This is a genomic window from Amycolatopsis sp. NPDC059027, assembly GCF_042739735.1.
Classification (GTDB): Bacteria; Actinomycetota; Actinomycetes; order Mycobacteriales; family Pseudonocardiaceae; genus Amycolatopsis.
On record NZ_JBHYIK010000047.1, the window covers coordinates 24,373 to 70,578 of the forward strand.

Here is a 46,206-nt window from a genome sequence, read left to right on the forward strand (position 1 = left end):
AAAAACCCCCCCCCCCGCCCGCCGCCCCCCCCCCCCATTGGTTGTTTTGGGTGTTTTTCACCACACATTGGGGGTTTGGGGTGTTTGCCCCCCCCCCAACGTCACATTGGGGCGCACGGGGCTCAGGCGAAGCGGTGGCCGCCCGTCCAGCCGGGGTCGCCGGTCTTGGCGAAGCGGACCCACGCGCCGTGCATCTCCGCCGCGAGCGACGGCGGGACGTCCGGGCCGAGCAGGCCGTCCGGTGTGCGGAGGGCGGGCAGGTCCGTGTTGTCGAAGACGAACGGGAGTTCCGCGGTGTGGCAGGCGCCCAGCGGACCGCCGCGCCAGTCGAACTCGTAGGTGAACGCCTTGGCGTACAAGGAGAGCAGCCGTTCCCTGCCGTCGCGGAACATCGCGTCCACCGCCGCACCCCGCTCAGGACCGCCGTAGAGCCCCGATTCCTGCGAGTTCGTGCCCACGAGGACGTCCACCGGCAGTGGCCGGGGCGCCTCGTCGAGCACCATGCCCAGCGGGGTGACCCGCCCGGCCGGTGCGGGGACCTCGGCGAGTTTGGCGACGAGCCGTTCGTCGGGGATCTCCGCGAAGGCGTCCACAGTGGACGGAATGCCGAGCCGGCCTGCCAGCGCGCGCGTCGTCTCCTGGGCTTCCTCGCCGGTCATCGTGACGAGCCCGCCGCTCTGGCTGATCGCGCGGCGGAAGAGACCGTCCGCTTCGGGCGTCACCAGCAGCCCGCCGACGAGCATCGCGCCCGCCGACTGCCCGAACACCGTGACCTGGTCCGGATCGCCGCCGAACTCGGCGATGTGCCGTCGCACCCACTCGAGCGCGGCGATGACGTCCAGCAGTCCCCGGTTGCGTGGCGCGCCCGGCAGGTCCAGCCAGCCCGGCGCGCCGAGCCGGTAGTTGAGCGTCACCAGCACCACGCCGTCGCGCGCGAACGCGGTGCCGTCGTACAGCGGCGCCTGGCCGGTGCCGGAGACGAACGCGCCGCCGTGCACGAAGACCAGCACCGGCGCGCTGCCCGTCCTCGACGGTGTCCAGACGTTGAGGGTGAGGTAGTCCTCGCCGCGCTGCCAGCCCGGCCCGATCACCGGACTCAGGTCCACCGGGAACCGCCGCGCTGGAGCGGGCGCCGTCGGCCCGAGTCCGTCGTAGCCGCGTACATCGTCCACAAGGGACGGTGCGGCGAAGCGCGCGGCACCGGTCGGTGCGGCGGCGTAGGTGAGGTTGCGGAACACGTTCACCGCCATGTCGCCCACTCCTTCACCGCGAAGTTGCCGCCCTCGCGCTGGATGTGGGCCGCGCTCGCGCCGGGGAAGTGCGCGGGGAACAGCAACGCGTTCTCGTCCGCGGCCTGCCCCAATACCCGCCGACGGGCGACTCGTGCCTGGGCTTCGTCTTCGTCGAAGCAGGGGCCGTGATCCGGCTCGGCGATCTGCAGCGGGCTGTGCAGCAGATCGCCGACGAAGACCGCGCGGTCGGTGCCCGAGCGCAGCCGCACCACCGACGAACCCGGCGTGTGCCCCGGCGCCGGTTCGATGCGCAGGTTGGCGTCGACGTCGTAGCCGTCGCCCTCCCACAGCACCGTCTGCCCGGCCCGGTGGACCGGCGCGACGCTGTCCTCGAACACGTTCTGCGACTGCCGTCCCGAGCGGGTTTTGTTGGCGTTGTCCGGATTCCAGTAGTCGAAGTCCGCGCGCGCGATCACGTATTCGGCGTTCGGGAAGGTCGGCTGCCATTCGCGATCGACGAGCCGGGTGTTCCAGCCGACGTGGTCGCCGTGCACATGGGTGCAGATCACCACGTCGACGTCCTCGGGCCGGACACCGGCGGCGGCGAGTTCGCCGAGGTAGTCCGTGTCGAGGTGGGCGAAGAACGGCATGTACGGGCGTTCCCTGCCGTTGCCGATGCCGGTGTCGATCAGGATCGTCCTGCCTTCGCTGCGCAGCAACCAGGTCTGGATCTGGGTGCGCACCTGGTCGGCGGCCGGGTCGAGGAACTCGGGAGCGAGCCAGTGCTCGTGCTCGCGCCAGTGCTCGATCGCCACGTCCGGGAAGACGAATCCGCGATCGAGGCCCCGCACGGGGAGCTCGACCACGCGGGTGATTTCGACGTCTCCAAGCGTCAAGGTGTCCATGCGTCCAGCCTGCGGACCGGCGGCGCCCGGCGGTATCGGTCACGTGACTGCACTCGGCGATACAGTCGAAAGGTGACCATGGTCGGGCGGGACACCGAGAGCGCGGCCGTGCTCGGCCTCACCAGCGGCGTGCTGATCGTGACGGGGGAACCGGGTTCGGGCAAGAGCACGCTGCTCGAACTGGCGGTGGACACGCATCACGGCCGCGTGCTCCGGATGACCGGCAGCGAGAACGAGACGAACCTGCCCTTCGCCGGGCTGCACCAGCTCCTGCGGCCCGTCCTCGACGACGTCGCCGGCTTGCCCGAACGGCAGCGTTCGGCGCTGCTGGGCGCCATCGGCCTCGAAGAGACCGGAACTCCGGATCGGCTGCTCATCGGCGTCGCGCTGCTCGCTCTGCTGTCCGACCTCGCCGAGAAGTCTCCGGTCCTGGTCGTCGCCGACGATCTGCAGTGGATCGACGCGGGTTCGCGGGAGATGCTCGCTTTCGCCGCCCGTCGTGTCGACGACGAACCGCTCGCGCTCCTCGCCGCGACGCGGGACGCCGCGGGGTTCGCCGGCTTCCCGTCGCTCGTGCTGGGACCGCTCGACGTCCGCTCCGCGAGTGCGCTGCTGGACAGCCAGCCGCACCCGCCGACCGGAAAGCGCAGGCTGCGCGTTCTCGACCAGGCCGCCGGAAATCCCCTCGCGCTGGTGGAACTGGCGCGGACGGACTGCGCCGACGAAGACCTGCTGCCGCTGACCGACCGGCTCACCCGGGTCTTCGCCGCCGACCTCGCAGCGCTCCCCGAACACACCCGGCAGGCGCTGGTGCTGGTCGCCGCGGACGAGCTGGCCGCCGTCGAGAACGCCGAAGCACTCGCCCCCGCCGAGGCCGCTGGGTTGCTGCGGATCGTGGGCGGCCGTGTCCGCTTCCGGCACCCGCTGATCCGCGCCGCGATCTACCACTCCGTCCCGCTGGCCGACCGGCGGCGTGCCCACCGCGCACTCGCCGCGTCGCTCGACGGCGAACCCGATCGCCGCGCGTGGCACCTGGCGGCCGCCGCCGACGGGCCCGACGAGACGATCGCCGCCGCGCTGGAGGAATCCGCGGGCCGGGCCCGCGAACGCGGCGGGCACGCGGCGGCGGCGAGCGCGCTGGAGCGCGCGGCCGAGCTGAGCCTCCAGCGGCAAGACCGCGCACGCAGGCTGGTGGCCGCGGCGGGCGCCGCCGTCTACACGGGACAGCCGCGCTGGGTGGAACAGCTCGCCGCGAAGGCCGAGGCGAGCAGCGACGACGTCGTGCTCAAGGCCGAAGCGTCGTTGCGGGTCGGGCAGGTGCTCACCCTCAGCGCCGAGCACGACACCGCGTTGTCGCTGCTGTTGCGTGCCGCGGAGGTACCTGCCTTGCACCGGACCGCGGTGACGCTGGCGGCGGTGGCCGCGTTCTACGCCGGGCACGAGCGGCAGCGGCTCGCCGTCCGCGCGCTGGCCGGGGACGATCCGTGGGTCCTCGCGCTGACCGATCCGGTTCCTCGCCGGGCCGAGCTGGCCGCCGCGCTGCCCGCACTGGTGGAGCGGGCAGGGACCGATCCCGGACGGCTCACCTCGCTCGGCGGGATGGCCTGGCTGCTCGACGAGACCGAGCAGGCCGTGCGGATCTTCGACGAGGCACTGCACCGCTGGCGGATGCGTGGCGCGCTGCCCGCCGGGCTGGGCTGTTCGGCGGGCTGGGCGTACCTCGACCACGGGCGCTGGGCGCAGGCCAGGACGGCCGCGGAGAAGGCGACGCCCGCGGGATCGGGCATGCCGCACCTCGAAGCCGCCGGACGTTCGCTCGAAGCCGCCGCGCTCGCGCTCACCGGAGACACCGAGCAGGCCCGTGTGACCGCCACGATCGGACTGTCACTTGTGGACCCGGACCGCAGCAGGGCCGTCGGTGTGCGTCTCCGATGGGCGCTCGGGATGGCCGAGGTCGCCGACGGTGACCACGGGGCGGCATACGAGCAATTTCGCCAGATGTTCACCGACGAGGGCGACCCCGTCCACTACGCGTGTTCGTACGCCGCATTGGCCGAACTCGCCGCGGCCGCCGCGCGTACCGGGCACGAGGCCGAAGCGGCGGAGATCGTGGAACGCGCGGAAAAGCGACTCGCCGAGGATCGCTCGCCTCGCATGCGCGCGCTGATCCACCGGGCACACGCTCTGCTCGAACCCGAAGAAGCGGAGTCGCATTTCGAGATAGCGCTGGCCGATCCCGCTGCCGCGCAATGGCCTTTCGAACGTGCGCAAATCCTGCTGGACCACGCGGAATGGCTGCGGCGGCGCCGTCGCATCACCGACGCGCGCCCGAAGCTGCTCGCCGCGACGGAGATCTTCCGCCGCCTCGGCGCGCGTCCGTGGATCGACCGTGCACAAGGGGAACTCCGCGCCGCCGGCGTCGAAGCCGAACCGGCCACACCGGACGCGCTGACCTCGCTCACCCCGCAACAGCAGCACATCATCCGCCTCGCCGCCCAGGGCCTGAGCAACCGCGAGATCGGCGAGCGGCTGTTCCTTTCCCCGCGCACCGTCGGCTCGCATCTCTACCGGAGTTTTCCCAAACTCGGCGTGACCGCGAGGTCTCAGCTCCGTGACTTGATCGAGTCCGTTCGGTAGCGCGGTTTGTCCTTTTTGGTTGGACACCGTTGTCGGACACTGTCGGGTACTTAGGGTCACTCTGTTGGTCACTTTGGGCAAATAGGGACACCCTGAGTGTGCCTGTGTGTGGCCTGTGTATGCTCCGGTGTCGCTGAATCGGGTGATCGAATGATCACCTGGTAGGTGCGTCCGTCGTGGTCGGGAAATCGTGATGTCACGCGGCTGTGGGATTCGTGTTCGACTCGGATAGGAGACTCATGCACGGCAAGTCAGGACTCATGCGGGGCGGCGCCGCTGTGCTCGGCGCTGCCGTCGCACTGCTCACCGCGGCTCCCCTCGCGAGCGCGGACCCGGTCTCGACCATGAGCACCGGCGAGGCCAAGGGCAGGGTCGAGGGCGGGGACGCGGCGTTCCAGGTCAACTTCGACCGCGGTCCGGTCAACACCCCGGTCGCCGAGCTGTTCAACCTCACGCTGTCCGATGGCAGCAAGCTCAAGGTCTACTGCGTCCAGGTCGACGTCGACCTGGACAAGCAGCAGGACATGATCGAGCGGCCGTGGGACAAGTTCCCGGACGCTGCCTCGCCGTTCCACAAGAACCGCGACAAGCTCAACTGGGTGCTGCACCACGGCTACCCGGCGAACGACCTCGCCGCGATCGAGGCCGAGCTGGCCAAGAAGGACGTCAAGTTCCACGACAAGCTGTCCAAAGCGGAGGCCATCACCGCGACGCAGGCGGCCGTGTGGCATTTCAGCGACGACCGTAACCTGAACCCGGAACACCCCATCCGCTCCGGCTCCGCCGACGACGCGGCCGATGTCCTCGCGCTGTACAAGTACCTGACCGGTGACGCCAACACCGGCATCGGTGAGCAGCCCAAGCCGACGCTGAACATCAGCGCCAAGGCGACCGAAGGCAAGGCGGGCACCCGGATCGGGCCGTTCACCGTCACCACCACCGGCGACATCACCGAGCTGACCAGCAAGCTGCCCGAGGGCGTCAAGATCACCGACGCCGACGGCAAGGAGCTGAAGACCGCCGACGTCAAGGACGGCAGCGAGCTGTACGTCGACGTCCCGAAGGACGCCAAGGACGGCAACGGCACCTTCGCGCTGAAGGCGTCCGGGCACTTGGACACCGGTCGTCTTTTCGTCGGTGAGAACTACGAAAAGAAGAAGGCGCAGTCGCTGATCGTCGCGCAGTCCGAGAAGACCACGGTGAGCGCCAATGCCGCCGCGAAGTGGACCGCGGGCACCGTCACGCCGCCGACCAGCGAGACCAGCACCCCGCCGAGCGCCACCACCGCGCCGCCGACCCCGAGCGGCCCGCCGACCACCGCGCCGTCGGTCGTCCCGCAGGCCGAGCAGGGTTCGCTGCCCTACACCGGCGTCTCCGCGATCCTGCCGATCAGCATCGGCGCGCTGCTGCTCATCGGCGGCACCGTGATGCTGCTGATCGTGCGCCGTCGCCGCAAGAGCGCCGCGTAACGACCAACGTTTGACCCGGCGGGGCCAGTCCACTATCCACTGTGGACTGGCCCCGTTCGCGTCGCCGGTCCTCACGTGCCGGTGCAGGCGGCCGTGGCGAACTCACCGGAAGCGGTCTTGGTCGAGACCACCGCACCGTCCACAGTGATCTTGCAGGTCACCGATCCGCCGGTTTCCGCTGTCGTCACGGTGAGCGTCCCTCCTTTGTAGACACCCTTGTTCTCGACGTTCTTGTGCCACGGCAGGGCCGGGGCTGTTTCCGTGCTCGGGTTGAGCACTTCGCCGTAGACGATTTCGACGTTCTTGGCGTCGCCGGTCACCTCGTAGGACACTTTCGCCGTTTTGGTGAGTTCCTTGTTGACGTCGTCGACCGCCTTGTTGAAGACGAAGATCCAGGTAATGCAGACGCCGAGGCCCAGTACGGAAACCACGATCCCGGCGATCGAAAGTCCCTTGTTGGACGCGATGCCCTTGCGCACCCTGGCGAGCCCGATCGCGGCGAAGATCAGGCCGAGCACGACCAGCGGCCAGGCGACGATTCCGACGAAGGGGATCGGGGAGAACACCAGGCCGATCAGGCCGAGCACGAATCCGGTGGTGCCGATGCCGTTGCGGGGCGGCGCGGGCGTGGCCAGCGGGGGCATGGCCGGGGGATAGGGGGTCTGCTGGGTCACGGGATTTCCTTTCCGGGTAACGACGCGACGGATGTAATCAGCGGGTGTGGCCTCGCCGCGTCGTCCGGCGGGCACAGAGGCGTTACGACGAAAGTCGTCACTTCGCCGTCGTGCCTCAGCGGATCCGCTGATGCGAGAGGGCCGGGGCCGGTGCGTAGGCTCGGCGCATGGCAAGGCGTGTGCTCGGCGTGGTGCTCACCGTGGTCGCGGTCGCCGCGTGCGTGGTGACCGGCATCTTCGTCTTCAGCACCCAGGGATATCTGCCGGACACCAAGACGTTCGTGCCGACGTGGTGGTCGGTGCTCGGCTTCCTCGCGTCGATCGGGGCGGCGGTCATGCTGTGCTGGCGCCATCGGTGGCCGCTGCTCGTCACCGGCATCGCCCTCGTCCCCTCGCTGGTGTTCGGGTTCGAGTCGCTGGCCGCGCTGATCTCGCTCGCCGCGCTGGCCGCCGCGCGGCGCGACCGGCTGCTGCCGTTGGGTGCCGCACTGGTGTACGCCGCCACCGCGCTCGCCCTCTGGCACGACGCCCACCGCCATCGCGACGTGAGCATCGCCGGTTTGATCGTCGGCCGGGAGACCAGCGCCGGGCAGGTGATCGGGATCCTCGTGCTGGCGTCAGTGCTGACCGCCATCCCGCTGGCCGTCGGGATCACTCGCGGCGTCCGCGACGACCTCGCGCGCCGGGACGCCCTGGAACGGGAACTGCGCGCGGAGATGACGAGGCGGGCCGAGCGGACCCGGATCGCGCGCGAGATGCACGACGTGCTCGGGCACCGGCTTTCCCTGCTGTCGCTGCAGGCCGGGGCCCTCGAGGTCAACCAGGGCGACCACGCCCGCGCGACCGAGGCCGCGCGGACCGTGCGCACCACCGCCCGCCAGTCGCTCGACGACCTCCGCCAGGTCATCGGCGTGCTCCGCGACGGCAAGGGATTCGCCGAGCCTGCCGGGGATCCGCGGCCGGGCGAACACGCACAGCCGGGGCTGGCCGACATCCCGGAACTGATCGCCACCACCCGGCGGTCCGGCCTGCCCGTCAACATCACGATCCTGCTCGACGAGGCCACCACGGCGCCCGTCCTGCTCGGCACGGCGGCGTACCGGATCCTCCAGGAAGCGCTTACCAACGTGCTGCGGCACGCGCCCGGCGCGGTGGCGGACGTGGCCGTCCGCGGCGGGCCGGGCGCCGGGCTCACCATCGAGGTGGTGAACCCGCTGCCCGCCACCGCCCCGCCGTCACCGGGGTCGGGCACCGGGCTGACCGGTGTCACCGAACGCGTCACGTTGCTCGGTGGGAAGGTCGGCGCCGGGCCCGCCGAGGGTGGAAAGTTCGCACTCCGGGCGTGGTTGCCGTGGGAACGGCATTAGGATGGGCGGGTGCCCCGGCGCCCATTGAGAGTGCTGCTCGTCGACGACGACCCCTTGGTGCGCACCGGCTTGTCCATGATCCTCGACAGCACGGACGATCTCACCGTCGTCGGCCAGGCCGGTGACGGCGACGAGGTCGTGCCGCAGGTGACGAGGCACGCGCCGGACGTCGTGCTGATGGACATCCGGATGCCCCGGATGGACGGACTGGCCGCGACCGCCGCCGCCACCGCGCTGGCCAATCCGCCCAAGGTGCTCATGCTGACCACCTACGACCTCGACGAGTACGTCTTCGACGCGCTCGCCGCGGGCGCGAGCGGATTCCTGCTCAAAGACGGTTCCCCGCAGGAGATCATCGAAGCGGTGCGGGTCGTCGCCGATGGCGAGGCGATGCTTTCCCCGCGTACGACAAGGAAACTCATCGGCCATTTCGTCGCCGCCCGCACGAATCCGCGGCGTGCCAGGGCGCGGGCCGGGCTGAGCACGCTGAGCGAGCGCGAACGCGAGATCGTCACGGCCGTCGCGCGGGGCAAACCGAACGCGGAGATCGCCGTCGAACTGCATCTGAGCGAGGCCACGGTGAAAACGCACATCACGCGCATCTTCGCCAAGCTCGACGCCGCGAACCGGGTCCAGCTCACGATTTTCGCCTACGAAGCGGGGTTGGTGACGCCATGAGGAATGCTTTCCGCGCAACGGCTTTCGTGCCGATGGTGGCCGTGGCCGCGCTGCTCGCGGCGTGCGGTGCGGGCGGCTCCGGCCGTGGTCCGGTGGAGCAGGGGCAGACCGGGGAAATCCCGGCCGCCGCGAAGGACGACGCGCTCGCCGCGCTGGTCCCCGCGAACATCCGCGCCGACGGCATGCTCGTGTTCGGCCAGGACCAGAGTTCGCCGCCGGGCGAGTTCGTGGAGAACGGGAAGCCGGCAGGCGTCGACGTCGATTTCGGCACCGCGGTAGGGCAGGTGCTCGGGCTGGGGACGGAGTTCCGGAACACCGCCTTCGACGGCATCATCCCCGGCGTCGAGGCCGGGAAGTACGAGATCGGCATGTCCTCCTTCAACGTCAAGGCGGAGCGGCTCAAGACCGTCGACATGGTCACCTACTACCGGGCAGGCAAGGCGCTGGCCGTTGCCAAGGGCAATCCCAACCGGATCACGCTGGACACGTTGTGCGGCAAGAACGTCGCGACGCAGAAGGGCACCGCCGAGGTCGAGGACCTGGAGCATCGCAACGAGGCGTGCGTGATGGCGGGCAAGCCCGCCATCACCATCACCCAGCTCCAGGCACAGACCGACGTGAATCTGGCGCTGGCCTCGAAACGCGTCCAGGCCGAACTCGCCGACTCGCCCACCATCGACTACGTGGTCAAGCTGAACGGGCAGCTGGAGCGAGTCGGCGAACCGTACGACACCGCGCCGTACGGCATGGTGCTGACGAAGAACAGCGGCGACTTCGGCCGGGCGGTCCAAGGCGCCGTGCAGAAACTGATCGACAGCGGGACCTATCGCCGGATCATCGACAAGTGGGGCCTGTCGGTGTCCGGCGCGCTGACCCGGTCGGAGATCAACCCGCCGGTGCGGTGAGCTAGCGCTGGGCCGCGGGGCGCAGGACGATCTCGTTGACGTCGACGCCGGGTGGCTGGCCGATGGCGTACGAAACGGACTCGGCGATGGCGCCGGCGGGGATCGACTCCGCCCGGTAGGTCCGCATCAGGTCCTTCGCGCCAGGTTCGGTGATGGAATCGGCGAGTTCGGACTCGACGACGCCGGGCGAGATCGTGGTGACGCGGATACTCGGGTCGACCTCTTGGCGCAGGCCTTCGGTGATCGCCCACGCGGCGTACTTGGTGCCGCAGTACACCGCCGCGGTGGGGGACACCTGGTGCGCGCCGATGGAGGCGATGGTGACGAAGTGCCCGCCGTGTGCGCGCTGGAAGTGCGGCAGGGCCGCGGCGATCCCGTGCAGCAGGCCGCGGATGTTCACATCGATCATCCGGTCCCATTCGCCGACCAGCAATGAGTCCAATCTGGACAGTGGCATCACGCCGGCGTTGTTGACGAGTACGTCGACCCGCCCGTGTTCCCGCGCGGCGTCGTCGACGAACGTGGCGACGTTCGCGCGGTCGGTGACGTCGAGGCGGCGGACGTCGGCGCTGCCACCAGCGTCGCGGATCTCCGCCGCGACCGTGGCGAGCCGGTCTTCGCGCCGGGCACCGAGCACGACGTGGTGTCCCTCGCGGGCGAGCCGCAGCGCGGTCGCCTCGCCGATACCACTGCTCGCGCCGGTGATCAGGACGATGCTCATGCGGTGACCTCGGTGGGGTAATCGGCGGACAGCGTCAGGTCGCGCCAGGCGTCGAAGCCCTCCCGGAGGGTGCCGAGCCGGGCCGTGGCGATGTCGTAGGCGGCCTTGCCCAGCAGCAGGCGCAACGGCGGTTCGTCGGCGCCGACCGCGGTGATGACCGCTTCGGCGGCGCGGTCGGGGTCGCCAGGCTGGTGGCCGTAACTGGCCAAAGTGGACACTCGGCGCGCGCCGGCGGTGCCGTCGTAGTCGTCGATGCGGATTTCGGACTGACGCATGGACGGACCGGACCAGTTGGTACGGAAGGTGGCGGGCTCGACGATCGTGACCTTGACGCCCAGCGGCGCGACCTCGGCCGCGAGCGATTCGGAAAGGCCTTCCACCGCGAACTTGGTGGCGTGGTAGTACCCCGTGGCGCCGAACGCCGCGAGGCCGCCGAGGGACGAAACGTTCACGATGTGCCCGGCGCGGCGTTCCCGCATACCCGGCAGGGCTGCCTTGGTCATCTCGATCAGGCCGAAAACGTTGGTGTCGAACAGGTTCCGGACTTCGTGGTCTTCACCCTCTTCGAGGGCGGCGAGGTAGCCGTAACCGGCGTTGTTGACCAGGACGTCGACGTGGCCGAAAGCCGACTCGGCCTGCTTGACGGAGTCCCGGATCCGGCCGGAATCGGTGACGTCGAGGGCCAGTGCCAGCGCGCGATCCTCGCGGCCCGCGACGATATCCGCGACCTGCTCGGGCCGGCGGGCGGTGACGACCGCGCGCCAGCCGCGATCGAGGACCGCGGTGGCCAGTGCCCGGCCGAGGCCGGTGGAACAACCGGTGATGAACCAGACCGGTGTGTCGTGGACGGACATGATGCTCCTCTTTTTTGAATGGGCTCATTTTTGAACGGGCTCAGTGCGTGCTTGAACGAACCGCGTGACAAGACGACGTCAGGCGGCAGGAAACGGGGTGGATTCCCGGTCAGTGGTGGTTGCGCTCCTCGGCGGACAACCTGGGTTCGGCGGACTCGCTCGCGGTGAGACTGCCGAGCAGTGCCAACGCCTCTTCGGACGGGCTGCCCGGCTCGGCCTGGTAGACGACCAGTTGCTGGCCGGGCGCGCTGTTGACGGTCAGCGCCTCGTAGGTCAGCGTCAGCTCGCCGACCAGCGGGTGCCGGAATCGCTTGGTCTCGTGGGTTTTCTGCCGGATGTCGTGGCGGGCCCACAGGTCGCGGAACGCCTCGCTCTTCACCGACAGTTCGCCCACCGTCTCGATCAGCAGGGGATCGTCCTGGTCGAGCCCGGCCGCGGACCGGAGCCCGCCGACGGTGTTGACCGCCACCCGCTCCCAGTCCGGGTAGAACTCCCGCGCGTCCGGGTCGAGGAACACCAGCCGCACGAGATCCCCGCTGTAGGTGTGCCCGGCGAACAGGGCACGGCCGAGGATGTTGTGTGCCAGCACGGTCAGGCAGCGGCCGAGGACCACTGCCGGGGCGCGCTCCCAGCCGTCCAGCATGCGCAGCAGGTTCGGGCTCACGCGCTCGCGCCGCGCGGCCGGACGGCGACGGGTGCGGACCGGGCGCGCCAGCCGGTGCAGATGGGCCAGCGCCTCCTCGTCCAGGTCAAGGGCCCTGGCCAGTGCGTCGACGACCTGGATCGAGGGGTTCCGCTCCCGGCCCTGCTCCAGCCGCACGTAGTAGTCGGCGCTGACGCCGGCGAGCCGCGCGACCTCCTCCCGGCGCAGGCCCGCGACCCGGCGGTGGCCCGTGACCGGCAGGCCGGCGTCCTCGGGCCGCACGAGTTCCCGGCGGGCCCGCAGGAACGTGCCGAGGGCGTTGTCGCTGTCCATGGCCACCAGGCTAGGTCGGAAAGGACCGGCAGGGGAGCGGGAAGGGTGGCCGTGGTACTCCTAGGATCGCGGCTCAGGCACCGCGTTCGCCCCTGCCGAAGGGGCGGAAACCGTTGGTGCGCAGGGAAGTTCCTGACTGGGGCGCGCTCGGCGACGCGGCACCGGAGTTGGCCGGGACGAGGGTGGCCAGTGCGTTCGCGTGGGGGGAGAGGCTCGCGAGCGCGCTCTCGGCGTCGAGCCCGGGCAGGTGGATCCAGGCGCTGTCGGCGAAGTCCGCGGTGGTGACGCTGATGCGCGCGCAACGGGCGGGCGGCACGAGCGCGACACTGAACGGCTCGACGACGTTGCGCCAGACCTCGTGCGACAGGACGAGACCGGCGCCGAACTTGTCGCCGGTCGGGTCGTTGCGGCACCAGTAGGCGACCGCGTCACAGAACGTGGTGGCGGACAGCAGCCTGGTCAGCGTGATGTAGGTCCGGTGGTAGCGGTGGTTCTCGGCCATCGGGCCGGTGTGGACCGCGACCCGCGCGCGCATCGGCGTGCGGGCGTAGCGGTTGCGGGACCGGAGCAGGTGATCGAGGTGGAACACCAGCTCGACGAGCCGTCCGAGTGCCTGCTCGGGGTAGGCGAGCATCACGCCGTCCCCGGTTTCCCGGAAGTGGCGGGCGTCGTCCCACGACAGTCCGACCGTGCTCAAGGCGTGCGACACCAGCGTTTCCATTTCGGACTTCATCGGATCGAGCAGATCGTCGCTCGCCTGCGACGAGCCCACGATGTCGACCGCGAGCACCGCGTGTGATCGTGCGTTGAACCGGCTGGAGGTCAATGCGAACATCGTGACCTCTCCCCCTCCCTCGAGGTATGTTTCGCGACAAGGGGAAGTGTCACGACTACCCAGCGAGAGTTCTGTTCGCTACCGAACAGAAGTGACCACACAGGTGCCACGATTCAGTGATCTGTGTCACACTTCCGTGTCCGCCCGCTCGCGGAGTTTGAAGCGGTCGGTGACGGTGAACGACTTCCGGGCGCTGGCGACTATGCCTTCGTCGCGCAGGGTGTTGAGCGCCTTGGCGACCATGGTGCGGCCCATCGGGATGAACTGCGCCAGCTCGTCCTGACTCAGCGGTATCGCGATCCGCCACCCCTCGTCGGTCTCGACGCCGCACGCGTCGACGAGGTAGTCCAGGCGCCGGGCCACCCGCGTGATCGCCTGCGGTTTCCACGACTGCGTGCGTTGCTGCTGTGCCACCACGAACCGCTGGGACACGCTGATCAGCAGTTCCTTCATTGCCGCCGGGTGCTCGGTGAGGAAGCGCTCGAACTCGCTCGCCCCGATCCGCCTGGCCTGTACCCGGTCGATCGCGACCACGTCGGCCATCCGCGTCCCGCCCGCCACGACCGCGATCTCGCCGTGCAGATCGCCGGGGACCCCGATGTCCAGGATGATCGCGGTGCCCTCCTGGTCGACGCTGGCGACCTTGACGTAGCCGTGGCGCAGCAGCATCACGTACTCCCCGGGCTCCCCGGTCCGCATCAGCGGCTGCTTGGGGGCGTACTCCTGTTGCGTTCCCATCTGGAGCAGTCGTTCCCGTGCTCGCTCGTCCACCCGATCCAGGAACGGCTGCTGCCGCCCCGCCGCTGTCCCGTTCATCCAGGCGCCCTCCCGCGCTGCCGACATGGTGCCGAAGGGGACCGTAGTGCTCGGCGGTCACCGGGGCGAGGCGGCCGGTTGGTCCGCCGTGAAAATCCCGAGCCGGACGAGTTCCGAGCGGATCCAGTCGGCCAGCAGGTGCAGCGGGCCACCCGGCTCCTCCTCGCGGAAACGGGCCACGATCTCGTGATGGCGTCCGCCCTGCTGGGCCGTGTACTGCAGCGCCGCGCGCACCTCGGAGGTCTTCAACGGGACGACGCGGGTGCCCGGCCTCGGCCGGACCGTGCTCTTGGCGCCCATGACCGAGAGCACGGCCTCGTCGAGATCGAAAAGGTGTTCCACGAGCACCATCGCGTACTCGACATCGTCCACAACCCGTCGCGCGACCATTGCCATGACACCAGTCGACCATGCGCGAGCCGTCCGATCCGTTCACTACCGAACAGTTCGGGGCAACTCACCGCGCCGGGAGGTCGAGTTTTCCGGCGAGCCTGCCGATCCACGCGGTGATCTCCTCCGCGGACCGGTCCGGCAGGCCGAAGATGGCCTCGGTGACGCCGATGGACGCGAAGTGCGCCAGCTGCTCCCGGTCGGGCCGCCCGGCGAGCACCGCGACCTCCGGCTCGCCCGCGCGGCCTTCGTCGCGCCAGATTTCGCGCAGCAGGCCCACCGGCCCCTCGATGTCCACATCGGACGGAGTGGTCAGCCAGCCGTCGGCGTGCTTCGCGATCCAGCGGAAGTTCTTCTCGGTGCCGCCCGCGCCGAGCACCACCGGGATGTGCGGCTGGGCCGGCTTCGGCCACGCCCAGCTCGGCCCGAACGAGACGAATTCGCCGTCGTACTCGGCTATTTCGTCCGTCCACAGTGCACGCATCGCCTCGAGGTACTCGCGCAGCGCGGTCCGGCGCCGGTTGCCGGGCACCCCGTGGTCGGTCAGCTCGTCGACGTTCCAGCCGAACCCGGCGCCGAGCGTGACCCGGCCGCCGGAGAGGTGATCCAGGCTCGCGACGGTCTTGGCCAGCGTGATCGGGTCGCTCTCCACCGGGAGCGCGACCGCGGTCGAGAGCCGGATCCGGGTGGTCACCGACGCCGCGGTGGCCAGTGCCACCCACGGGTCGAGCGTGCGCAGGTACCGGTCGTCCGGCAGTGACGAGTCGCCGGTGCGAGGGTGCGGCGACTCGCGTTTGACGGGGATGTGCGTGTGTTCCGGCACCGAGAAGGAGTCGAAGCCCGCTTCCTCCGCCGCGCGTGCCGCGGCCGCCGGGGTGATGCCCCGGTCGCTGGTGAACAACACGATCCCGTATCTCACGAGACCGACGATAATAGAACGTGTTTCAGTTTGCAATGGGCTACGTGCTGGCGTCCACTGTGGACGATTCGGCGGCGCGGGTGATCCCGTGGTCGAGCGCCCCAATGTGGCATTGGGTGCGTTGGACGCATCGAACGCCACACTGGGGCGCATGGGGTCCGCGGGGCTCGCCGCACCGAGGGACGCCCTCGTCGCACTCAACGCACCAAGGGCGTCCCTTGGAACTTCCCGCACAGGCCGACAGCATCGCCCGACGTCGCGAAAGCTCCGTTGGGGACGCTCAACGTCGCGAACGGAGCGTTCGCGACAGCCGGGGTCGCGGCGCGAAAACCCCAGCCGTCACGACGAGCCCGTGAGCAACACGAATGCAGCCGGTGTGCCGGGGCGGATCAGCGGCGGCGGGTGAGTTTGCCGAGTACGGAGGAACGGCGCCGCGTAGCGGTGATTCCGCCCGCGACGGCGTCGTCGAGCAGGGAGCCGACCGTCTCGTGCGCACACGCCCGGTTGGCGCCGATGCCGCCGCTGGGGCCGCGTTTGATCCAGCCGACGACGTAGGTGCCCTGCCGACCTTCGACGCGTCCGCCGGTGTGCGGGATGGTGCCGGTCTCCTCGTCGAAGGGCAGCCCCGGCACCGGCGTGCCCCGGTAGCCGACGGCGCGGATCACCTGGCCCGCCGGGAGCTGGACGTCACCGTCGAGACCAGTGACGCGGAGCCCGCGGACCTGGGCGTCGCCGAGGAATTCGAGTGGCGCGGAGTGGAAGCGCAGCACGATGCGCCGGTTCTCGTGCCGTGGCGGCACGGACCAGTCGACGGTCTCGCGCGCGACGTCGCGGAGCAGGGCCGCCTTGGAACCCTCGGCCGCATTGTCGATGACGCGGGCGATCTCCGGATCGTGCGTGTCCACGACGAGGTCGGCGGTTTTCCGCTGGGCCAGCGCGAGCAGTTCCGGGCCGGTGTAGGCCGCCGCGTCGGGGCCGCGCCGGGCGAGCAGGACCACCTCGCGCACCTTGCCCGACCGCAGCCGGGCCAGTGCCTCCGGGGCGATGGTGGTGCCTTCGAGGTCGGCCGGGTCGGCGGTCAGGATCCGCGCGACGTCGAGCGCCACGTTGCCGTTGCCGATCACGACCACGCGTTCCGCCGAGAGGTCGATCGCGTCGGCGGGCGTGTCGGGATGACCGTTGTACCAGGCGACCACCTCGGTCGCGGCCATGCTGCCGGGCAGGTCCTCGCCGGGGAGGCCGAGGCCGCGCGCCGAAGACGCGCCGACCGCGTAGATCACCGCGTCGTGCCGCGCGGCCAGCTCGTCGACCGTGACGTCCCGCCCGATCTCGACGCCCAGCCGCATCCGGAGCCGGGGGTGGTTGTGGAAGCGCGCGAACGTCTCGCCGATCTTCTTCGTCGACGGGTGGTCGGGCGCGACGCCGTACCGCACGAGCCCGCCCGCGACCGGCAGCCTGTCGATCAGCGTGACCCGGGAACCGGTGTGCAGCAACAGGTCCTCGACCGCGTACATGCCCGCCGGGCCGGTGCCGACCACCGCGACGTCCAGCGGCGCGAAGTCGCTGGGGATGTCGCGGTCGAACACCGGCGGGCCCCACGCGTGGAAGTTGGGCGCCGGGTCGGTGGCCGCGGCCGGGGCCCGGTCCGCGTAGAAGGCGGCGTTGATCTCGGCGTAGGGCTTGAGCGACTCGGTCAGGCTGTCGACCGGGAAGATCGCGTCGACCGGGCACGCGTCCGCGCAGGCCCCGCAGTCGATGCACGCTTCCGGGTCCACGTAGAGCATGTCGGTGGTCCCGAAGTCCGGCTCGTCCGGGGTCGGGTGGATGCAGTTGACCGGGCACACCGACACGCAGGTCGCGTCGTTGCAGCAGGTCTGGGTGATCGCGAAGGCCATCGGCTCAGATGAGGTTGGCGCGCTTGTAGAACCAGGTCGACGCCCTGGTGAGCAGCCCGGCGGAGTTGAGGAACTCCATCAGGCCGGCACAGCTCGAGCGCATCAGCGACTTGTGGTGCTCGTTCGCCTTCGCCTCGCGGAGTGCGCGCTTGGTGTCGAGCCCGGCGTTGGCGTACACCTTCTTGTTCACCATGCTGGTGACGATGAAGTACGACGCGATCGCGACCACCAGGCCGTTGATCTGGCGGCGCAGCTTGCCCGCGCCCTCCAGGCGGGCCTTCGTCTCCTCGCGGGCGAACTTCATGTGCCGCGACTCTTCGACGACGTGGATGTTGTTGATGGTGCGGACGAAGGGGGCGACCCGCTCGTCCCGCATCCAGTCGCGCTGCATGACGTCGAGGACCTCTTCGGCGACCAGGATCGCGGCGTAGGCGGCCTCGCCGAAGGCGATGGTCTTGAACGCGCGGCCGAGCTCGACCACGACCCGGGTCGGGCGGTACGCGGGGGCGCGCAGCTTCGCGGCGCCGCGCGCGAACATGATCGAGTGACGGCACTCGTCGGCGATCTCGGTCAGCGCCCACTGGAAGGCCGGGTCGGTCGGGTCCTTGGCGTAGAAGTCGCGCAGCACCATCTGCTGCAGGATCATCTCGAACCAGATGCCGGTGCTGGCCACCGACGCCGCCTCCTGGCGGGTCAGCTCGCGCTGCTGCTCCGGCGTCATCTCGGCCCAGTAGGACGTGCGGTACAGCGTGCTCCACTCGGGGCTCGCGCCGTGGTCGGCGGTGTCGAGCGGGGTCTCCCAGTCGACTTCCTTGGCCGGGTCGTAGGACAGGGTTTCCGAGGACTGCAGCAGCCGGCGCGCGACGTCGTCGCGGCCGGGGTCCTGCGGCGCTGCGTGGTCCCGTGCGATGCTGCTGGTCATGGAACGCTCCCTGAGCGAAGTGGTGACGTTCTAGGTGTTACTTCAGGTAACGTTACTCGAAGTCACACATACTTCGCGAGTGGCCTAACGGGAGTGTGACGCAGGTCACAGGAGTGCTGAAGGACGCCTTCAGTGCGTTGAGCGCGGTGAAGGACGCTTTCAGTGCGCTGGATGCACTAAAGGCGTCCTTCAGCTCGGCACTGGGGCAACGTCCGCGACCGGGCCGCCGCGGGCGAACCACTGCGGCGGACCTCGGCGGCGAACAGGCGTTCCTGCTCCCCGGCGTCGCGATATCCCGAGGTCAGCCCGATCGGCAGGCCGTCAACCCACAGTGCCCGCGTGCGTGCCTCGGTGAAGGCAGCGCGCGTCGCCGGGGTCAGCCCGGTGAGGTCCTCGGCGGGGAACCGGGCCGCGAGCGCCCACTGGCACGCGACGTGCCGGGCGCGCCGCGGCGCGGTCAGCCAGGCGAGCGGCAGCAGCAGGACGGCGAGCCAGCGGGTGAGCAGCCGGTACCCGGGGTCGCGACGCCGTCTGCTCACCGGAGCGAGTCGAGCGCGGCGGTGGTCGCCTGCGCTACGAGCTTGTCGTCGTACTTGGCGTCCTTCGCCTTCTTGTCGGAGAAGACCACGAGCACGATCGGGGCGCGCTCCGGCGGCCAGAGCACGGCGATGTCGTTGCGGGTCCCGTAGTCGGCGCCGCCGGTCTTGTCGGCGACCTGCCAGCCCGCGGGGGCGCCCGCGCGGATGAGCGCGTTCCCGGTGGTGTTGGCGCGCATCATGTCGGTGAGGATTTTGCGCTTGTCTTCGGGCAGCGCGCCGCCGAGGACGAACGCGCGCAGGCTGCCCGCGAAGGCGCGCGGGGTGCTGGTGTCCCGGATGTCGCCGGGTGTGGCCTCGTTGAGGTCCGGTTCGATCCGGTCGGCGTGGGTGGTCGTGTCCCCGGCCCCGCGCAGTGCGGTGGCCATTCCCGCCGCGCCGCCGATTTCGCGGAACATCAGGTTGTCCGCGGTGTTGTCGCTGTAGCGCAGGGCGGCGTCCATGGCCGCGCGCAGCGAGATGGCCGCCGTCGGCGCGGTGCCGAGGTTCTGTTTCGTGATCGGCGAGTTGGGCACCAGGTCGTTCGTGCCGTAGGTGACCTTCCGCTCCAGTTCCCCGACCGGAATCTTCTGCAGCAGGGCGCCGGAGCTGAACACCTTGTGCGTGGAGGCGTAGGCGAAGCGGTCGTCGGCGTGGTAGCCGACTTCGCGGCCTGTCGCGGTGTCGACCGCGTAGACGCCGAGCCGGGCGTCGAAGGTGCGTTCAAGCTGCTCGAACGCCGCCGTCTGCTGCGTCGTGGCCGCTTGCTGGGCCGACGGCGGCGCGGGAGCGGGCGTGGTCTGGGGAGCGGAGCAGGCCACCAGCGGGATGAGGGTGAGCGCGGTGAGGGCCACTCGCCGGACAGGGGAAATCGCCACGGGAATCCTTTCGTCAGCGGGATGTCCGCAGTCTTCCCCGTTCGGCTCATGCTGTCCAAGACAGAAATGAGCAGTTTGATGCCAAAATCGCATAGAGTGAGGTGGTGGATCTCGTCGGCAGCTGCAAGGCGTTCGTGAGTGTGAGCGAGACCGGGAGTTTCACCGCGGGCGCCGCGGTCGCCGGCATTCCCCAGCCGGTCGCGAGCCGCCGCATCGCCGCGCTCGAACAACGGCTCGGCGAGCGGCTGTTCGACCGCTCCACGCGCCGGGCGCGGCTCACCCCGTTCGGCCGCGCGATGCTGCCCTCGGCCCGACGTCTCGTGCACCTGGCCGACGCGATGGAACACGACGCGAAGCTGGCCAAGCTCCAGCCGCTGCTGGTGGCCGTGCCGGAGACCTGTCCGACGCGCGATCTCGCCGAACTCGGTGCGGAGGCTCGTGCGCTGGAGATCTTCCTCGAGTTCCGTTCGGCACCACCGGGCGAACGCGCCGAACTCGTCCGGAGCCACGAGGTGCGGGCCGCGATCACGGCGGTCCCGGCCGAGGACGCGGTGTGGGTCGTCCCACTCGGCCTGGCCGGGGTCGCGAAGCCACAGGCGGCCACCGTCCATCTGGAAACGCTGCGTGCCGGGCGGTCCGGTTCCCCGCGGCGCCGGGTCTGGATCCAGCCCGAGGACGACGTCCCGCACGTCCGGGACAGGGTGTTGCGCGTCCGTGACGCGGTGGGCCTGCGACCCGCGCAGGTGGCCGTCGCCGACTCGCTGACCTCGGCGGCCGCGAGCGTCCTCGGGTCGGCGGATCTGCTGCTGTGCTCGGCGGAGCAGGCTCGCGAACTCGGGCTACAGTGGCGGCCGATCGGGGAGATCCGGCTCGCGCGCGGTTTCGACGTGACGGCGGGCTTCGGCGAGGACGCCGACCACCTGCGCATCCGGTTGCGGGAGGGGGTCGCGCGCTGTCTCGGCGCGCCGGGGAAGGAAGGGGACGGGTGATCGCGGAAGGCCTGATCCGGCAGCTGCGGGCCGAGCTGGACGACGGCGGGCTGCGCGGCTCCTTCCTCGTCCGCGACCTGCGGTCCGGGACCGAGCTGGGGATCGACCCGGATCTGCAGTTCCCGATCGCCTCGCTGGTCAAGGTCCCGCTCGTGCTCGCGACCCAGGAGCGGATCCGCCGAGGTGAACTCGACGGCGCCACCCCGCTGGAGGTCGCGCCCGGCAAGAACACGACGCCGGGGCCGACCGGGCTGACCCGGTTCCGGCATCCCGCCCGCATCGCGATCGACGATCTGCTCTACCTGTCCGTCGCGATCAGTGACGGCACTGCGGCCGACGCGTTGTTCGAGCTGACTCCGCCCGCCGAGGTCACGCGGATGCTCGGCGAATGGGGCCTGTCGGGCATTTTCGTGCGGCATCTGGTCGGCGATCTCCTCGACACCCCCGCCGAGCGCTTCGAACCCGCGGACGTCGACCTGGCCCACGCGCTGGCGATCGGCGCCGTGACGGCCGGGCAGGGGCACCGGATCGCCCAGCTCGACGTCACCCGCGCGAACGCGGGCTCGGCGCGGTCGTTCGTCGACCTGGCGCAGGCGTTGTGGACGCCGTCCAAGATCGACCCGGACGTCGCCGAGCGCGTGCGCGAGCTGATGGGCCTCAACCTGCTGCGCCACCGCCTGACCCCGGACTTCGCCTCCGACGCCGCGCGGTGGTCGTCCAAGACCGGGACCCTGCTGAACCTGCGGCACGAGGTCGGCGTCGTCGAGCACGCCGACGGCCAGGTGTTCGCCGTCGCCGCGCTCACCGAATCCCGGGTGCCCGCCGGTGTTCAGCCCGAAGCGGAGGTGCTCATGGCCCGCGTCGCGCGGACGCTGCGCGATCACCTGCGCGGCGGCGCGGCCTGATCCCATGTCTATCCACAAAGGACAGACGGTGGCCGCCGGGACGCGCGGAACCGGCCGCGCGACCCGTCTTCCGGCTCTCGCCGCGGTCGCCTGTGTCGTGGGATTCGTGACGGTCTATTTCGGATTCGTCTGGACCCATCGCGGGCAGGCGCTCGAATTCGCCGTGCTCCAGCGCGCGCCGATGTCGCCGGAGACGCCGTCCGTGGTGCGTGCCACGTTCTGGCTGGACCACGTCAACGAGTACTCCGTGGGCGCGGTGCTGCTTCTCGTCGTGCTCGTCGGTCTGCTGCGCCGTCGTCCGGCGCTCGCGGCCGCCGGCACGGCGGTCATCGTGGTGACCGCGGCGCTCGACCGGATCCTGGTGCGCTGGGTGCTCGTCCGCCCGAACCTGGTCGACGATCCGGCCAATCCCGACAACAGTTTCCCCAGTGGTCACGTCGCGATGGCGACCTCGGCGCTGCTCGGCCTGCTCATCGTCGTGCCGCCCGCGTGGCGCGGGGTGACCGCGCTCGTGGGCGCGGTGCCGGTCCTCGGCGTCGCGGAGATGACGATGACGCTCAGCTGGCATCGGCTCAGTGACACCGTCGGCGGAAATCTGCTCGCCCTCGGCGTCGCGTGCTTCGGGGTGGCGGCGCTCGTCCGGCGTGGCGGGGCTCGCGTGCTCACGCGCCGCGAGCGGCTGCTCGGCGGCCTGCTCGGGATCGTGCCGTTGCTCGGCTACGGCGTATGGACGGTGGCGCGCGTGGCAGGGGAGCCGCTCTTCCCGGTCGCGGGCGCCCTCGCGACGGCGTTCAGCACGCTGACCGTGGTGATCTTCCTTGCCGTGCTCTTGCGGGCGGAACCTGCGGCGACCACCCGCGCCTGAGTCCTTCGGCGAGTCTTGGGTGCCCCTTGGGGCAAGTACTTGACTGAGAGGAAAGTGACTAGGTACTTTCCTTGGAGGAAAGAGCTTCTGGTCAAGAAAGAACAGGGGAGGCAGTGATGACCGAGAAACCGTCCGCCGAAGAGGCGGCGAACGCGTTACGCGGGATCGACCGGCGGAAGGCCCAAGCGGTCGGCGCCGCCCAGTACGGGGCGCGCTGGGTCGACGTCGTGTTCGGGGTGGTGTTCTTCCTGTACATGGCGATCACCGACTTCCTGCCGGACGCGGTGGCGTGGAGCAATCTGGTGCTGGCCGTGCTGGTCGTCGGCTACGTGGTGGCCAAACGCACCCGCCGCGGCGGGGCGCTGCTGGGACACGGCGCGCGGCTGGACCGGCGGGCGATCCCGCCGAGGTCCGTGTTCATCGGGCTGGCAGTGGTCGCCGTGGGATGCGCGCTGTCGATCACGGTCGCCATGCTGCAGCTGAACGTCCCCATTCCCTACCTGCGGACCGGTATGGGCGCGGTGCTGGGACTCGCGCTGATCCTGTTCGGGCGCAAGCTGAACGACGCGCTGGTCGCGCTGGCGCGGCGCGGTCCTCGCCAGGGAGGGCCCGCCGATGGCCGCTTCTGACCTGGACCCGCTCCTGCTGGATCCGACCCGGCTGTCCATCGTGGCCCTGCTGGGCGCCACGAAGTGGGCCGAGTTCGGCTGGGTGCGCGACGAGGTCGGCCTTTCGGACTCGGCCCTGTCCAAGCAGATCACGAACCTGGCCAAGGCGGAGTACGTCGAGGTCAAGAAGGGCTACGTTGGCAAGCGCCCGCGCACCTGGCTGAACCTGGGCCAGGCCGGGCACGAGGCGCTGCGGGCGCATGTCGCGGCGCTGCACCGGATCGTGGCGCAGGCGGAGGAGACGGGCAGCGCGCACCACGCGGAAGAACCGCACTGAGCGGTTCCCGCGTGGCCGCGCCACCCGGTCAGGCCCGGGGCTTCGCGGTGAAGTCGATGTCCGCGGTGGTGACCGTGCCCGCCGTCCGGCCGGGCGCCTCGTGGTACTGCCAGTACAGGTTGGTGTGGGCGATGACCTTGTCCGGCGGCGGGGCACCGTAGGACGTCAGATCCTCCGTCGTGTGGGCATCGCTGACCAGTGTGGCGTCGTAGCCGCGGGTGATCGCCCCGTGCAGGGTCGAGCGGACGCACTCGTCGGTCTGCGCGCCCGCCACCACGAGCGCGCCGACGCCGCGCGAGGCGAGCACGGACTCCAGTTCGGTCTCCTCGAAGGAATCGCCGTATCTCTTCTGCACCACCGGCTCGGACTCGCGCCGGACGAGTTCGGGCACGTACTGCCAGCTCTCGCTGTCCCGGACCAGGTTCTCGTTGTTGTGCTGGATCCAGACGACGTCGACCCCGGCCGCGCGTGCCTTGTCGACGAGGGTGCCGATGTTGGCCACGACGGTGTCCCGCTCGTGCGCCCCTTTCATGACGCCGTTCTGCACGTCGATGACGAGCAGGGCCGTGTTCGGCCGGTCCGCGAGTGTGGTCATGCCGCTGCTTCCTCCCAGTGTGGATCCTGCTCCGGGCATGCTAAGCCGCACCACCGACATTTTCGCCGTCCAGGAAGGCTCGCGCGGTGAAGGCGATCCATTCGGGGTTGTCCCAGGTGCTCCAGCGCGCGCGGGCGGCCTCGTCGATCGTCGCGATGACTTCGTCGTCACCGGTGCCCTCGGCGCGAAGGCGGCCGACCTCGTCGCGGACGTACCGGAGGTGGTCGCGGGTTTCGACGACGACGGACGTGTTGGTGACCTCGCCGTGGCCGGGGACGACGACGGCCGGATCGAGGGCGAGCATCCGGTCGAGCACCGTGAGCCACGCGCCGGGGTCGGCGTCGGTGTCGTGCGGGGGAAACCAGGGAACGAGCGGGAACATGCGGGTCTCGGCGAGGTCCCCGGCGAACAGGACGCGGTCGTCGACGGACACCACCTGGTCGCCCGCGCTGTGTGCCGGGCCCCAGCTGTGCAGCACCGCGGTGTGCTTGCCGAGGTCGATCTCCGCCAGGTCGCCGTCGTAGACGACGTCCGGCTCGGTCAGTTCGACGTGTTCGAGTTCCGCGGCGATGGCGGGGCCGAAACCGCTGAACATGCCGAGGTACGACGCGCCCTTGCGGCGTAGTTCGTCGCGCTGCGCGCGGTTGCCGATGATCGTCGCGGCGCCCTTGAACGCCTGCGCGCCGAAGCCGTGTTCGGGATGGAAATGCGTCGTCGTCAGGTAGAGCGGCTTGCCCCCGGCGAGCCGCCGGGCCTGGTCCAGTACGTATTCCCCGTTGCGCGGGCCCAATCCGGTGTCGACGACCAGCGCCGCGCGGGTGCCGACCACGATGCCGACGTTCGGGACGAGCGGCACGCGGTTGTCGGGGATCACGAAGACGCCGTCGGAGACTTCGACCGGCTCGCCGCGCACGATCGGCTCCGGCGCGCGGTGTACTTCCGGCAGTGCGGTCTGGTTCCCGGTGCTCATGTCTCGGTTCCTATCTGATCGGTGTTCAGATTACTTCCCCAACGTAGCACCAATCTGAACACTGATAAGATCGAGGCATGGTCGGACGGAGTTATCACCACGGTGACCTGCGCGCCGCGTTGCTCGACGCGGCGGAGTCCCTGGTGCGGGAACGCGGTGCCGAGGGCTGGTCCCTGCGCGAGGTCTCGGCCAGGGTCGGGGTCAGCCCCAGTGCCGCCTATCACCACTTCGAGTCGCGCGACGCACTGGTCCGCGCGCTGTCCTGGCGCGTGCTCGCCGGGCTGGGCGAGCACCTGAGCCGCGTCGCGGGGCGTGCGCGCGGGCAGCGCGAGGATCCGCGGGCGCGCTTGATCGCCGTCGGCCGCGGCTATGTTCGCTGGACGCTACGGGATCCGTCGGTCGCGAGCCTCGTGTTCGGGGCGCACCGGGGCGAGCCCGAAAACCCGGTTTCCCCGCATCCGCACGACGTGCTCGTCGAAGAGCTGGACAGGCTCGTCGACGCCGGCGGCCTGCCCGCGTCGTCGCGCCCCGGTGCTGAGTTCGTCCTCTGGCCCGCCATGCACGGGCTGGCCGCGCTGCTCGGTGACGGGCTGATGTGCCTCGACGGCCCGCGTGACGTCGACAGCCAGGCCGAACGGCTCATCCGGGCCGTCCTCGCCGGCTTGGCGGCGGAGCCGCCCCGAACCCCGGATCGGCCACGAGTCCGGTCCGCGCACACCGAACGGCTCGCGAAGCGGAAGTCCTAGCCGCCACTCGCGCGGAACCTGTCGAGGATCCGGCGGTCCCGCTTCGTCGGCCGTCCGGCACCCCGTTCGCGGCGCGCGACGGGTACGGACGCCTCCGGCGGCGGCGCGGGCGTCCGGTCGATGAAGCACGTCGCCGCGTCGGCCGCCCCGACCCGTTTCTGGATGACCCGGGCCACCTCGACGATCCGGGTGGTGCCGTTCAGGTGGGCGCGTACCTCGTCACCGGGTGACACCGTCGTCGCCGGCTTGGCGGGCCGGTCGTTGACGCGCACGTGCCCGCCCCGGCACGCGGCGGCGGCGTCGGGCCGGGTCTTGACCAGCCGCACCGCCCACAGCCAGCGGTCTACGCGAGTGGACTCCACAACAGGTCATCATGACTCATCGGCGCGGGCCGCCGGGCCCCGGTCCGGCTTACCCCCGCGCGTCGGTTGTCCAGACCCATTGGTCTGGACCTATCGGGCAAACCCGGCCGCTCCGGTTTCGGCGGCGAACTTTCGTCGGTGTTTGGGGAATGGTGCGCGGGAATCGACTTTCGAAGGTACCGGGGGATCACTCGATCGAGTGACGCTAGGGGCGTCCTGATTCCACTCAGCAGCGGCTTCCCGCCGCGGAATCGAGTGATCGATGAAATTGGTTCGTTTCGCCATGACCCTTGCCGGCGCGACGCTCGCCCTCGCCGGAATGGCCCCGGCGGCTTCGGCCACCGAACCCTCCGGCGCCCAGCCCGCCATCATCGGCGGCCAGTACGCGAGCAACGCGCCGTGGGCGGCCCGGATGTTCGTCGACGGGCGGCAGGCCTGCTCGGCCACGATCATCGCGCCGACGTGGATTCTCACCGCCCGCCACTGTGCGGAGGCGGGCAATTCCTATTCCTTCCGGGTCGGCAGCCTCGACCAGACCACCGGCGGCACCGTAGTCAACGGCGTCGACGCGGTCATCAATCCCGAGGGCGCCGACCTGGCCCTCATCCAGCTCGACCAGAGCGTCCAGGCCACGTATTCACCGCTGGGCACCGAAAACGACGTCAACGTCGGGCAGACCGTGCAGGTCTACGGCTGGGGTGCCACCAGCCGCTGCGGCTCGGAGATCAACTGCCAGTCGCGCCTGCTGAAGTACGCCAACGTGAACGTCGACTCGGTCAACTCGAGCGACGCCTTCGGCGGAGTCGCGGTGCAGGCGACCTACGGCGACGGCATCACCGCGGGCGGCGACTCCGGCGGTCCGATGATGGGCAACGACCGCCAGGTCGGCGTCGCCTCGACGAGCGACCGGCAGAGCGTCACCAACTACACCAACATCACGCAGTACCGCTCCTGGATCCAGCAGGTCGCGGGCGTCTGACCGGCTTCGCTACGCGTGTCGTCCGGTTCCCGGGACGGGGACCGGACGACACTCCGGTTTGACCTTCACATCGGTGGTAAGGCCTAGCCTGCCGGTATGAGTTCTCACGTCGTGCAACGCAATGGCCGGGCGGCCACCGCGGCCGAACTGGCGCCGCTGGCCTTCGCGGGCTACGCCCATTTCACCGCCATGCAGGTGCGCGGGGGCGGTGTCCGTGGTCTGGACCTTCATCTGGAGCGGCTGCGCGCCGCCTCGCTGGAGATGTTCGGCCACGCCTTGCCGGACGAGCACGTGCGGTCCTGCCTGCGGAAGGCGGCCGAAGCCGGTCCGGCGGATCTTTCGCTGACCGCGGTGGTGTATTCGCCGTCGGGCGAGTTCGTCCACAGTGGACCCGAGCCGGAACTCGACATCCTGGTCCGCACCGGGGAGGCGGCGTCCGGTCCGGCCGGGCCGCTGGCACTCGCGGCGGTGGAGCACGAACGGATGCTGCCCTCGGTGAAGCACGTCGGCGAGGTGGCCAAGACGTATTTCCTCCGGAAGGCGATCGAGGACGGTTTCGACGACGCCGCGTTCCTCGACCGCCGGGGACGGCTCGGCGAGGCCACGATCTGGAACCTGGCCTTCTGGGACGGCACCGCCGTGGTGTGGCCCGAAGCCGCGGTACTGGGCGGGATCACGATGGGCATCGTCCGGCGGCAGCTGGAGAAGCTCGGGGTTCCCCAGCGCGTCCGGGAGGTCACCCTCGCCGATCTGCCGACGCTTTCCGGTGCCGTGGTCATGAATTCGTGGACCCCGGGAGTCGCGGTCCATCGGCTCGGATCGGTGTCGCTGCCGGAGGCACCGCCTTTCCTGGAAGCGCTTCACCGCGCATACCGGGCGGAGCCCTTCGTCGCGTTCTGAGAGCGCCTGGATCCAGTGCCCTTCCGGAGATCGCTACGCTGGGGGTCCGTGGTGTCGGGCGGCGGTAGGGAGCGGATTCGTGAGTGCCGATGGGCAGCGTGCGCCGGAAGCGCCGGGCGCGGTCGACTTGGACCGGCCCAGCACGGCCCGGATCTACGACTGGTATCTGGGCGGCAAGAGCAACTACGCGGTCGACCGCGACTTCGGTGAGCGGGCCGACAAACAGTTCCCGCTGATCAAGCCGCTGGCGATGTCGAACCGGCAGTGGCTCGGCCGGGTGGTGCGCGCCGCGCTGGACGCGGGGATCACCCAGTTCCTCGATCTGGGATCCGGGGTGCCGACCGTCGGGAATGTGCACGAGATCGTCCGGCGGCACGCGCCGGAACTGGACGAAGCACGCGTGGTGTACGTCGACTACGAGCCGGTCGCGGTCGCGCATTCGGAGCACATCCTCGACCAGCAGGACGCCAGGGGCTGGGCGGGGATCGTCCGGGCGGATCTGCGCGAACCGGACGAGATCTTCGAGCACGAAACCACGGAACGGCTGCTGGACCCCGAAAAGCCGTTGTGCGTGCTGATGGTGTCGGTGCTGCACTTCGTCGGCGGCGCGGACAACGTTCCGGGCATCATCCGCCGGTATCGCGAGCATCTGGCCCCCAGCAGCTGGCTGGCGATCAGCCACATCACGACCGACGACGCCCCGGCCGAGGGCGCGGCTCAGATCAGCGCGCTGGCGGAGTCCTACCGCAACACCCAGAACCCGGCCTGGCTGCGCGGCAAGGCCGAGTTCACGTCCTGGTACGACGGGTTCGACCTGGTGGATCCGGGCATCGTGCACCTGACCGACTGGCGCCCGGACAGCCCCGAGGTACTGTTCCCGATCTTGCAGCGCGACGCGGTCCGCCCGTTCTACTGGGCGGCGGTCGGCGAGGTGCCGCGCGCCTGAGGCACCCGGGAATCCCACCAGGCGAGCACCCTGGTCGCGGACAGCGTCAGCCATTTCGACGGTTCCCCGGCGGGGGCGTCCACCTCGAACCACACCCGCCCGGGGTGCCTGCGGGCCTGGAGCCAGGTGCCGTCCGGCTGCCGGGCGGCGCGGATGAGGTCCATCGCGCCGGCCACGCGCGGATCCGGGGCCGTGCCGTCGACCAGTGAGGCCTGACGGAAGTACTCGGCGGCGTTGAGGACGCTGTAGAACCAGCGGAACGGATAGGCGAAGCTGGTCACCCATGGTGCCACCGGTTCGCCGGTCGAGAGACGGCGGAACAGCCCACGCCGTAAGAGATATTCCTCCCCGGAGTGGCGGGCGGCGCGCGTTGCGTCCGTGCCGCCGGCCGCGGCCTCATAGGCCAGCAAACCCTTGAGGGTGTTGAGCGTCGAAGGAAAGGACGAGCGCGTCGAGCCGTCGATCCACGCGCAGTTCCAGCCGCCGTCGGCCAGCCGGTGTTCGAGGAACCAGTCGACAACGCCGGTGACGTCGGCGCCGAGCCATACGCCGTTCGCGACCGTCCAGGCGTTGACGCAGCAGTCGACCTCGCCACCCCAGTACGGCAGGTGGTCGTATTCCCAGCGGCTGTTCTCGGCGAGAAGTTCGGCCGTCCGGCGCTCGCGGAGGACGGCGGCGTCGAGGCCCCATTCCCGCAACGAGTTGAGTGTCCACGTCGTTGCCGTCCACGGCTGTCCGGCGCCTTCGGCGGCTTCCGGACCGTGAAAGTCGAAGTCCGCGGGGAAGAACGCGCCGCCCGCCCACTGGCCGTCGGCGTCCTGGAGTGCGAGGAGACGCGCGCCGAAGCCCTCGGTCGCGATTCTCGTTCGCGTGGCTTCCCATACTTCGGTGGGCGCGTGCGCGAGATCGCGTTCGACCTGCCAGCGTAAGGCCGGATCGGAGTCGCGAAGCCAATCGAGCAGGGCGCTGGTGACCATGGGACGACATTAATGCTCCCGATACGCCCCGACGAGTGCGCGCGGCCTGCCGATCCGTGAAGGATTCTCCGTCGAACGGGCATATTCGGTGGCCGCGTGGCGGCGGATCCGGAACGCTGGAAACGGCCCCGCTGAGGGTGGCCGGTCGTCGAGGCGTGAAGGGGAGCCGTCCTGCGTATGTCCGAGAATCTGACACATCGTCTGGCCGAGCATGTTCGTGAGCATGGCTGGAACGAGCGGACGGCCTATCTCGCCGACGACCGCGCCTGGACGTTCGCCGAGGTGTTCGCGGGTGCGGCGCGGGTGGCGGGCGGGTACCGCTCGGCGGGCCTGCGTCCCGGTGACCGGGTTCTGCTCGCGCTGCCCGACAGCGTCGAGCTGGTGTGGTGCCTGCTCGGCGCCTGGCAGGCCGGTGTCGTCGCCATTCCGGTGAACGTCCAGATGAGCCAAGCGGACCTGACCCGCGACGTCGCGACGGCGGAACCCGCGTTGGCCGTTGTCGACCCCGAGACCGCCGGATGGCTCGACACCGCGGGGCTGGTGCCGACCACCCGCGCCGAGCCGCTGGCCGCGGGCGAGCCGGACACGGGGTTCGCGGACGGCGGTGACGCGGCCGCCCTGGCGGTGTTCACCTCCGGCACCACGGGCGCGCCGAAGCTGTGCTTCTACCTCCACCGCGACTTCGGTGGCCGGCGGAATACGCTCGCAGAGGCGGCACCCGGGACCGTCGCGCTTTCGGTGTCACGTATGTACTTCCTGGGCGGGCTGGGCATTTCGCTGTTCACCACGTTCGAAACCGGTCAGACCACCGTGCTTTCGCGGCCGCGTGCGACCCCGGCCGCGGCGATCGAACTCCTGCGCCGCCACGAGGTCACGGTCCTGTTCGCGCAGCCGAGTTTCCTGGCGCGGCTGCTGCTCGAGCCCGGCCACGCCGAGGTGTTCGGCAGGCTCCGGCAGGTGATGTGTGCCGGGGAGGTGCTCTCGGCGCGGGTGCGCGAGAAGCTGGTGCCGATTTTCGGGGACCGGCTGCTGAACCTCTACGGCGCCACCGAGATCGGCGGGATCGCCGCCGGCCGGCCCGCCGAGTACGACGCGCCGTCGGCGGTCGGGCCCGCCTTCGAGGGACGGCCGATACGCGTCGTCGACGCCGAGGGGAACGTGTTGCCCGCGGGCACGCAAGGGGAGTTGCACATCCGCGTCCCCTTCGCCACCCGTGGTGTCGCGAAGGGCAGCCTCGGCCCCGACCAGTTGCTCGACACCTGGTGGCCGACCGGGGACCTGGCGACGATCGACGAGAACGGCGTCGTGCACGCACACGGCAGGCTGGACGACGTCGAGGTGATCGGCGGGCAGAACGTGGTCCCCGGTGAGGTCGAGCGGCTTCTCGAAAGTCATCCACGCGTGCTTGAAGCGGCGGTCAGCGCCACCCGGCTGGCGGCGGGCGACACCAGCCTCCGCGCCTACGTGGTCGCCGCTCCCGGAAGCGGCACCGAGCCAGGCGGAGACGGCGACGCGCTGGGCGCCGAGCTGATCGACCTCGTCCGCTCCCGCCTGTCCTGGTACAAGGTCCCGCACGACGTCGTCTGGCTGGATGCCTTGCCGCGCAACGGAAACGGCAAGATCCTGCGCAGGCAGCTCCGGGCGTCCGGCGATCAGTTCGTCTAGGTCCCGGACCGGTCGAGGGCCGCGTCCACGCCCAGCGCGCCACCGCGGCGGAATTCCTCGGCGAAGACGGCGTCGCCGAGCGCGGTGCTCGCCAGGCCGGTGATCCGGTCGACGTCGTCGCGTTCGGCGGCGGGCAGCGGGGCGCCCACCCCGGCCCGCGCCGACGCGGCGGCGCCCAGCAGCCGGGCGGCCCGCCGATGCTCGCCGCTCAGCGCGTACGCCCCGGCCAGTCCCTCCATGGCCAGCGCGATCGCGCGCGGGTCGCCGAACCGGTGTGCGACGGCGAAGCCTTCGCGATGCAGCCTCAGCGCCTCCTCCGGGTCGCCGCGTAGTTCGGCGACGAAACCGAGTTCGGCGAGGATCAGCGTGTTGCCGGGTTCGAAGTCGACCTGCCGGTTCCAGGCGAGCAGCGTGCGCAGATGCTGTTCTGCGACGGCGAATTCGCCCTCCCGGCGGGCGCCGAGCGCCAGCCCCGTCAGCGCGTACATCTCGCCGGGGCGGAAGCCGTGCTCGACGCCGACCCGCTTGGCGCGTTCGTGAAAGTCCTTTGCCTGCGCGTAGTTCTTCCGCAGCAGCGCGGCCCGGCCCAGCCAGGACAGCTGATAGGACACCTCCGGCCAGAGTTCCAGTTCCTCGGCCATTCGCAGGCCCTCGGTGTACCGCGCGGCGGAGCGGGTGTAGTCCCCGGCGATCGTTTCCAGGATGCCCTGGGCGAACGAGGCCTGCAGCCGGCCCCACTGGTCGCCGAGTTCGCCGAACAGATCCGCACTGCGGTCGGCGTTGCGGCGAGCTTCGGCGACGTCGCCCTTCGCCAGCGCCTGGCTGGCCAGATCGCTGCACGCGGCGGCGATGCCCCAGTCGTCGCCGGTGGCGTCGAACTCGGCGAGCGCCTCTTCGGTCAGCCGTTCGGCCCCGGTCAGATCGGCCACAGTGGACAGTACGTATCCGAGGAACCATTTGGCCCGCGTACTCGGTGTCGTGCCGTCGGCGGCCTGATCGGCTTTTTCGCCCGCCAGGATCCCGATTCCGGTCAGCATCGCCCGCGCGTCCGCCCGCGCCGCCGGATCACCGCCGGGCAGGGCGAGCGCGGTACGCAGCGAGCGGATCGCCTCGGTGAGCCTGCCGCGCAGGAACCAGTACCAGGTCAGGGCGTTCGCCATGCGCAGGGCCCGGTCCGGCTCGCCCCACGCGGCCAGATTCTCCAGCGCGGCACGGAGATTCGCGGTGTCCGCGTCGAGCCGGCGCAGCCAGCGCCGCTGCTCGCGGCCCCGGAGACCGCCGCCGGAGCGCTCGGCGAGCCCCAGGTAGTAGTCGGCGTGCCGCCGCCGCACCGCGTCGAACTCCCCGGCGTCGCGCAGGCGTTCCCGGCAGTACTCCGCGACCGATTCCAGCAGCCGGTACCGCGGCTCGGTGGTGCCTGCCGGCGTCACCAGCGAGCGGTCGACCAGCTTGGCGAGCAGGCCGAGGACCTGCTCGGGCACCACGCCTTCCCCCGCGCAGACCGCCTCCGCCGCGTCCAGCGCGCAGTCCTCGGGATGCACCGCGAGCCTGCGCAGGACCAGGCGTTCCGGCTCGGTCAGCAGCTCCCAGCTCCAGTCGATCATCGCGCGCAGGGTCTGTTGCCGGGCGGGCGCGCCGCGGCGGGTGGTGTCCAGCAGCCGGAAGCGGTCGTCCAGCCTGCGCAGCAGTTCGGCGACGCCGAGCGCGCGGACCCGGGTCGCGGCGAGTTCGAGCGCCAGCGGCAATCCGTCCAGTTTCCGGCAGATCGCGGCGACCGCGCCGGCGTTGTCACTGTCCACAGTGAACTCTCCGGCCGCGTCGGCGGCGCGGGCGGCGAACAACCGCACCGCGCTGTCGGAGTCCAGCGGCGGGACGGCGAACTGCGTTTCCCCGGCCAGGCCGAGCGGTTCCCGGCTGGTGGCGAGGATCCGCAACTCCGGTGCGGCGCGCAGCAGCCGCGCGACGACCGCCGCGACCGGTTCGATCACCTGCTCGCAGTTGTCCAGAACGAGCAGGATCTCCTTACCCCGCAAGGAATCCGCGATTCGGTCCGCCGGATCGGACGGGTGCGCGGCGGCCTCGTCGCGGACGCCGAGCGCGGCGGCGATCGCCTCCACCACCCACTCCTCGGGCGGGCAGACGGCCGGCTCGCAGGACTGCCGCTCCAGCCCGGCGAGTTCGACCAGCCGCGCCCCGGCACCGAAGCCGTCCGCGAGGCGTCGCGCGGTCTCCAGCGCCAAGCGGGTCTTGCCGACCCCGCCCGGCCCGGTCAGCGTCACCAGCCGGGATTCGCCGACCAGCGCGCGCACGGCCCGTACCGCGGCCGTCCGGCCCACCAGCTCGGTCAGCGGCACCGGGAGGCTGACCGGCGGCCGGGCCTCGACGGCGTCGAGCGCCGGATCCTGCGTCAGGATCGACCGGTGCAGCGCGGTCAGCTCCGGGCCGGGGTCGAGCCCCAGCTCCTCGGCGAGACGATGACGTACCTCGTCGTAGGAGGCCAGGGCTTCGCACTGCCGACCGGACGCGTAGAGCGCGCGAATCCGCAGTGCGCGTAGCCGTTCCCGCAGGGGGTGCTGCTCGACCAGGTCGGCGAGTTCCCCGATGACGGCGGCGTGTTCGCCGAGCGCGAGCCGCGCCTCGGCAAGGTTCTCCCGCGCGACGAGCCGCTCCTCTTCGAGCCGCTGGATCACCGGCCGCGCGAACGGTTCGTCCGCGAATTCGGCGAGCGCGGGACCTCGCCACAGCGCCAGCGCGTCGGACAGCAGCGCGGCCCTGGCACGGGGATCCTCGATGCCGCGCGCCTGCTCGGTCAGCGTCCGGAATCGCGCGGTGTCCAGCGCGTCCGGCTCGATCCGCAGCAGATAGCCGGGGGGCTGGTGCACGACGAGCCCGCCGCCGTGTCCCGGCTCGGCGCGTTCCAGCGCACGGCGCAGCTGGGAGACCTTCGTCTGCAGGGTGTTCACCGGGTTGCCGGGCGGCCGCTCGCCCCACAGGTCGTCGACCAGGCGGTCCGCGGAGACCGGCCGTCCCTCGTGGACCAGGAGGTCCGCCAGCAGCGTGCGCACCTTCGCCTCGGGCACCCGGACCGGCCGGTCGTCCTCGGTGAACACGGCCAGCGGCCCCAGGATCCCGAATCGCACGAACCCACCGTATCCGGCGTCGTGCGCGGACCCGCAGCGAACCGTGCGCGCCTCCCGGCACCGTGATCGGCAGACGACGAACTGGAGGAGAACATGTCCGAGAAGAGGACACCGGTGACCGTGCTCGGGCTCGGCGCCATGGGCAGCGCGCTGGCGGGTGCGCTGCTGACCGCGGGACACCCGGTGACGGTGTGGAACCGCTCGGCGGGCAAGGCCGCGCCCCTGGTGGCGAACGGAGCGGTGGCGGCGGGGACCGCCGCCGAAGCGATCGCGGCGAACGAGCTGGTGATCGTCTGCCTGCTGGAGGACCGGTCGGTGCGCGAGGTGCTCGGCGCCGGTGCGGACGCGCTGGCGGGCAAGGCGGTGGTCAACCTCACCAACGGCACGCCGCGCCAGGCACGGGAGCTGGACGAATGGGTGTCCGCGCGCGGGGCGTCGTTCATCGACGGCGGGATCATGGCGATCCCGCCGATGATCGGCCAGGCGGGCGCGTTCGTGTTCTACAGCGGGCACCGGCAGTCGTTCGACGCGCACCGCGCGGTGTTCGACGTCTTCGGCGAAAGCCGTTACGTCGGCGACGATCCGGGGCTCGCCGCGTTGCACGATCTCGCCCTGCTGTCCGGGATGTACGGCCAGATGGCGGGGATTCTGCAGGCGTTCGCGCTGATCCGCAGCGCGGGTATCGCGGCGGGCGAGTTCGCGCCGCTGCTGCAGGGCTGGCTGACCGCGATGGGCGGTTACGTGGAGCGGGCCGCCGCGCAGATCGACAGCGGTGACTACGGACGGGACGTGGTGTCGAACCTGGCCATGCAGGAGGCGGCCTTCGGCAACTTCCCGGCGGTGGCGGAGGAGCAGGGCGTCAGCTTCGAACTGCTCGCCCCGCTTTGGCCGTTGCTGACGCGCCGGGTCGAAGACGGGCACGGCGCCGAAGACATCACCGGCGTGATCGAACTTCTCCAGAAATAGCGAGGAAAGCCATGAGTGACAAGGGTTTGACAATGATCGGGCTCGGCCCGATGGGCCAGGCTATGGTGCGTTCCTACCTGGCCGCCGGTCACCCGGTGACGGTGTGGAACCGGACCGCGAGCCGGGCGGACGACCTGGTGGCCGAGGGCGCGACCCGTGCGGGCACGGTCGCCGAGGCGCTGGCCGCGCACGAGGTGGTGCTGCTCAGCCTGACCGACTACCAGGCCATGTACGACCTCCTCGCGCCCGAGGGCGATGCCCTGCGCGGGCGGGTGGTGGTCAACCTCAGCTCGGACACGCCGGAGCGGACCCGGGTGGCCGCGGAGTGGCTGGCCGCGCGCGGCGCCGAGCTGATCGCCGGTGGCGTCATGGTGCCCGCGCCCGTGGTGGGCACGGAGCATTCCTTCGTGTTCTACAGCGGGTCCCGGCCGACCTTCGACCGGATCGAACCGCTGCTCGCGGTGATCGGACGGCCGGACTACCGGGGTGCCGATCCGGGGCTGGCACAGCTGTACTACCAGGCGTTGCTGGATTTGTTCCTCACCACGCTGTCCGGATTCCTGCACGCCGGCGCGTTGCTCGGCACGGCGGGGGTGAGCGTCGAGACGCTGGTGCCCTACGCGCAGGAGAATCTCGCGCTGGCGTCCTCGCTGCTCGGTGAGGCCGCGGAGTACATCGACTCCGGCGCGCATCCCGGCGACAAGGCGAACGTGCTGATGATGGGCGCCACCGCGGAGCACATCCACACCGCGAGCCGGGACGCCGGAATCGACCCGGAGCTGCCCGCCGTCGTCAAGGCGCAGTACGACCGCGCGATCGCCGCCGGACACGCCCGCGACAGCTGGACCAGCCTGATCGAGGTCATCCGGGGCAAGGCGAGCTGACCGTCCGTGAAGGCCTCCTTACCGGCGTTGAGCGCCGTGAAGGAGGCCTTCACGGCTCGTCGGGTTCTCCGGTCGGGAAGAAGATCGCGCTCGCCAGGCGCGGGCGGCGGCCCGGTGCCGGGGAGTTCTCCCATCGGGACCGGAACAGTGCGACGAGTTCCTCGACCATTTCGGCGTGCTCTTCGTCGGTGAGCCACATGACGCCCTGCCGGTAGCCGACGAGATCGGCGGGCGGGTCGGCGTCCTCCCGGTCGAGGTAGTTGCCGAACTCGGCGAGCAGCGCGGCCATCGCCCCGGTGAACGCGCGGCGGTGGTCCTCCAGCGACATCGTCTTCGCCAGGTCCAGGTCGATCTTCGCGTTGTCGCGCTGGAGCCGGTAGTAGCGCTCGACGGCGCCGTGCACGCGCTTCTCGTCGACGACCTCCAGGATTCCCGCTTTGGCCAGCAGGCCGACGTGCCGGTACACGCTGGTCTTGGGCACGTCCGGCAGGCGGGCGCACAGCTGCGTGGTGGTACGGACGCGGTCACCGGACATCGCTTGCACGATGCGGTTCCGGACGGGGTGCAGGAGCAGGTCGAGCGTGTTCACGGCCAGACGTTCCCATATCTGCTACCGTTATCAAAATTGGGAACGCAGAGAGCGGGGGGTTGGCTGATGACCAAGCTGAGCGAGCAGGCGGTACGACCGCTGCGGACGCTGGATCCGGACGGGCCGCTGGACGATCTCGCCTGGCTGGACGAGGTGGTCGGCGACGCCAGGGTGGTGGCGATCGGGGAGGGATCCCACTACCTCGCCGAAAACCTGATGCTGCGCCACCGGCTGACGCGGTATCTGGTCGAGCGGCACGGCTTCAGCGCGTACGCGATGGAGACCGGTTTCACCGAAAGCTGGCTGGTCCACGACTGGATCCGCACCGGCGAGGGAGACCTGAGCCAGGTCATGGCGAACGGCGTGACTTCGCTGATGGGCCTGTGGCCGCAGCTGCGCGCGCACCTGGAGTGGATGCGGGGCCACGAGCGGCCGCTCGGCTTCTACGGCGCCGACCTCGGCGGCTCGGTCGTGTCCCTGCTGCCGAGTCTCGACGCGGTGACCGCGTACCTCGCCAAGGCCGATCCCGGGTTCACCCCGGACCCGAAGATTCGCGAAACCGCCGATGTCTTCGCGATCCCATCCGCGTTCTCCATCCCGGAAGGCATTGCGGCGTATGGAAAACTCGCGCAGGAGAGCCGGGACGCGCTGACCGCGGGGCTCGCCGAGCTGCAGGCGCGCGTCACCGGCAGGCGGCTCGACTACATCCGCGCGACCACCGTCGAGGACTACGAGCGCGCGCTCCGCTCGCTGCGCGAGGCGGTCACGATCGATCTGGTGGTGCGGCAGCTGGTCCGGGGCGAGCGACACGGGGTGCTCACCGTTCGCGACACCACGGTCGCGGAGACGGTCGAATGGCTGCTCGGCAGGGAGGAGCGGATTGTGCTCGGCGAGCACAACGGCCACATCCAGCGTGCCTCCGGGGTGTTGCCCGGTTCTCCGCCGGGCACGCCGCCCGCGACGCCGCTGGGGCTGCGGCTGGCCGACCGGCTGGGTGAGGACTACGTGGTCATCGGCGTCACGCTGGGGTCGGGCCAGACGCTCACCGAGCGCCCGGAGTTCTACCAGGGCGAGATCTTCATGGACCTCGAGCCGCCCGAGCCGGACAGCCTCGACGGCCTCATGGCGGCGAGCCACGACGGCCCGTTCGGCGTCGACCTGCGGCGGCTGCCCCCGGAGGACGCCGCGAAGGTACGCGCGGCGACCCGGCAGCGGCTCATGGGAACCCACTACCTCGACGTCGACGCGCTGTCCGCCTACGACGTCCTCGTGCACCTGCCGCACGTCCGCGGGGCCGATCCCGATCCGGACGTCGTCGCCCGTTCGCACCCCGACGTGCGGCAGCGGTTCCCCGCTCGCTGACGTCCCTTGTCGCGTCCTGACCTGGGCTTATGGCACCCAGCCCTGCGAAGTGGAACCATCGGGGGAGACCGCGACGATGACTGAGGTGAGAAACGAGTGCCGGAGAGACGGCGTCCGCTGTTCGGGCGAATCGATCCGTACTGCTGGTGTGCGGTGCTGCCCCTGGTGCTGGTGGCGATTCTGATCGCCGTGTCCGGCGGGCTGGTCATCGGAATGCTCTTCCTGGTGCTCGCCGGGCTGGTGCTCCTGTTCGACTCGTGGGTGAACCGGCCCGACCCGGATGAGCGCCGCCCGCGTCCGGCTGGGCCCGCTCGGGCGCCGCAGGCCGCCCCGCCCCGTCAGGCCCGCCCGCCGCGCCCGCCCGCCGGCCGTGGTCCCGTCGCGGGGCCCGGTCCCGGCGCGGGCAGGCCGGTGAGACGTCCTCGCTGATCGCGGGGAATCGACAGCCACCGGGAGACTCTTCCGCCGTGGGCCGATGGCCCGCGGATTTGCCGTACAAGGAGGTACGCAGGGGTGCGCAGGGGCATCGCGGTGTTCAGCACGGTGATCGCGTTCGCGGCGGTGCTCGGGGCCACCCCGGCGACGGCGCACCAGCGTGACGAGGCGGACGTGGGCGGCTACGCGGACGTGCTCGACCGGCGCGGCACCCCGGATCGCGCGGAACCGCCGAAGTCCAACCCGATCTCCGTGTTCTCCGACGCCGGGGCCTGGCACGCCTACGCGCTGCCCGCGGCCGGGGACACCGCGCACTACGGCGGGTTCACCGGGCCGCTCTACCTCGCGCAGGAAGGGCCCTGGTACCTGAGCCAGGCCTTCACCCGGATCTCGCTGACCGAGGACGAAACCGGGCGCGCGATCCCGCTCTCGGCCGACCCGGCGCCGGAGATGCACGCCTATCCCGGCCGCCTGGTGCAGACCTATCGCCTTCCCGGTCTCGAAGTCGAACTCGGCCTGCGGTTCGTGTCCGATCGCAGCGCCCTCGTGCAGGCCCGGATCCGCAATCTCGCGCCGCGTCCACGGGCCATCCGCGTTTCGTGGAACGGCGAATTGCTCCGCCACGGCACCGAACCGGTGCGCTCGGCGCCGCGGCTGCGCGGGGATCGCGACGGGGTCCGGGTGGAGTTCGCCAAGGTGCGGGAGCCGGGGAAGTTCGTCACCGACGGCACCGAGGAATTCCGGGTCGTCCATCCGGAACCGGTGTCCACCGTGGTGACAGGGGACGGCTATCGGACCACCCGGCGCGACGCGCTTCGCCTCGCCCCCGGCGCGGCGAACGAGCTGGCTTGGGGCGAGAGCTACACGTTCACCGCGGCCGAACGTGATCGGGAGGCGAAGACGCTGCAGGCGGCAACCTGGGCTCCGCACCTGGCGGCGGAGCGGGTCGACCAGCGCTGGCGTGAATATCTGCGGCGCGGGCTCGCCGGAGTCGCGCCGGGGGGCCGGCGCACCGCGGTCAAGGCGATCGAGACGCTGACCACGAACTGGCGGGGTGCCGCGGGCGATCTGCGTCAGGCCGGGATCACGCCTTCCTTGACCAACAGCGACTTCGCCGCGGGCTACTGGCCTTGGGACAGCTTCAAAGAGGCCGTCGGCGCCGCCCGGTTCTCGCCAGGACTCGCCGAGTCCGTGCTGCGCTCGGTGTACGAGCACCAGATCACCGCCGCCACCCCGGGGCGCGGACAGGACGCGGGGATGCTGCCGGACGTCGTGATGTACAATATGGACAGTTCCGGGGTGAACCTGCGCAACACCAAGCCGCCGCTCGGTGCGTGGGCGGTGTGGCAGACCTTCCGGCAGGGGCACGATCTCGCGTTCCTGCGCGAGATGTACCCGAAACTCCTCGCCCAGCACGAATGGTGGTTCCGCAACCGGGACCACGATCGCGACGGGCTCGCCGAGTACGGCGCCACCGTCGATCCGCTCAACCGCGACGACGCGACGCGGCTGGAGGCGGCGGCCTGGGAGAGCGGGATGGACGACGCGCCGCGGTTCGACAAGGGCACGACCATGCGTGTACTGACCAATGTGGACACACGCGGGCGGGTCGTCGGCTACTCGCTCAACCAGGAATCGGTCGACCTCAACGCCTATCTCGTGGCGGACAAGCATTATCTCGCCGAGATCGCCCGTGCGCTCGGAGACCACGCGCGCGCCGGCGAACTGACCCGGCAGGCCGACAAGCTCGCCGCGCGGGTCCGCGAACTCATGTACGACCGCGGAAGCGGCTTCTTCTACGACGTCGACATCGAGACCCACCGGCCGCTCGTCGAGCGGGGAAAGGGAACCGAAGCGCTCATCCCGTTGTGGGCGGGCGTCGCGGCTCCCGACCAGGCGGCGCGAGTGCGGCAGAGCCTGATCGACCCGGACCAGTTCGCCACGACCGTGCCTTTCCCCACCGTCGCGCGGAACTCGGCCAAGTTCGACCCCAACGGTTACTGGCGCGGCACCACCTGGGTGGACCAGGCGTATTTCGGGATCAAGGCGCTCGAAGCGTACGGCTACGGCGGCGACGCGCGCCGGGCGCGGGACAAGCTGATGACCAATGCCGATGGACTGAGCGGAAACGCGCCCATCAGGGAGAACTACAACTCGGTGACCGGAGAAGGGCGCAACGCCACCAACTTCAGCTGGTCAGCCGCGCTGGTGCTGACTCTGCTCGCCGGGTGATCACGGCGGAGTGTCGGTGCCGGACACGGCGATCCGGGTCAGGGAGGCCAGCGAGTCGGTACCGGGGCTGAGGTAGTGATCGTGGTCGGGCACGTCCGACGTGGCGAAGACGCGAGCACCGAAACCCAGGTCGGCGGGTTTGGTGCCGTGGCCGAGCCCGAACAGCCGCACCCCGGGTACCCAGCGGATCCAGTCCTCTGTGGACTGCCCGGCCCAGACCCGTGCGCTGGTACGCAGTCCGGTGACGTCGGCTACGCCCATTCCCGGGCTACCGAAGGCCGCGATGTCCGTGACCGCCGGTGGCAGCTCAGGTGCCGCGAGCCCGACCACCGTCGAACCGTAGCTGTGCCCCAGCAATGCCAAGGTCGCGTGTGGACGGACGACGGCGAGCCCGGCCACGAACCGTCGCAGGGCCACCGCTCCCGCCCGCGCGAGGTCCTCGCGTGCCGCGGAAATGCCCACGCCGTCCGGCGTGTCGTAACCGAGCCAGGCGATCACGGCGAAGTTCTCCGCACCACGCGCGATGGCTGAGCGGTACAGGTCGGCCGCCTGCACCGCGGGGGCACGGTAGCGGTATCCGCCCAGCCCGGACCAGAAGGTTCCCGCCTGGTTCGCCACTCCGGGGACCAGGACGGCGATCCGGCCGGCCGTCGACAGGTTCCCGAACACCTGCGCCACCCGGCCGTCGCCCCGCGGGTCGAAGAGCAGGAACTGCCCGGCCTGGTCGCGGTACGGCGGCCCTGCCGCACGCATGAGGAAATGGTTTGCCGCGTAGCGCAGTCCGGGCGGCGCGCCGTCCAGCGCACCGATCACGGCCGGATACCGGGCCACGAGTTCCTGGCGCCCGGACTCGTCGGCCGCGTCCAGAAAACGGTGTACGTCAACGGGATCGGCGTGCACGGGGTCCGGGAGGTGCCGGTGGTCGGCGCGCCACGCCGCGGTTCCGGCAGGGAGCGCGGCGATCGGGAGCGGCGGTGTCGTCGTGGCAGACGCCACCATCATTGCGACGGTGGTGAGCGCCGGGATCCATCCTCGGCGGTTCCTCGGGAATTCGGTCACCGGGAAAACGGTGCCGATTCGCCGGGCGCTTTTCGTCGGCCCGCCGACCGCACTGTTCGCGGCGGAAGGTAGCCCGCGGGCGTACGCCCGCGAGCCGATGCCCTCCCGGTGATCGCTGGCTACGCTCGCCGCATGCCTGTCACACTCCGTCGCCTGCCACGCGGGCTGCTGCCCGCGAGAGCGTGGACGGTTCTGGCGTGGACGGCGCTCGCGCTGTCTCCCGTCTTCCTGACTTACTGGATCGCGCGCGGCGGCCCGCCCTATGTCCTGGTCACGCTGAGCCTGGCGCTGCCGTTCTGCGTCCTGCGGCGCCGTCCGCTGGTCGTGCTGGGCCTGCTGCTCGCCGAGATGGTGGTGGTCTGGCTGACGCCGCTGCCCGGGTACCAGGCCGCGGCCCAGATCCTCCAAGCGCTGGCCACCGACCTCGTCGTCGGCTACCTCGCGGCCAGCCTCCGCCCGCGAGTTTCGCTCGGCGCCGGCGCGGCGACGTTCGCCGGGCAGCTCGTCATCGCGGACGTCGTCGGGCCGTGGGACACCAGCAAGCTCGACGTCGTTCTCCGGGCGTTGGTGCTGCTCGTCTTCTGGCTCGTCGCCTGGCTCGCCGGGAACACGATCCGCATGCGGCGGCAGTACCAGCGGGCGCGCCAGGCGCAGGCCGAGGCGGAGGCGGTGCAGGCGGAGCGGCTGCGGATCGCCAGGGAGCTGCACGACATGGTCGCGCACACCATCGGCGTGATCGCCATCCAGTCCGGGATGGCCGGCCGGGTGATCGATACTCGGCCCGCGGAGGCAGGTGAAGCCCTGCGCGCCATCGAGACCGCCAGCCGGGACACTCTCGCCGGGCTGCGCCGGATGATCGGCGCGCTGCGCCGGTCCGACGGCGAACCCGTTGTCCCGCAGCACGGCCTCGGTGATCTCGACGACCTGGTCGCGCGGTCCCTCGGCGCCGGGGTGCGCGTGGACGTCGAGTGGCGCGGTGCCCGGAGCCCGCTGCCACCCGATGTCGACCTGTCGGCGTTCCGGATCGTCCAGGAAGCGGTCACCAACGTGATCCGGCACGCCGGAACCGATCGGTGCGAGGTGGTCCTCGACCAGCGGGACGGTGAGCTGTTCGTCGAGGTCACCGACGACGGGCAGGGCGGGGAGCCGAGCGCGGGCCATGGTCTCCGCGGAATGCGTGAGCGGGTCACGCTGCTCCGTGGTGAATTCACGGCCGGACCGCGTCCCGAGGGCGGGTTCCGGGTCACCGCGCGGATTCCCGTGCCGGTGGGCGTCCGATGACGATCCGGGTCGCTCTCGCCGACGACCAGCCCCTGATCCGGAGCGGTCTGCGTGTCCTCATCGGGGAGACCGAAGATCTCGTCGTGGCCGGTGAGGCGGGGACGGGCGCCGAGGCGATCGAGCTGGTCCGGGAGACCCGCCCGGACGTGGTGGTGATGGACATCCGGATGCCGGGTATGGACGGCATCGAGGCCACCCGGCGGATCGTCGCCGGGGCCGGACCACCGCACGTCCTCGTGCTCACCACTTTCGACGAAGACGAATACGTGTACGGCGCGCTTCGGGCAGGCGCCAGCGGATTCCTCGTCAAGGACATGGCGCTCGACGACATCCTCGCCGCGATCCGCGTTGTCGCTTCCGGCGACGCGCTCATCGCCCCGGGTGTCACCCGGCGGCTGATCGCGGATTTCGCCTGCCGTGCCGAACCGGCGCCCGCCCGCCGTCCGCTCACCGGGATCACCGAACGGGAACGCGAGGTGCTGACCCTGGTCGGCCGTGGCCTGTCCAACCGCGAGATCGCCGCCGAGCTGTACATCAGCGCCGCCACCGCCAAGGCACACGTGGCGCGCCTGTTCACCAAGCTCGACGCTCGCGACCGCGTCCACCTCGTCATCATCGCCTACGAAGCGGGCCTGGTGACACCACGTTGAACGAGGGGAAACCGATGCTCCGCTCCGCTCTCACCACCGCGACGACGCACGCGCTCGCTCGCTGGACGCCTTGCCTGGACACCGAACTGCACACCCTGCGCGAACTGGTCGGCCCCGGCGACGTGTGCGTCGACGTCGGCGCGGCAGCCGGTTTGTACAGCCAGGCACTTTCCCAGCTCGTCGGGACCGCCGGAACGGTGCACAGCATCGAGCCGCTGGCCTTCTCCCATCCTTTGTGGACGCGGGTGCTCGGCGCGTGGGAGCGGCCCAACGTCGTCCGGCACACCGTCGCGCTGGGCGCCACTCCAGGCCGGGCCGCGATGCGCGTCCCGTTCGGCCCGCACGGTCCCGCCACCAGCAGGTCCTTTCTCGACTGGAAGACCACCGGGCTCGGTTCCAATGCCGAGTACGCCTACCACGTCGACATGCTCGTCGACGCCGAAACGCTCGACGGGTTCCGCGCCGGCACGGGGCTGACCCGGCTCGACTTCCTCAAGATCGACGTCGAAGGCGGCGAACTGCACGTCCTGCAAGGCGGGGAGCAAACCGTCGAGACGTTCCGGCCGACGATGCTCGTCGAAATCGAAGCGCGGCACACCGAGCGCTACGCGTACACCCCGGACGACGTCGTCCGCTGGCTGACCGCTCGCGGCTACCGCATGTACGCCTGGCGGCGTGGCTGGCACGGTGTCGACCGGGTTTGCCCGCACACCAACAACTATCTCTTCCGGCCCGCGGCAAAGGACTGACGTCTCCCTCAGCCGCCGCGCGAGTGCTGTTCGTGGTCCGGTTCGGCACCCCGCAAGACAGCCTGCAGGGTGCTCTGGAGCGTTTCGCTGGGTTCGAGGCCGAGGGTTTCGATGAGTTCGCGGCGGATGCGCTGATACGACGCGAGTGCGTCCGCGCGACGGCCGGAGCGCAGCTGGGCGATGATGAGCTGGCGGTGCATCGACTCCCGCAGCGGATGCCGCCGGCAGAGCGTTTCCAGTTCGTCGGCCACCAGAGCGTGCCTGCCGAGCCGGAGATCGGCCTCGATCCGGCGTTCCAGAACGGCGAGCCGGGTGCTGTCGAGCCCGTCCGCGTAGGTGTGCAGCAGGCCGATGTCGGCGATGTCGGCGAGTGCCGGGCCACGCCACATGCGCAGCGCCGTGCCCAGCAACGCCGACGCCTGCTCCGGCCGCCCTGCCAGCATGGCCCGGTCGCCCTGCTCGGCCAGGCTGTGGAACCGGTACAGGTCGATCCGGTCCTGGTCGGCGCACAGCCGGTAGCCGTTCGGCCAGGTTTCGATCAGCGGGTGCGGAGGCCGGTCGTGGCCAGGCGCGAGTGCTTTGCGCAGCGCGGCGATGTACACATGAAGGGCCGAGATCGCTTTCGCGGGTGAGCGACCGCCCCAAAGGACCTCGACCAGGAGATCCACCGGAATGAATTGGTTCGCGTGTAGCAACAAAATGGCGAGTACCGCGCGTTTCTTCGGCGCACTGGGTGTGCATCGGGTGGTGCCCCTCGTCACCTCCATGAGGCCGAGCACGCGAAACTCCAGCGGAAATTCGTCAACGTCGTGTGCGGCCACTGTGTCCCCCCTTGACGGCCCGCACCGCGTCCGCGTCGTGTCGTCTCGCGGCGGACACGGGCGTCACGATCGTAACGTCGGAATACCATGGTCAGGTGTTACCAGTTCTTTTCGTGACGCACTGTCCATGAACGACTTCGCTTTGCCGTGTTATCCGCATTCCTGCCTTAATCGCGCCTTTGGCCGGAATTAGTTGCCGTGTCCTAGCGTCGTCGGCGTTCTGGTTGTTCGAGCCGGCGAATGTCGCGTCACACGTATTTCCCGATCGGGTGCGGACGACGCCGGCGGCACGGGAAGGAGGTGGCGAAGGATGAAAAGGACGAGCACATTGTCCCGGGCGGCGGCGACGCCGGGGACCAAGCCGATGGTGAAGACGATCGGCTGCATCTTCTGCTGGAACCGGCACTACCGGCCGTTCGTGCGGGCGTGCGGCAAGCCGAACCCGATTCTGGTGGCCGCGTAGGGCGTGGCCGTGGCGGCGGCCGGGGTGCCCGGTGAGCCACGGTGAATGACTGCGTCGGTGTCCTGTCCGAGTGGAGCTCCACC

The 46,206-nt window shown here is 70.5% G+C and carries 47 protein-coding genes; 25 read left to right on the top strand and 22 right to left on the bottom strand.

Features of this window, described 5'->3' with window-relative positions; all coding sequences use genetic code 11:
- Nucleotides 1-122: 122 nt before the first annotated feature.
- Together ACFWY9_RS28975 and ACFWY9_RS28980 are read right to left on the bottom strand one after the other, a co-directional pair.
- Nucleotides 123-1,250: a carboxylesterase/lipase family protein gene (locus tag ACFWY9_RS28975; protein ID WP_378322952.1), complete on the bottom strand. Its 1,128-nt coding sequence runs from the start codon at nucleotides 1,248-1,250 to the stop codon at nucleotides 123-125.
- Nucleotides 1,241-2,137, bottom strand: coding sequence for an MBL fold metallo-hydrolase (locus ACFWY9_RS28980; protein ID WP_378322950.1), 897 nt, complete (start codon nucleotides 2,135-2,137; stop codon nucleotides 1,241-1,243). Before ACFWY9_RS28980 ends, ACFWY9_RS28975 begins: the two co-directional genes overlap by 10 nt.
- Before the next feature lie 78 nt (nucleotides 2,138-2,215).
- On the opposite strand from ACFWY9_RS28980, the gene ACFWY9_RS28985 reads away from it, so the two are divergent.
- Both ACFWY9_RS28985 and ACFWY9_RS28990 read left to right on the top strand, forming a co-directional pair.
- Nucleotides 2,216-4,774, top strand: coding sequence for an AAA family ATPase (locus tag ACFWY9_RS28985; RefSeq protein ID WP_378323127.1), 2,559 nt, complete (start codon nucleotides 2,216-2,218; stop codon nucleotides 4,772-4,774).
- Between the two features lie 239 nt (nucleotides 4,775-5,013).
- Nucleotides 5,014-6,243: a thioester domain-containing protein gene (locus tag ACFWY9_RS28990; protein ID WP_378322949.1), complete on the top strand. Its 1,230-nt coding sequence runs from the start codon at nucleotides 5,014-5,016 to the stop codon at nucleotides 6,241-6,243.
- A gap of 71 nt (nucleotides 6,244-6,314) precedes the next feature.
- Here the strand turns inward: ACFWY9_RS28990 and ACFWY9_RS28995 are convergent, their stop codons facing one another.
- A complete protein-coding gene (locus ACFWY9_RS28995; RefSeq protein ID WP_378322948.1) occupies nucleotides 6,315-6,917 on the bottom strand; it encodes a DUF4190 domain-containing protein in 603 nt (200 codons plus the stop codon).
- Between the two features lie 167 nt (nucleotides 6,918-7,084).
- Here ACFWY9_RS28995 and ACFWY9_RS29000 point away from each other — a divergent pair, with 167 nt between their 5' ends.
- Genes ACFWY9_RS29000 through ACFWY9_RS29010 form a run of 3 tightly spaced genes read left to right on the top strand, consistent with a single transcriptional unit; the run spans nucleotide 7,085 to nucleotide 9,867 of the window.
- Nucleotides 7,085-8,284, top strand: a complete 1,200-nt coding sequence (locus ACFWY9_RS29000; protein ID WP_378322947.1) for a sensor histidine kinase — start codon at nucleotides 7,085-7,087, stop codon at nucleotides 8,282-8,284.
- A 30-nt stretch (nucleotides 8,285-8,314) separates the two neighbouring features.
- Nucleotides 8,315-8,962, top strand: coding sequence for a response regulator (locus tag ACFWY9_RS29005; RefSeq protein ID WP_378323126.1), 648 nt, complete (start codon nucleotides 8,315-8,317; stop codon nucleotides 8,960-8,962).
- Nucleotides 8,959-9,867: an ABC transporter substrate-binding protein gene (locus ACFWY9_RS29010; protein ID WP_378322946.1), complete on the top strand. Its 909-nt coding sequence runs from the start codon at nucleotides 8,959-8,961 to the stop codon at nucleotides 9,865-9,867. The genes ACFWY9_RS29005 and ACFWY9_RS29010 overlap by 4 nt, the downstream gene beginning before the upstream one ends.
- Nucleotide 9,868: 1 nt before the next feature.
- On the opposite strand, the gene ACFWY9_RS29015 is transcribed toward ACFWY9_RS29010, so the two are convergent.
- From ACFWY9_RS29015 to bla, 11 genes are all read right to left on the bottom strand, one after another.
- The gene (locus ACFWY9_RS29015) at nucleotides 9,869-10,588 is read right to left on the bottom strand and encodes an SDR family oxidoreductase (RefSeq protein ID WP_378322944.1); all 720 of its coding nucleotides are present in this window, start codon (nucleotides 10,586-10,588) and stop codon (nucleotides 9,869-9,871) included.
- The gene (locus ACFWY9_RS29020; RefSeq protein ID WP_378322943.1) at nucleotides 10,585-11,442 is read right to left on the bottom strand and encodes an oxidoreductase; all 858 of its coding nucleotides are present in this window, start codon (nucleotides 11,440-11,442) and stop codon (nucleotides 10,585-10,587) included. Before ACFWY9_RS29020 ends, ACFWY9_RS29015 begins: the two co-directional genes overlap by 4 nt.
- Before the next feature lie 109 nt (nucleotides 11,443-11,551).
- A complete protein-coding gene (locus tag ACFWY9_RS29025; RefSeq protein WP_378322942.1) occupies nucleotides 11,552-12,418 on the bottom strand; it encodes a helix-turn-helix transcriptional regulator in 867 nt (288 codons plus the stop codon).
- A gap of 73 nt (nucleotides 12,419-12,491) precedes the next feature.
- Nucleotides 12,492-13,253 carry a hypothetical protein gene (locus ACFWY9_RS29030; RefSeq protein ID WP_378322941.1) on the bottom strand — a complete coding sequence of 254 codons (762 nt, stop codon included), beginning with the start codon at nucleotides 13,251-13,253 and terminating at the stop codon, nucleotides 12,492-12,494.
- A 126-nt stretch (nucleotides 13,254-13,379) separates the two neighbouring features.
- Nucleotides 13,380-14,096, bottom strand: a complete 717-nt coding sequence (locus tag ACFWY9_RS29035) for a Crp/Fnr family transcriptional regulator (protein ID WP_378322940.1) — start codon at nucleotides 14,094-14,096, stop codon at nucleotides 13,380-13,382.
- A 30-nt stretch (nucleotides 14,097-14,126) separates the two neighbouring features.
- Nucleotides 14,127-14,465, bottom strand: a complete 339-nt coding sequence (locus ACFWY9_RS29040) for a hypothetical protein (RefSeq protein ID WP_378322939.1) — start codon at nucleotides 14,463-14,465, stop codon at nucleotides 14,127-14,129.
- A 61-nt stretch (nucleotides 14,466-14,526) separates the two neighbouring features.
- Entirely contained in the window at nucleotides 14,527-15,378 is an 852-nt protein-coding gene (locus ACFWY9_RS29045; RefSeq protein WP_378322938.1) for an LLM class F420-dependent oxidoreductase, read from the bottom strand.
- 389 nt (nucleotides 15,379-15,767) lie between these two features.
- Nucleotides 15,768-17,273 carry an FAD-dependent oxidoreductase gene (locus ACFWY9_RS29050; protein WP_378322937.1) on the bottom strand — a complete coding sequence of 502 codons (1,506 nt, stop codon included), beginning with the start codon at nucleotides 17,271-17,273 and terminating at the stop codon, nucleotides 15,768-15,770.
- A gap of 4 nt (nucleotides 17,274-17,277) precedes the next feature.
- Nucleotides 17,278-18,195 (bottom strand): diiron oxygenase, encoded by a 918-nt coding sequence (locus ACFWY9_RS29055; protein WP_378322935.1) that lies wholly within the window; start codon nucleotides 18,193-18,195, stop codon nucleotides 17,278-17,280.
- Nucleotides 18,196-18,371: 176 nt separating this feature from the next.
- Complete coding sequence (locus tag ACFWY9_RS29060) at nucleotides 18,372-18,734, bottom strand: hypothetical protein (RefSeq protein ID WP_378322934.1); 363 nt, start codon at nucleotides 18,732-18,734, stop codon at nucleotides 18,372-18,374.
- The gene (gene bla / locus ACFWY9_RS29065; protein ID WP_378322933.1) at nucleotides 18,731-19,648 is read right to left on the bottom strand and encodes a class A beta-lactamase; all 918 of its coding nucleotides are present in this window, start codon (nucleotides 19,646-19,648) and stop codon (nucleotides 18,731-18,733) included. Before bla ends, ACFWY9_RS29060 begins: the two co-directional genes overlap by 4 nt.
- A 104-nt stretch (nucleotides 19,649-19,752) precedes the next feature.
- Here bla and ACFWY9_RS29070 point away from each other — a divergent pair, with 104 nt between their 5' ends.
- The 5 genes from ACFWY9_RS29070 to ACFWY9_RS29090 all read left to right on the top strand — a co-directional run bounded on the left by ACFWY9_RS29070 (nucleotide 19,753) and on the right by ACFWY9_RS29090 (nucleotide 23,352).
- Nucleotides 19,753-20,637: a LysR family transcriptional regulator gene (locus ACFWY9_RS29070; RefSeq protein WP_378322932.1), complete on the top strand. Its 885-nt coding sequence runs from the start codon at nucleotides 19,753-19,755 to the stop codon at nucleotides 20,635-20,637.
- On the top strand, nucleotides 20,634-21,542 hold the full coding sequence (locus ACFWY9_RS29075) for a serine hydrolase (protein WP_378322931.1): 909 nt from the start codon (nucleotides 20,634-20,636) through the stop codon (nucleotides 21,540-21,542). Before ACFWY9_RS29070 ends, ACFWY9_RS29075 begins: the two co-directional genes overlap by 4 nt.
- Before the next feature lie 28 nt (nucleotides 21,543-21,570).
- Nucleotides 21,571-22,407, top strand: coding sequence for a phosphatase PAP2 family protein (locus ACFWY9_RS29080; RefSeq protein WP_378322930.1), 837 nt, complete (start codon nucleotides 21,571-21,573; stop codon nucleotides 22,405-22,407).
- Between the two features lie 116 nt (nucleotides 22,408-22,523).
- Nucleotides 22,524-23,036: a hypothetical protein gene (locus ACFWY9_RS29085; RefSeq protein ID WP_378322929.1), complete on the top strand. Its 513-nt coding sequence runs from the start codon at nucleotides 22,524-22,526 to the stop codon at nucleotides 23,034-23,036.
- Nucleotides 23,023-23,352 carry a winged helix-turn-helix domain-containing protein gene (locus ACFWY9_RS29090; RefSeq protein ID WP_378322928.1) on the top strand — a complete coding sequence of 110 codons (330 nt, stop codon included), beginning with the start codon at nucleotides 23,023-23,025 and terminating at the stop codon, nucleotides 23,350-23,352. The genes ACFWY9_RS29085 and ACFWY9_RS29090 overlap by 14 nt, the downstream gene beginning before the upstream one ends.
- 28 nt (nucleotides 23,353-23,380) lie before the next feature.
- Here ACFWY9_RS29090 and ACFWY9_RS29095 read toward each other — a convergent pair whose 3' ends face one another.
- Complete coding sequence (locus tag ACFWY9_RS29095; RefSeq protein ID WP_378322926.1) at nucleotides 23,381-23,947, bottom strand: cysteine hydrolase family protein; 567 nt, start codon at nucleotides 23,945-23,947, stop codon at nucleotides 23,381-23,383.
- A 40-nt stretch (nucleotides 23,948-23,987) separates the two neighbouring features.
- Nucleotides 23,988-24,917, bottom strand: a complete 930-nt coding sequence (locus tag ACFWY9_RS29100) for an MBL fold metallo-hydrolase (protein WP_378322925.1) — start codon at nucleotides 24,915-24,917, stop codon at nucleotides 23,988-23,990.
- A 77-nt stretch (nucleotides 24,918-24,994) separates the two neighbouring features.
- On the opposite strand from ACFWY9_RS29100, the gene ACFWY9_RS29105 reads away from it, so the two are divergent.
- Nucleotides 24,995-25,663 (top strand): TetR/AcrR family transcriptional regulator, encoded by a 669-nt coding sequence (locus tag ACFWY9_RS29105; protein ID WP_378322923.1) that lies wholly within the window; start codon nucleotides 24,995-24,997, stop codon nucleotides 25,661-25,663.
- Here ACFWY9_RS29105 and ACFWY9_RS29110 read toward each other — a convergent pair.
- The gene (locus ACFWY9_RS29110) at nucleotides 25,660-26,025 is read right to left on the bottom strand and encodes an RNA-binding S4 domain-containing protein (protein WP_378322922.1); all 366 of its coding nucleotides are present in this window, start codon (nucleotides 26,023-26,025) and stop codon (nucleotides 25,660-25,662) included. The genes ACFWY9_RS29105 and ACFWY9_RS29110 overlap by 4 nt on opposite strands.
- Before the next feature lie 262 nt (nucleotides 26,026-26,287).
- Here ACFWY9_RS29110 and ACFWY9_RS29115 point away from each other — a divergent pair, with 262 nt between their 5' ends.
- The 3 genes from ACFWY9_RS29115 to ACFWY9_RS29125 all read left to right on the top strand — a co-directional run bounded on the left by ACFWY9_RS29115 (nucleotide 26,288) and on the right by ACFWY9_RS29125 (nucleotide 28,850).
- Nucleotides 26,288-27,004: a S1 family peptidase gene (locus ACFWY9_RS29115; RefSeq protein WP_378322921.1), complete on the top strand. Its 717-nt coding sequence runs from the start codon at nucleotides 26,288-26,290 to the stop codon at nucleotides 27,002-27,004.
- Between the two features lie 96 nt (nucleotides 27,005-27,100).
- Nucleotides 27,101-27,904, top strand: coding sequence for an aminotransferase class IV family protein (locus tag ACFWY9_RS29120; RefSeq protein ID WP_378322919.1), 804 nt, complete (start codon nucleotides 27,101-27,103; stop codon nucleotides 27,902-27,904).
- 79 nt (nucleotides 27,905-27,983) lie between these two features.
- A complete protein-coding gene (locus tag ACFWY9_RS29125; RefSeq protein ID WP_378322918.1) occupies nucleotides 27,984-28,850 on the top strand; it encodes an SAM-dependent methyltransferase in 867 nt (288 codons plus the stop codon).
- Here ACFWY9_RS29125 and ACFWY9_RS29130 read toward each other — a convergent pair.
- Nucleotides 28,814-29,827, bottom strand: coding sequence for a squalene cyclase (locus ACFWY9_RS29130; protein WP_378322917.1), 1,014 nt, complete (start codon nucleotides 29,825-29,827; stop codon nucleotides 28,814-28,816). The genes ACFWY9_RS29125 and ACFWY9_RS29130 overlap by 37 nt on opposite strands.
- A 177-nt stretch (nucleotides 29,828-30,004) precedes the next feature.
- Between ACFWY9_RS29130 and ACFWY9_RS29135 the strand changes: the two genes are divergently transcribed.
- Nucleotides 30,005-31,492, top strand: a complete 1,488-nt coding sequence (locus tag ACFWY9_RS29135) for a class I adenylate-forming enzyme family protein (protein WP_378322916.1) — start codon at nucleotides 30,005-30,007, stop codon at nucleotides 31,490-31,492.
- Here the strand turns inward: ACFWY9_RS29135 and ACFWY9_RS29140 are convergent.
- Nucleotides 31,489-34,632 (bottom strand): BTAD domain-containing putative transcriptional regulator, encoded by a 3,144-nt coding sequence (locus ACFWY9_RS29140; RefSeq protein WP_378322914.1) that lies wholly within the window; start codon nucleotides 34,630-34,632, stop codon nucleotides 31,489-31,491. The genes ACFWY9_RS29135 and ACFWY9_RS29140 overlap by 4 nt on opposite strands.
- Nucleotides 34,633-34,725: 93 nt before the next feature.
- On the opposite strand from ACFWY9_RS29140, the gene ACFWY9_RS29145 reads away from it, so the two are divergent.
- Nucleotides 34,726-35,598 carry an NAD(P)-dependent oxidoreductase gene (locus ACFWY9_RS29145; RefSeq protein ID WP_378322913.1) on the top strand — a complete coding sequence of 291 codons (873 nt, stop codon included), beginning with the start codon at nucleotides 34,726-34,728 and terminating at the stop codon, nucleotides 35,596-35,598.
- Nucleotides 35,599-35,609: 11 nt separating this feature from the next.
- The gene (locus ACFWY9_RS29150; protein WP_378322912.1) at nucleotides 35,610-36,482 is read left to right on the top strand and encodes an NAD(P)-dependent oxidoreductase; all 873 of its coding nucleotides are present in this window, start codon (nucleotides 35,610-35,612) and stop codon (nucleotides 36,480-36,482) included.
- 49 nt (nucleotides 36,483-36,531) lie between these two features.
- Here ACFWY9_RS29150 and ACFWY9_RS29155 read toward each other — a convergent pair whose 3' ends face one another.
- Entirely contained in the window at nucleotides 36,532-37,071 is a 540-nt protein-coding gene (locus ACFWY9_RS29155) for a helix-turn-helix domain-containing protein (RefSeq protein WP_378340391.1), read from the bottom strand.
- 66 nt (nucleotides 37,072-37,137) lie between these two features.
- Here ACFWY9_RS29155 and ACFWY9_RS29160 point away from each other — a divergent pair, with 66 nt between their 5' ends.
- The 3 genes from ACFWY9_RS29160 to ACFWY9_RS29170 all read left to right on the top strand — a co-directional run bounded on the left by ACFWY9_RS29160 (nucleotide 37,138) and on the right by ACFWY9_RS29170 (nucleotide 41,100).
- Nucleotides 37,138-38,433: an erythromycin esterase family protein gene (locus ACFWY9_RS29160; protein WP_378322910.1), complete on the top strand. Its 1,296-nt coding sequence runs from the start codon at nucleotides 37,138-37,140 to the stop codon at nucleotides 38,431-38,433.
- Nucleotides 38,434-38,529: 96 nt separating this feature from the next.
- Nucleotides 38,530-38,862 carry a hypothetical protein gene (locus tag ACFWY9_RS29165; protein WP_378322909.1) on the top strand — a complete coding sequence of 111 codons (333 nt, stop codon included), beginning with the start codon at nucleotides 38,530-38,532 and terminating at the stop codon, nucleotides 38,860-38,862.
- Nucleotides 38,863-38,946: 84 nt separating this feature from the next.
- Nucleotides 38,947-41,100, top strand: coding sequence for a trehalase family glycosidase (locus ACFWY9_RS29170; protein WP_378340392.1), 2,154 nt, complete (start codon nucleotides 38,947-38,949; stop codon nucleotides 41,098-41,100).
- Here ACFWY9_RS29170 and ACFWY9_RS29175 read toward each other — a convergent pair whose 3' ends face one another.
- Nucleotides 41,101-42,099 (bottom strand): alpha/beta hydrolase, encoded by a 999-nt coding sequence (locus ACFWY9_RS29175; RefSeq protein WP_378340393.1) that lies wholly within the window; start codon nucleotides 42,097-42,099, stop codon nucleotides 41,101-41,103.
- On the opposite strand from ACFWY9_RS29175, the gene ACFWY9_RS29180 reads away from it, so the two are divergent.
- The 4 genes from ACFWY9_RS29180 to ACFWY9_RS29195 are packed head-to-tail and all read left to right on the top strand — an operon-like array spanning nucleotide 42,083 to nucleotide 44,839.
- Nucleotides 42,083-42,271 (top strand): hypothetical protein, encoded by a 189-nt coding sequence (locus ACFWY9_RS29180; protein ID WP_378340394.1) that lies wholly within the window; start codon nucleotides 42,083-42,085, stop codon nucleotides 42,269-42,271. The two genes, ACFWY9_RS29175 and ACFWY9_RS29180, sit on opposite strands and share 17 nt — an antisense overlap.
- 20 nt (nucleotides 42,272-42,291) lie before the next feature.
- Nucleotides 42,292-43,440, top strand: a complete 1,149-nt coding sequence (locus tag ACFWY9_RS29185) for a sensor histidine kinase (RefSeq protein ID WP_378340395.1) — start codon at nucleotides 42,292-42,294, stop codon at nucleotides 43,438-43,440.
- The gene (locus ACFWY9_RS29190; RefSeq protein ID WP_378322905.1) at nucleotides 43,437-44,090 is read left to right on the top strand and encodes a response regulator; all 654 of its coding nucleotides are present in this window, start codon (nucleotides 43,437-43,439) and stop codon (nucleotides 44,088-44,090) included. The genes ACFWY9_RS29185 and ACFWY9_RS29190 overlap by 4 nt, the downstream gene beginning before the upstream one ends.
- Before the next feature lie 14 nt (nucleotides 44,091-44,104).
- The gene (locus ACFWY9_RS29195) at nucleotides 44,105-44,839 is read left to right on the top strand and encodes an FkbM family methyltransferase (protein WP_378340396.1); all 735 of its coding nucleotides are present in this window, start codon (nucleotides 44,105-44,107) and stop codon (nucleotides 44,837-44,839) included.
- 8 nt (nucleotides 44,840-44,847) lie between these two features.
- On the opposite strand, the gene ACFWY9_RS29200 is transcribed toward ACFWY9_RS29195, so the two are convergent.
- Entirely contained in the window at nucleotides 44,848-45,606 is a 759-nt protein-coding gene (locus ACFWY9_RS29200; protein WP_378323125.1) for a BTAD domain-containing putative transcriptional regulator, read from the bottom strand.
- A 364-nt stretch (nucleotides 45,607-45,970) separates the two neighbouring features.
- On the opposite strand from ACFWY9_RS29200, the gene ACFWY9_RS29205 reads away from it, so the two are divergent.
- A complete protein-coding gene (locus ACFWY9_RS29205; RefSeq protein ID WP_378322903.1) occupies nucleotides 45,971-46,123 on the top strand; it encodes a hypothetical protein in 153 nt (50 codons plus the stop codon).
- Nucleotides 46,124-46,206: the final 83 nt, after the last annotated feature.

What these genes read in the sequence shown, in the direction of transcription:
- ACFWY9_RS29130 (WP_378322917.1), bottom strand. Translation starts at nt 29,827, where the DNA reads ATGGTCACCAGCGCCCTGCTCGATTGGCTTCGCGACTCCGATCCGGCC.
- ACFWY9_RS29030 (WP_378322941.1), bottom strand. Translation starts at nt 13,253, where the DNA reads ATGTTCGCATTGACCTCCAGCCGGTTCAACGCACGATCACACGCGGTG.
- ACFWY9_RS29000 (WP_378322947.1), top strand. Translation starts at nt 7,085, where the DNA reads ATGGCAAGGCGTGTGCTCGGCGTGGTGCTCACCGTGGTCGCGGTCGCC.
- ACFWY9_RS29120 (WP_378322919.1), top strand. Translation starts at nt 27,101, where the DNA reads ATGAGTTCTCACGTCGTGCAACGCAATGGCCGGGCGGCCACCGCGGCC.
- ACFWY9_RS29090 (WP_378322928.1), top strand. Translation starts at nt 23,023, where the DNA reads ATGGCCGCTTCTGACCTGGACCCGCTCCTGCTGGATCCGACCCGGCTG.
- ACFWY9_RS29205 (WP_378322903.1), top strand. Translation starts at nt 45,971, where the DNA reads ATGAAAAGGACGAGCACATTGTCCCGGGCGGCGGCGACGCCGGGGACC.
- ACFWY9_RS29160 (WP_378322910.1), top strand. Translation starts at nt 37,138, where the DNA reads ATGACCAAGCTGAGCGAGCAGGCGGTACGACCGCTGCGGACGCTGGAT.
- ACFWY9_RS29105 (WP_378322923.1), top strand. Translation starts at nt 24,995, where the DNA reads ATGGTCGGACGGAGTTATCACCACGGTGACCTGCGCGCCGCGTTGCTC.
- ACFWY9_RS29010 (WP_378322946.1), top strand. Translation starts at nt 8,959, where the DNA reads ATGAGGAATGCTTTCCGCGCAACGGCTTTCGTGCCGATGGTGGCCGTG.
- ACFWY9_RS28975 (WP_378322952.1), bottom strand. Translation starts at nt 1,250, where the DNA reads ATGGCGGTGAACGTGTTCCGCAACCTCACCTACGCCGCCGCACCGACC.
- ACFWY9_RS29025 (WP_378322942.1), bottom strand. Translation starts at nt 12,418, where the DNA reads ATGGACAGCGACAACGCCCTCGGCACGTTCCTGCGGGCCCGCCGGGAA.
- ACFWY9_RS29145 (WP_378322913.1), top strand. Translation starts at nt 34,726, where the DNA reads ATGTCCGAGAAGAGGACACCGGTGACCGTGCTCGGGCTCGGCGCCATG.
- ACFWY9_RS29195 (WP_378340396.1), top strand. Translation starts at nt 44,105, where the DNA reads ATGCTCCGCTCCGCTCTCACCACCGCGACGACGCACGCGCTCGCTCGC.
- ACFWY9_RS29150 (WP_378322912.1), top strand. Translation starts at nt 35,610, where the DNA reads ATGAGTGACAAGGGTTTGACAATGATCGGGCTCGGCCCGATGGGCCAG.
- ACFWY9_RS28980 (WP_378322950.1), bottom strand. Translation starts at nt 2,137, where the DNA reads ATGGACACCTTGACGCTTGGAGACGTCGAAATCACCCGCGTGGTCGAG.
- ACFWY9_RS29135 (WP_378322916.1), top strand. Translation starts at nt 30,005, where the DNA reads ATGTCCGAGAATCTGACACATCGTCTGGCCGAGCATGTTCGTGAGCAT.
- ACFWY9_RS28990 (WP_378322949.1), top strand. Translation starts at nt 5,014, where the DNA reads ATGCACGGCAAGTCAGGACTCATGCGGGGCGGCGCCGCTGTGCTCGGC.
- ACFWY9_RS29100 (WP_378322925.1), bottom strand. Translation starts at nt 24,917, where the DNA reads ATGAGCACCGGGAACCAGACCGCACTGCCGGAAGTACACCGCGCGCCG.
- ACFWY9_RS29040 (WP_378322939.1), bottom strand. Translation starts at nt 14,465, where the DNA reads ATGGCAATGGTCGCGCGACGGGTTGTGGACGATGTCGAGTACGCGATG.
- ACFWY9_RS29175 (WP_378340393.1), bottom strand. Translation starts at nt 42,099, where the DNA reads ATGGTGGCGTCTGCCACGACGACACCGCCGCTCCCGATCGCCGCGCTC.
- ACFWY9_RS29050 (WP_378322937.1), bottom strand. Translation starts at nt 17,273, where the DNA reads ATGGCCTTCGCGATCACCCAGACCTGCTGCAACGACGCGACCTGCGTG.
- ACFWY9_RS28985 (WP_378323127.1), top strand. Translation starts at nt 2,216, where the DNA reads ATGGTCGGGCGGGACACCGAGAGCGCGGCCGTGCTCGGCCTCACCAGC.
- ACFWY9_RS29095 (WP_378322926.1), bottom strand. Translation starts at nt 23,947, where the DNA reads ATGACCACACTCGCGGACCGGCCGAACACGGCCCTGCTCGTCATCGAC.
- ACFWY9_RS29015 (WP_378322944.1), bottom strand. Translation starts at nt 10,588, where the DNA reads ATGAGCATCGTCCTGATCACCGGCGCGAGCAGTGGTATCGGCGAGGCG.
- ACFWY9_RS29085 (WP_378322929.1), top strand. Translation starts at nt 22,524, where the DNA reads ATGACCGAGAAACCGTCCGCCGAAGAGGCGGCGAACGCGTTACGCGGG.
- ACFWY9_RS29115 (WP_378322921.1), top strand. Translation starts at nt 26,288, where the DNA reads ATGAAATTGGTTCGTTTCGCCATGACCCTTGCCGGCGCGACGCTCGCC.
- ACFWY9_RS29185 (WP_378340395.1), top strand. Translation starts at nt 42,292, where the DNA reads ATGCCTGTCACACTCCGTCGCCTGCCACGCGGGCTGCTGCCCGCGAGA.
- ACFWY9_RS29200 (WP_378323125.1), bottom strand. Translation starts at nt 45,606, where the DNA reads ATGGAGGTGACGAGGGGCACCACCCGATGCACACCCAGTGCGCCGAAG.
- ACFWY9_RS29035 (WP_378322940.1), bottom strand. Translation starts at nt 14,096, where the DNA reads ATGTCGGCAGCGCGGGAGGGCGCCTGGATGAACGGGACAGCGGCGGGG.
- ACFWY9_RS29055 (WP_378322935.1), bottom strand. Translation starts at nt 18,195, where the DNA reads ATGACCAGCAGCATCGCACGGGACCACGCAGCGCCGCAGGACCCCGGC.
- ACFWY9_RS29190 (WP_378322905.1), top strand. Translation starts at nt 43,437, where the DNA reads ATGACGATCCGGGTCGCTCTCGCCGACGACCAGCCCCTGATCCGGAGC.
- ACFWY9_RS29020 (WP_378322943.1), bottom strand. Translation starts at nt 11,442, where the DNA reads ATGTCCGTCCACGACACACCGGTCTGGTTCATCACCGGTTGTTCCACC.